This window comes from Niallia oryzisoli (assembly GCF_043641075.1).
GTDB lineage: Bacteria > Bacillota > Bacilli > Bacillales > Cytobacillaceae > Bacillus_BD > Bacillus_BD oryzisoli_A.
Map to the genome: position 1 here is coordinate 1,410,766 of NZ_JBHZRC010000001.1, position 57,375 is coordinate 1,468,140.

63 protein-coding genes, 2 pseudogenes and 1 riboswitch (2 of these 66 cut by a window edge) are annotated in these 57,375 nt (G+C 38.2%); of the genes and pseudogenes, 10 read left to right on the forward strand and 55 right to left on the reverse strand.

The window, feature by feature from the left end; all coding sequences use genetic code 11:
* From dxs to ACHUFV_RS07280, 19 genes are all read right to left on the reverse strand, one after another.
* Positions 1-813, reverse strand: the 5' portion of a protein-coding gene (gene dxs, locus ACHUFV_RS07190; protein WP_394232907.1) for a 1-deoxy-D-xylulose-5-phosphate synthase. It extends 1,080 nt beyond the left edge of the window; the window shows 813 of its 1,893 coding nt (coding positions 1-813); its start codon is at positions 811-813; its stop codon lies off the left edge, out of view.
* Positions 814-1,034: 221 nt separating this feature from the next.
* A complete protein-coding gene (locus ACHUFV_RS07195; protein ID WP_394232908.1) occupies positions 1,035-1,922 on the reverse strand; it encodes a polyprenyl synthetase family protein in 888 nt (295 codons plus the stop codon).
* A gap of 3 nt (positions 1,923-1,925) precedes the next feature.
* Positions 1,926-2,159, reverse strand: coding sequence for an exodeoxyribonuclease VII small subunit (gene xseB, locus ACHUFV_RS07200; protein ID WP_394232909.1), 234 nt, complete (start codon positions 2,157-2,159; stop codon positions 1,926-1,928).
* A gap of 5 nt (positions 2,160-2,164) precedes the next feature.
* Positions 2,165-3,505, reverse strand: a complete 1,341-nt coding sequence (gene xseA / locus ACHUFV_RS07205) for an exodeoxyribonuclease VII large subunit (protein ID WP_394232910.1) — start codon at positions 3,503-3,505, stop codon at positions 2,165-2,167.
* A gap of 73 nt (positions 3,506-3,578) precedes the next feature.
* Complete coding sequence (gene nusB / locus ACHUFV_RS07210; RefSeq protein WP_394232911.1) at positions 3,579-3,968, reverse strand: transcription antitermination factor NusB; 390 nt, start codon at positions 3,966-3,968, stop codon at positions 3,579-3,581.
* Between the two features lie 164 nt (positions 3,969-4,132).
* Entirely contained in the window at positions 4,133-4,540 is a 408-nt protein-coding gene (locus ACHUFV_RS07215) for an Asp23/Gls24 family envelope stress response protein (RefSeq protein ID WP_394232912.1), read from the reverse strand.
* Positions 4,541-4,560: 20 nt separating this feature from the next.
* Positions 4,561-5,916, reverse strand: a complete 1,356-nt coding sequence (gene accC, locus ACHUFV_RS07220; RefSeq protein ID WP_394232913.1) for an acetyl-CoA carboxylase biotin carboxylase subunit — start codon at positions 5,914-5,916, stop codon at positions 4,561-4,563.
* Positions 5,917-5,932: 16 nt separating this feature from the next.
* Positions 5,933-6,445: an acetyl-CoA carboxylase biotin carboxyl carrier protein gene (gene accB, locus ACHUFV_RS07225; RefSeq protein WP_394232914.1), complete on the reverse strand. Its 513-nt coding sequence runs from the start codon at positions 6,443-6,445 to the stop codon at positions 5,933-5,935.
* A gap of 221 nt (positions 6,446-6,666) precedes the next feature.
* Positions 6,667-7,230, reverse strand: coding sequence for a SpoIIIAH-like family protein (locus ACHUFV_RS07230; RefSeq protein ID WP_394232915.1), 564 nt, complete (start codon positions 7,228-7,230; stop codon positions 6,667-6,669).
* Positions 7,231-7,899 carry a stage III sporulation protein AG gene (gene spoIIIAG, locus ACHUFV_RS07235; RefSeq protein WP_394232916.1) on the reverse strand — a complete coding sequence of 223 codons (669 nt, stop codon included), beginning with the start codon at positions 7,897-7,899 and terminating at the stop codon, positions 7,231-7,233.
* On the reverse strand, positions 7,896-8,522 hold the full coding sequence (gene spoIIIAF / locus ACHUFV_RS07240; RefSeq protein WP_394232917.1) for a stage III sporulation protein AF: 627 nt from the start codon (positions 8,520-8,522) through the stop codon (positions 7,896-7,898). The genes spoIIIAG and spoIIIAF overlap by 4 nt, the downstream gene beginning before the upstream one ends.
* A gap of 11 nt (positions 8,523-8,533) precedes the next feature.
* On the reverse strand, positions 8,534-9,736 hold the full coding sequence (gene spoIIIAE / locus ACHUFV_RS07245; RefSeq protein ID WP_394232918.1) for a stage III sporulation protein AE: 1,203 nt from the start codon (positions 9,734-9,736) through the stop codon (positions 8,534-8,536).
* A 91-nt stretch (positions 9,737-9,827) separates the two neighbouring features.
* Entirely contained in the window at positions 9,828-10,217 is a 390-nt protein-coding gene (gene spoIIIAD, locus ACHUFV_RS07250; RefSeq protein WP_394233417.1) for a stage III sporulation protein AD, read from the reverse strand.
* A gap of 15 nt (positions 10,218-10,232) precedes the next feature.
* Positions 10,233-10,439: a stage III sporulation protein AC gene (gene spoIIIAC, locus ACHUFV_RS07255; protein WP_009794945.1), complete on the reverse strand. Its 207-nt coding sequence runs from the start codon at positions 10,437-10,439 to the stop codon at positions 10,233-10,235.
* 19 nt (positions 10,440-10,458) lie between these two features.
* Positions 10,459-10,974, reverse strand: coding sequence for a stage III sporulation protein SpoIIIAB (gene spoIIIAB, locus ACHUFV_RS07260; protein WP_394232919.1), 516 nt, complete (start codon positions 10,972-10,974; stop codon positions 10,459-10,461).
* A gap of 1 nt (position 10,975) precedes the next feature.
* Complete coding sequence (gene spoIIIAA, locus ACHUFV_RS07265) at positions 10,976-11,899, reverse strand: stage III sporulation protein AA (protein WP_394232920.1); 924 nt, start codon at positions 11,897-11,899, stop codon at positions 10,976-10,978.
* 170 nt (positions 11,900-12,069) lie between these two features.
* Positions 12,070-12,627: an elongation factor P gene (efp, locus tag ACHUFV_RS07270; protein ID WP_394232921.1), complete on the reverse strand. Its 558-nt coding sequence runs from the start codon at positions 12,625-12,627 to the stop codon at positions 12,070-12,072.
* A 23-nt stretch (positions 12,628-12,650) separates the two neighbouring features.
* Positions 12,651-13,712 (reverse strand): M24 family metallopeptidase, encoded by a 1,062-nt coding sequence (locus ACHUFV_RS07275; RefSeq protein ID WP_394232922.1) that lies wholly within the window; start codon positions 13,710-13,712, stop codon positions 12,651-12,653.
* 143 nt (positions 13,713-13,855) lie between these two features.
* Positions 13,856-14,368, reverse strand: coding sequence for a YqhR family membrane protein (locus ACHUFV_RS07280; protein ID WP_394232923.1), 513 nt, complete (start codon positions 14,366-14,368; stop codon positions 13,856-13,858).
* A 457-nt stretch (positions 14,369-14,825) separates the two neighbouring features.
* Between ACHUFV_RS07280 and ACHUFV_RS07285 the strand changes: the two genes are divergently transcribed.
* Entirely contained in the window at positions 14,826-15,215 is a 390-nt protein-coding gene (locus tag ACHUFV_RS07285; protein ID WP_394232924.1) for an SA1362 family protein, read from the forward strand.
* Positions 15,216-15,285: 70 nt separating this feature from the next.
* Here the strand turns inward: ACHUFV_RS07285 and ACHUFV_RS07290 are convergent, their stop codons facing one another.
* From ACHUFV_RS07290 to ACHUFV_RS07305, 4 genes and pseudogenes are all read right to left on the reverse strand, one after another.
* Complete coding sequence (locus ACHUFV_RS07290; protein ID WP_394232925.1) at positions 15,286-16,191, reverse strand: patatin-like phospholipase family protein; 906 nt, start codon at positions 16,189-16,191, stop codon at positions 15,286-15,288.
* A gap of 125 nt (positions 16,192-16,316) precedes the next feature.
* A pseudogene (locus ACHUFV_RS07295) lies at positions 16,317-16,928 on the reverse strand (vitamin B12-dependent ribonucleotide reductase); the annotation flags it as partial.
* Between the two features lie 341 nt (positions 16,929-17,269).
* Positions 17,270-19,219 (reverse strand): annotated as a pseudogene (locus ACHUFV_RS07300) (vitamin B12-dependent ribonucleotide reductase); the annotation flags it as partial.
* Positions 19,220-19,579: 360 nt separating this feature from the next.
* Positions 19,580-20,413, reverse strand: coding sequence for a lipoate--protein ligase family protein (locus tag ACHUFV_RS07305; RefSeq protein ID WP_394232926.1), 834 nt, complete (start codon positions 20,411-20,413; stop codon positions 19,580-19,582).
* A gap of 302 nt (positions 20,414-20,715) precedes the next feature.
* Between ACHUFV_RS07305 and ACHUFV_RS07310 the strand changes: the two genes are divergently transcribed.
* Positions 20,716-21,087, forward strand: a complete 372-nt coding sequence (locus tag ACHUFV_RS07310) for a rhodanese-like domain-containing protein (protein ID WP_394233419.1) — start codon at positions 20,716-20,718, stop codon at positions 21,085-21,087.
* A gap of 60 nt (positions 21,088-21,147) precedes the next feature.
* On the opposite strand, the gene gcvPB is transcribed toward ACHUFV_RS07310, so the two are convergent.
* Genes gcvPB through gcvT form a run of 3 tightly spaced genes read right to left on the reverse strand, consistent with a single transcriptional unit; the run spans position 21,148 to position 25,074 of the window.
* Complete coding sequence (gene gcvPB, locus ACHUFV_RS07315; protein ID WP_394232927.1) at positions 21,148-22,611, reverse strand: aminomethyl-transferring glycine dehydrogenase subunit GcvPB; 1,464 nt, start codon at positions 22,609-22,611, stop codon at positions 21,148-21,150.
* Positions 22,604-23,950: an aminomethyl-transferring glycine dehydrogenase subunit GcvPA gene (gcvPA, locus tag ACHUFV_RS07320; protein ID WP_394232928.1), complete on the reverse strand. Its 1,347-nt coding sequence runs from the start codon at positions 23,948-23,950 to the stop codon at positions 22,604-22,606. The genes gcvPB and gcvPA overlap by 8 nt, the downstream gene beginning before the upstream one ends.
* A gap of 20 nt (positions 23,951-23,970) precedes the next feature.
* Positions 23,971-25,074, reverse strand: a complete 1,104-nt coding sequence (gene gcvT, locus ACHUFV_RS07325; RefSeq protein ID WP_394232929.1) for a glycine cleavage system aminomethyltransferase GcvT — start codon at positions 25,072-25,074, stop codon at positions 23,971-23,973.
* A gap of 234 nt (positions 25,075-25,308) precedes the next feature.
* Positions 25,309-25,399, reverse strand: a riboswitch (glycine riboswitch).
* Positions 25,400-25,546: 147 nt separating this feature from the next.
* Here gcvT and ACHUFV_RS07330 point away from each other — a divergent pair.
* Together ACHUFV_RS07330 and ACHUFV_RS07335 are read left to right on the forward strand one after the other, a co-directional pair.
* Positions 25,547-27,235 carry a DEAD/DEAH box helicase gene (locus ACHUFV_RS07330; protein ID WP_394232930.1) on the forward strand — a complete coding sequence of 563 codons (1,689 nt, stop codon included), beginning with the start codon at positions 25,547-25,549 and terminating at the stop codon, positions 27,233-27,235.
* Complete coding sequence (locus ACHUFV_RS07335) at positions 27,213-27,998, forward strand: YqhG family protein (protein WP_394232931.1); 786 nt, start codon at positions 27,213-27,215, stop codon at positions 27,996-27,998. Before ACHUFV_RS07330 ends, ACHUFV_RS07335 begins: the two co-directional genes overlap by 23 nt.
* Positions 27,999-28,026: 28 nt before the next feature.
* Here the strand turns inward: ACHUFV_RS07335 and ACHUFV_RS07340 are convergent, their stop codons facing one another.
* From ACHUFV_RS07340 to comGA, 8 genes are all read right to left on the reverse strand, one after another.
* On the reverse strand, positions 28,027-28,230 hold the full coding sequence (locus ACHUFV_RS07340; protein ID WP_394232932.1) for a YqzE family protein: 204 nt from the start codon (positions 28,228-28,230) through the stop codon (positions 28,027-28,029).
* A 144-nt stretch (positions 28,231-28,374) separates the two neighbouring features.
* On the reverse strand, positions 28,375-28,758 hold the full coding sequence (gene comGG / locus ACHUFV_RS07345; RefSeq protein WP_394232933.1) for a competence type IV pilus minor pilin ComGG: 384 nt from the start codon (positions 28,756-28,758) through the stop codon (positions 28,375-28,377).
* Positions 28,748-29,215 (reverse strand): competence type IV pilus minor pilin ComGF, encoded by a 468-nt coding sequence (gene comGF, locus ACHUFV_RS07350; protein ID WP_394232934.1) that lies wholly within the window; start codon positions 29,213-29,215, stop codon positions 28,748-28,750. The genes comGG and comGF overlap by 11 nt, the downstream gene beginning before the upstream one ends.
* Complete coding sequence (gene comGE, locus ACHUFV_RS07355; RefSeq protein WP_394232935.1) at positions 29,178-29,501, reverse strand: competence type IV pilus minor pilin ComGE; 324 nt, start codon at positions 29,499-29,501, stop codon at positions 29,178-29,180. Before comGE ends, comGF begins: the two co-directional genes overlap by 38 nt.
* On the reverse strand, positions 29,488-29,943 hold the full coding sequence (gene comGD / locus ACHUFV_RS07360) for a competence type IV pilus minor pilin ComGD (protein ID WP_394232936.1): 456 nt from the start codon (positions 29,941-29,943) through the stop codon (positions 29,488-29,490). Before comGD ends, comGE begins: the two co-directional genes overlap by 14 nt.
* A complete protein-coding gene (comGC, locus tag ACHUFV_RS07365) occupies positions 29,940-30,236 on the reverse strand; it encodes a competence type IV pilus major pilin ComGC (RefSeq protein ID WP_394232937.1) in 297 nt (98 codons plus the stop codon). Before comGC ends, comGD begins: the two co-directional genes overlap by 4 nt.
* Positions 30,237-30,262: 26 nt before the next feature.
* Positions 30,263-31,294 carry a competence type IV pilus assembly protein ComGB gene (gene comGB, locus ACHUFV_RS07370; RefSeq protein WP_394232938.1) on the reverse strand — a complete coding sequence of 344 codons (1,032 nt, stop codon included), beginning with the start codon at positions 31,292-31,294 and terminating at the stop codon, positions 30,263-30,265.
* Positions 31,281-32,351: a competence type IV pilus ATPase ComGA gene (comGA, locus tag ACHUFV_RS07375; protein WP_394232939.1), complete on the reverse strand. Its 1,071-nt coding sequence runs from the start codon at positions 32,349-32,351 to the stop codon at positions 31,281-31,283. The genes comGB and comGA overlap by 14 nt, the downstream gene beginning before the upstream one ends.
* Positions 32,352-32,649: 298 nt before the next feature.
* On the opposite strand from comGA, the gene ACHUFV_RS07380 reads away from it, so the two are divergent.
* Together ACHUFV_RS07380 and ACHUFV_RS07385 are read left to right on the forward strand one after the other, a co-directional pair.
* Positions 32,650-33,351 (forward strand): helix-turn-helix transcriptional regulator, encoded by a 702-nt coding sequence (locus tag ACHUFV_RS07380; protein ID WP_394232940.1) that lies wholly within the window; start codon positions 32,650-32,652, stop codon positions 33,349-33,351.
* A gap of 227 nt (positions 33,352-33,578) precedes the next feature.
* The gene (locus ACHUFV_RS07385; RefSeq protein WP_394232941.1) at positions 33,579-33,824 is read left to right on the forward strand and encodes a DUF2626 domain-containing protein; all 246 of its coding nucleotides are present in this window, start codon (positions 33,579-33,581) and stop codon (positions 33,822-33,824) included.
* 126 nt (positions 33,825-33,950) lie between these two features.
* Here ACHUFV_RS07385 and ACHUFV_RS07390 read toward each other — a convergent pair whose 3' ends face one another.
* Both ACHUFV_RS07390 and ACHUFV_RS07395 read right to left on the reverse strand, forming a co-directional pair.
* Entirely contained in the window at positions 33,951-34,964 is a 1,014-nt protein-coding gene (locus ACHUFV_RS07390; RefSeq protein WP_394232942.1) for a class I SAM-dependent methyltransferase, read from the reverse strand.
* A gap of 198 nt (positions 34,965-35,162) precedes the next feature.
* Positions 35,163-35,777: an MBL fold metallo-hydrolase gene (locus tag ACHUFV_RS07395; protein ID WP_394232943.1), complete on the reverse strand. Its 615-nt coding sequence runs from the start codon at positions 35,775-35,777 to the stop codon at positions 35,163-35,165.
* A 255-nt stretch (positions 35,778-36,032) separates the two neighbouring features.
* Between ACHUFV_RS07395 and ACHUFV_RS07400 the strand changes: the two genes are divergently transcribed.
* Positions 36,033-36,206: a DUF2759 domain-containing protein gene (locus tag ACHUFV_RS07400; RefSeq protein ID WP_394232944.1), complete on the forward strand. Its 174-nt coding sequence runs from the start codon at positions 36,033-36,035 to the stop codon at positions 36,204-36,206.
* A 49-nt stretch (positions 36,207-36,255) separates the two neighbouring features.
* On the opposite strand, the gene ACHUFV_RS07405 is transcribed toward ACHUFV_RS07400, so the two are convergent.
* The 6 genes from ACHUFV_RS07405 to ACHUFV_RS07430 form a co-directional block, all read right to left on the reverse strand.
* Positions 36,256-36,570 carry an MTH1187 family thiamine-binding protein gene (locus tag ACHUFV_RS07405; RefSeq protein WP_394232945.1) on the reverse strand — a complete coding sequence of 105 codons (315 nt, stop codon included), beginning with the start codon at positions 36,568-36,570 and terminating at the stop codon, positions 36,256-36,258.
* A gap of 16 nt (positions 36,571-36,586) precedes the next feature.
* The gene (locus tag ACHUFV_RS07410) at positions 36,587-37,633 is read right to left on the reverse strand and encodes a YqgU-like beta propeller domain-containing protein (protein ID WP_394232946.1); all 1,047 of its coding nucleotides are present in this window, start codon (positions 37,631-37,633) and stop codon (positions 36,587-36,589) included.
* A 197-nt stretch (positions 37,634-37,830) separates the two neighbouring features.
* Positions 37,831-39,018 (reverse strand): M14 family metallopeptidase, encoded by a 1,188-nt coding sequence (locus tag ACHUFV_RS07415; protein ID WP_394232947.1) that lies wholly within the window; start codon positions 39,016-39,018, stop codon positions 37,831-37,833.
* A 114-nt stretch (positions 39,019-39,132) separates the two neighbouring features.
* Positions 39,133-40,992 (reverse strand): LTA synthase family protein, encoded by a 1,860-nt coding sequence (locus ACHUFV_RS07420; protein ID WP_394232948.1) that lies wholly within the window; start codon positions 40,990-40,992, stop codon positions 39,133-39,135.
* Positions 40,993-41,192: 200 nt separating this feature from the next.
* Positions 41,193-42,173 carry an ROK family glucokinase gene (locus tag ACHUFV_RS07425; RefSeq protein WP_394232949.1) on the reverse strand — a complete coding sequence of 327 codons (981 nt, stop codon included), beginning with the start codon at positions 42,171-42,173 and terminating at the stop codon, positions 41,193-41,195.
* Between the two features lie 16 nt (positions 42,174-42,189).
* On the reverse strand, positions 42,190-42,396 hold the full coding sequence (locus ACHUFV_RS07430; RefSeq protein ID WP_394232950.1) for a YqgQ family protein: 207 nt from the start codon (positions 42,394-42,396) through the stop codon (positions 42,190-42,192).
* A 194-nt stretch (positions 42,397-42,590) separates the two neighbouring features.
* On the opposite strand from ACHUFV_RS07430, the gene ACHUFV_RS07435 reads away from it, so the two are divergent.
* A complete protein-coding gene (locus ACHUFV_RS07435; RefSeq protein WP_394232951.1) occupies positions 42,591-43,460 on the forward strand; it encodes a hypothetical protein in 870 nt (289 codons plus the stop codon).
* Here ACHUFV_RS07435 and ACHUFV_RS07440 read toward each other — a convergent pair.
* The 7 genes from ACHUFV_RS07440 to ACHUFV_RS07470 form a co-directional block, all read right to left on the reverse strand.
* Entirely contained in the window at positions 43,399-44,973 is a 1,575-nt protein-coding gene (locus ACHUFV_RS07440; protein WP_394232952.1) for a rhomboid family intramembrane serine protease, read from the reverse strand. The genes ACHUFV_RS07435 and ACHUFV_RS07440 overlap by 62 nt on opposite strands.
* Before the next feature lie 137 nt (positions 44,974-45,110).
* Positions 45,111-45,305, reverse strand: a complete 195-nt coding sequence (locus tag ACHUFV_RS07445) for a hypothetical protein (RefSeq protein WP_394232953.1) — start codon at positions 45,303-45,305, stop codon at positions 45,111-45,113.
* A gap of 95 nt (positions 45,306-45,400) precedes the next feature.
* A complete protein-coding gene (locus ACHUFV_RS07450) occupies positions 45,401-46,180 on the reverse strand; it encodes a DUF92 domain-containing protein (protein WP_394232954.1) in 780 nt (259 codons plus the stop codon).
* Positions 46,177-46,743, reverse strand: coding sequence for a 5-formyltetrahydrofolate cyclo-ligase (locus ACHUFV_RS07455; protein WP_394232955.1), 567 nt, complete (start codon positions 46,741-46,743; stop codon positions 46,177-46,179). Before ACHUFV_RS07455 ends, ACHUFV_RS07450 begins: the two co-directional genes overlap by 4 nt.
* 73 nt (positions 46,744-46,816) lie before the next feature.
* Entirely contained in the window at positions 46,817-46,966 is a 150-nt protein-coding gene (rpmG, locus tag ACHUFV_RS07460; protein WP_071395755.1) for a 50S ribosomal protein L33, read from the reverse strand.
* A 104-nt stretch (positions 46,967-47,070) separates the two neighbouring features.
* Positions 47,071-48,597: a glycosyltransferase family 4 protein gene (locus ACHUFV_RS07465; RefSeq protein WP_394232956.1), complete on the reverse strand. Its 1,527-nt coding sequence runs from the start codon at positions 48,595-48,597 to the stop codon at positions 47,071-47,073.
* A complete protein-coding gene (locus ACHUFV_RS07470; protein WP_394232957.1) occupies positions 48,594-49,274 on the reverse strand; it encodes a DUF4912 domain-containing protein in 681 nt (226 codons plus the stop codon). Before ACHUFV_RS07470 ends, ACHUFV_RS07465 begins: the two co-directional genes overlap by 4 nt.
* A 229-nt stretch (positions 49,275-49,503) precedes the next feature.
* Between ACHUFV_RS07470 and ACHUFV_RS07475 the strand changes: the two genes are divergently transcribed.
* Both ACHUFV_RS07475 and ACHUFV_RS07480 read left to right on the forward strand, forming a co-directional pair.
* A complete protein-coding gene (locus ACHUFV_RS07475; protein ID WP_394232958.1) occupies positions 49,504-49,884 on the forward strand; it encodes a hypothetical protein in 381 nt (126 codons plus the stop codon).
* Positions 49,877-50,344 (forward strand): hypothetical protein, encoded by a 468-nt coding sequence (locus ACHUFV_RS07480; RefSeq protein ID WP_394232959.1) that lies wholly within the window; start codon positions 49,877-49,879, stop codon positions 50,342-50,344. The genes ACHUFV_RS07475 and ACHUFV_RS07480 overlap by 8 nt, the downstream gene beginning before the upstream one ends.
* A 32-nt stretch (positions 50,345-50,376) precedes the next feature.
* On the opposite strand, the gene phoU is transcribed toward ACHUFV_RS07480, so the two are convergent.
* The 6 genes from phoU to ACHUFV_RS07510 all read right to left on the reverse strand — a co-directional run.
* Positions 50,377-51,036: a phosphate signaling complex protein PhoU gene (gene phoU, locus ACHUFV_RS07485; protein ID WP_394233421.1), complete on the reverse strand. Its 660-nt coding sequence runs from the start codon at positions 51,034-51,036 to the stop codon at positions 50,377-50,379.
* A 150-nt stretch (positions 51,037-51,186) separates the two neighbouring features.
* Positions 51,187-52,002 carry a phosphate ABC transporter ATP-binding protein PstB gene (gene pstB, locus ACHUFV_RS07490; protein ID WP_394232960.1) on the reverse strand — a complete coding sequence of 272 codons (816 nt, stop codon included), beginning with the start codon at positions 52,000-52,002 and terminating at the stop codon, positions 51,187-51,189.
* A gap of 186 nt (positions 52,003-52,188) precedes the next feature.
* Positions 52,189-53,067 carry a phosphate ABC transporter permease PstA gene (pstA, locus tag ACHUFV_RS07495; protein WP_394232961.1) on the reverse strand — a complete coding sequence of 293 codons (879 nt, stop codon included), beginning with the start codon at positions 53,065-53,067 and terminating at the stop codon, positions 52,189-52,191.
* A 1-nt stretch (position 53,068) separates the two neighbouring features.
* Complete coding sequence (gene pstC, locus ACHUFV_RS07500; RefSeq protein WP_394233422.1) at positions 53,069-54,013, reverse strand: phosphate ABC transporter permease subunit PstC; 945 nt, start codon at positions 54,011-54,013, stop codon at positions 53,069-53,071.
* A gap of 143 nt (positions 54,014-54,156) precedes the next feature.
* On the reverse strand, positions 54,157-55,119 hold the full coding sequence (locus ACHUFV_RS07505) for a PstS family phosphate ABC transporter substrate-binding protein (protein ID WP_394232962.1): 963 nt from the start codon (positions 55,117-55,119) through the stop codon (positions 54,157-54,159).
* 246 nt (positions 55,120-55,365) lie between these two features.
* Positions 55,366-57,375, reverse strand: the 3' portion of a protein-coding gene (locus tag ACHUFV_RS07510; protein WP_394233424.1) for a peptidoglycan D,D-transpeptidase FtsI family protein. 96 nt of this gene lie beyond the right edge of the window; only the last 2,010 of its 2,106 coding nucleotides appear in the window; its start codon lies beyond the right edge, outside the window — the gene reads right to left on this strand; it ends in the stop codon at positions 55,366-55,368.

The following is a 57,375-nucleotide window of genomic DNA, read 5'->3' on the forward strand; positions in this document are numbered from 1 at the left end:
AGGTCCTTCTGTTTTTTTCGCATAGTTAAGGTTATCAAATAAATCTTCATAATTATGTCCATCAACTGGACCAAGATAGGTAAAGCCTAATTCTTCAAAAAAGATCCCTGACACTACTAAATATTTTAAGCTATCCTTTACTCTTTCTGCTGTTGATGCCAGCTTCCCGCCTACTGCCGGAATTTTCTTCAGCAGCATCTCGAGTTCATCCTTTGCCCACTGATATTTGCCAGCTGTACGCAATCGGCCAAGTACACTATGAAGCGCACCAACATTCGGAGCGATAGACATTTCGTTATCATTCAAAATAACAATCATGTTTTTCTTTTCATCGCCGATATGATTTAATGCTTCCAAGGCCATTCCTCCGGTAAGCGCTCCATCACCAATAATTGGAACAATAAAGGATTTCTCCTTTTTAATATCCCTAGCGATCGCCATACCCATTGCTGCGGACAAAGAGGTTGAACTATGTCCCGTTTCCCAAACATCATGTTCACTCTCGCCCATTTTTGGAAAACCACTAAGTCCTTTATATTGGCGCAATGTATCAAACTCTTTTGCCCTGCCTGTTAATATCTTATGGACATATGATTGGTGTCCAACATCCCAAATCAGTTTGTCCTGTGGACTATTAAAGGCTTTATGAAGCGCAATCGTCAATTCGACCACTCCAAGATTAGGGCCAATATGACCTCCTGTTACTGAAAGCTTACTTATTAAAAATTGGCGGATGTCTTCACTTAATTCCTCCAATTCATTAATAGAAAGTTTTTTTAGAAACGAAGGGTCTTTAATATCTAAAAGATCCATTTTGTGGATCACTCACTTTCATTTCAATTTATTCCATAAACGATACAGTTATTTCGATATAACATTAGATTACATTATTAGAACAGAATCTCCAAACGATTTTCTAAAAAAGCGTATAGTTGTAGCCTATTATTGAAAAAATAACCGCTAGCACATATGAAGTGATAACGGTATTCTCTCGTAGGTTTCAAACCAAGCCTATTTTTTGCTAATAAATGGTATTAATAATTTCTTTTTTCTATTAAATCTGTTATGGCTTCAAGAAGCTGGGTATCTTTATTAAGCTTCATGAGGTACTCTTTTGCTAACTGAATCTGCTTCCAAAGTTCATCCTGGGCTCCTTTTATTCCCAGCAATGATGGATAGGTAGTTTTATGATTCCCTACATCGCTTCCAACCGGCTTTCCTATAACCTCTTCATCTCCATCGATATCGAGAAGATCATCACGAATTTGAAACGCCAGACCTAAATGATGGGAAAAAAGCTGAAGCCAATCGAATTCTTCACCTTTAACTCCAGCAAGAATTGCACCGGCCAAAACACTGCAAGTAAGCATTTTACCGGTTTTGTGAATATGAATATATTCTAGCTCTTCCAGCGTTAACTCTTTATCTTCACCAAGCATATCAGCTACTTGTCCAGCAACCATCCCTTCAGCACCTGAGCTTTGTGCTAAAAGCTGAACTAATCCCAACTTCGCCTCCGTTGAAACACCAGGGGACTCTGCCATAAGCTGAAAACTATATGTCAAGAGAGCGTCTCCAGCAAGTACAGCGTTTGCTTCTCCAAACACTTTATGATTAGTAGGCTTTCCTCTTCTTAAATCATCGTTATCCATGCTTGGCAAATCATCATGTATAAGTGAGTACGTATGAATCATTTCAATTGCCGCTGCCGGATTCAACCCAATTTCCGGATCCTTTTGGAAGGCATGGAGAGTTGCAAACAACAAAAGCGGTCTAATTCTTTTCCCGCCTGCTTCTAGCGAGTAAAGCATTGCTTCCTTCAGGACTTCAGGAGCTTGTAACCGATTAATACTTTTTCTTAGTTGTTCTTCAAGTAACTGTTTATATTTTGTAGAAAAAGAATCCAAATCTAGACTTACCAAAATTTACTCCTCCTCCGGAATGGAAAAGTTTTCTTTATGACCATCTGCAGTCAAAATTTGCGTCAGCTGTTCTTCAACATTTTTCAGCTTATCATGACAGAGCTTTGATAATTCCATTCCCTTTTTATAAATAGAAATTGCTTCTTCTAACGGGACATCGCCTTCTTCAAGTCTTTCTACAATTGTTTCTAATTGCTCCATTGCCGCTTCGAAGGTAATCGTCTTTTCTTCAGGCATCTTCTTCACTCCTCTTTGTCAGTCACACTGCACGTTAGCGTTCCATCTGACAGTTTGATACGAACTGTTTCATTTATCTGTACCTGCTCTGTACTTTTTAGCAGTTTACCGTCATCACTATAAGCGAGGCTGTACCCACGATCCATTATTTTTAATGGACTTAAAGCTTCAAGCGTAGATACCAGATTTGAAAAATCCGCCTCTTTTTTTGCCATAACTGACAGCATCGCCTTAGATAGTGATTTGATCGATTTTTCGTAGTATATCGTTGCTTCCTGGAGTTTTGTATCCGGATGATTTCGAGCCAGTCTTTTTTCCATCTGTTCCAGCTGTGAGGTTTTGACAGCAAAAAGTTTCTGGGAGTTGTATACTAGCTGCTCAGTTCTTTTGTCCAGCTGCTCAAGCTTTTGTTCATAAAGCCTTTGCGGATAACGAAAAGCATATGACTTTTCAATCCGTTCCAGTTTGCTGCTCTGGAGACTGAGTTTCTCTTTGATGGCGCGGATTAGACGAGTTTGCCTTGTTAGGACTCTTTCAGCCCATTCATCTACATGTGGAACCGCTAGTTCAGCTGCACCTGTTGGCGTCGGTGCCCTAAGGTCGGCAACAAAATCTGAAATGGTAAAATCCGTTTCATGACCGACAGCGGATATGATGGGAACTTCCGATTCATAAATCGCTCTCGCTACCATTTCTTCGTTGAAGGCCCATAATTCTTCAATCGAACCGCCGCCGCGTCCAATAATTAATACATCTACTTGATTTATACTATCATTAGCGTGCTTTATAGCCGATACAATCGAAGGGGCAGCTTGTTCTCCTTGGACAAGAGCAGGAAAGATTAAGACTTTTGCAATCGGATATCGTCTTTTGATGGTCGTTAAAATATCTCGAATGGCAGCACCTGTCGGAGAAGTAACAACGCCGACTGTATTAGGGAACTTGGGTAGGTTTTTTTTATGCTCTGCAGCAAATAACCCTTCCTTCGCCAGTTTTTCCTTTAGTTGTTCATAGGCTAAATAAAGATCACCAATGCCATCTGGCTGCATTTCTTTTACATAGATTTGGTATTGTCCGCTTGACTCAAATAGAGACACATTCCCACGAAGCAAGACCTTCATGCCATTTTCAGGTGAATATTTTAATTTCTTGTTTGCGCTGGAAAACATGACAGCCAATATTCGGGCCTTATCATCCTTCAGCGTAAAGTACATATGCCCACTAGAATGCTGTTTATAATTTGATATTTCCCCTTTGACGTACACATCTTGAAGATGGGGATCAGCCTCAAATTTTCTTTTGATATATTTGGTTAATGCAGTAACCGTTAAAAATTGCTGCTCCATCTTAAAACTCCTTATATGAAATGCGGAAGCGGCTTGGTCAACCGCCGTAACATGCATAGGTCATGAAAAGTTCTTATATTGAGGCTTTCACCTTTGAAAGAACTCCGTTAATAAACTTACTTGATTGATCATCACCGTAAATCTTCGCAATTTCAATTGCTTCGTCCATTATAACATTTGCTGGAACATCATCTTGACAATAAAGCAGTTCATACACTGCTAATCTTAAAATATTACGATCGACATTAGCTAAACGATCTAATGTCCATTTCTCTAACTGTTTAGAAATCATGTCATTTATTTCGTCCATATGCTCCACAACACCGTTCACAAGTTTAATCAGATATGGATCATTTGGCTGCCCCTCAAGTACATGTTCAAGTGCATCCTCAATTGTTGGTTGACTCATTTCAATTTGAAAAATTGCTTGTAAAGCCTTTTCTCTTGCAGTTCTTCTTTTCATTAAGATCTATAACTCCTTTAGTATGTAATATGTAAGCATCTAAAGCTGTCTACATTATGTTTACATCGTCATTTTCACATAACACGATAATAGCATATATGGAAAGCATTCGCACTTCTCTACAAAAAAAATACCAAAGACATTATGTCCTTGGTATTTTTTGATTACATTTCTTCTTCAATTTCCGTTTCTTGGTTACTGTTCTCAAACTGGATTCCTACCACATGAACATTTATCTCGACTGTCTCTAAAGCTGTCATGTCTAATAAGGCTTGACGAATATTATCTTGGATGCCTTGTGCAACATTTGGGATGGAAACTCCAAATTTCATTACACAATAGACATCTACCTTGATGCCTTCCTCAAGCAATTCAACCTTGACACCTTTTCCATGATTCTTTTTTCCTAGACGCTCAACGACTCCAGAAGCAAAGTTCCCTCTCATTTGTGCGACACCTTCAACTTCAGATGCAGCAATACCAGCGATTACCTCAATAACCTCTGGTGCTATTTCAACTTTACCAAGATTATTGCTACCCGGACTCATTTCTAGAATGTTGTTTACGCTCATTATGGTATTACCTCCTATTATTACACTGATTTCATCACATCATGTAATTCCAAGAATTTTGTATTAAACTCGCCGTTAATAAATTTTTCATGGCTTAGCAGTTTAAGATGGAATGGAATAGTCGTATGCACACCTTCGATTACAAATTCACTCAAAGCCCTCTTCATTCTGGCAATGGCCTCTTCACGAGTTTTTCCATATGTGATAACCTTTGCAATCATTGAATCATAGTACGGAGGAATCGCATATCCTGGGTAGGCTGCTGAATCAACACGTACACCTAAACCACCAGGTGCTAGATACATATTAATCTTCCCTGGAGAAGGCATAAAATTCTTTTCTGGGTTTTCTGCATTCACCCGGCATTCAATAGACCATCCGTTAAATTCAACATCCTCTTGCGTCAGAGTTAACCTTTCACCGGAAGCAACTAAAATCTGTTCCTTAATTAAATCAGTGCCAGTGACCATTTCTGTGACAGGATGCTCTACCTGAATTCGTGTATTCATCTCCATAAAATAATATTTACGATTGCGGTAATCATAAATAAATTCTACCGTGCCTGCGCCTGTATAATCAACTGCCTTTGCAGCTTTTTTCGCTGCAGTTCCCATTTCTTCACGAATTTCACCATCTAATGCTGGTGATGGAGTTTCTTCAAGCAGCTTTTGCAGTCTTCTTTGGATGGAGCAGTCTCTTTCTCCTAGATGAATTACATTTCCATAATTATCAGCTAATACTTGTATTTCAACATGACGGAAATCTTCGATATACTTTTCAATATACACACCAGGATTTCCAAATGCAGTCATGGCTTCTTGCTGTGTAATATTTATTCCCTTGACTAACTCATTTTCGTCACGGGCAACTCGAATCCCTTTTCCGCCTCCACCAGCAGTTGCTTTAATAATCACAGGATACTCAATTTTATTGGCAAGTTCGATCGCTTCATCAATCGTATTAATGATTCCTTGAGAACCTGGAACAATCGGCACACCGGCTGCTCTCATTGTTTCACGCGCTACATCTTTTGTACCCATTTTAGAGATTGCCTCTGGAGTAGGTCCCACAAAGATAATATTACAATCACGGCATAGCTCCGCAAAATCAGCATTTTCTGCTAAAAACCCATATCCGGGATGAATCGCATCACAGCCGGTTTTATTTGCTACACTGATAATATTTGTTACATTTAGATAGCTATCTTTTGAAGCAGTTGGTCCAATACAATAGGCTTCATCCGCAAGCTGAACATGAAGCGCTTCTTTATCAGCTTCTGAATATACAGCTACTGATTCAATACCTAGTTCACGGCAAGCACGAATAATTCTTACCGCTATTTCTCCCCGGTTTGCAATCAATAATTTCTTTATCATATTTTTGTGCAACTCCTTATTCAGGCTTAACTAGGAACAACGGTTGTCCAAACTCTACCAACTGTCCATTATTTACTAGTATTTCTACAATTTCGCCTTCTACTTCTGCTTCAATTTCATTAAATAGCTTCATTGCCTCAACAATACAGACAATTGAATCCTTTGTAACCTTTGAGCCTACTTTTACATACGCATCTGAATCAGGTGTTGGTGATTGATAGAAGGTACCAACCATCGGTGAAGTAATTTTATGTAAATCAGTTGCAGCTAGACTTTCTGTTTTTTCCGGTTCGACTTCTGTTTTAACTGCTACTACTTTTTCAACAGGTGCCTCTTGTACAACCGGTTTTTGAACAGCTTCAACAACAGACTTTTCTGCAGGTTGTTCAACTGTTTTTACAACACTGACTGACCCGCCTGTATTTTTTTTCATTTTAATTTTTGAGCCCTCATGTTCAAAAGAAAATTCTTCGATTTTAGAGTGATCAATAAGCTTGATTAATTCTCTGATTTCTTGCACTTTTAACATATTAAAATGCCCCCTGTTTTAATTATCGCCCATCTTTAGGCAGACCATAAAATTCTAAAGCAGCCTTATGTAACCAGATACTAATATCATACGATAAGACCTGATAAAAAAACAACACTTTATGATCTCCTGTCTATTTTCGACATGAACCGTCAATTTCCTCCATAAAATTCAAAAAAGAGAGAAAGTTCTATACTTTCCCTCTTTTCTATAAAAGTTACTTATTTTGCCATTTGAAATTCAACAACTGCATGCAATGGACCCAGTTCACTTCTAACGGTTTGGATGATTTTATTTGCTTCTGCTCTAGATTGCTTTTCTGCTTTCACGGTAATATTTACTTGATCACCGTCAGCACGGACAAGTACATCCTCATAATTCATTGATTTAATTAATGTTTCAAGTAATATTTCCTTTTGGGCAATCTCATTTAACTCATCCATTTGTTCTTTTGCTTCACTTCGATCCTCCACAGGAAGATCAGTGGATGCAATTCTTTTCGTTAAATCTTCTTTCATTTGACTGCGTTCATCCTGCAGCTGCATACGCAGTGTTTCAAATGCTTCGTCCCCTGCAGCATTTGTAATAATTTCAGCATCCTCTTGTGCACCACTGGAAACTACATCCCCAGCATTCTTCTCAGCAACCTCTTCAGTACTCTTTTTCTCCTCAATTGCTGCTAATTCATTTTGCTGCTGCTCAGGTGAGGTAAGGTAATAGACCGATAAGACAACTACTAAGCTTAGCATTGTTAACAACCATACCGTTTGTTTTTTTAATAACATTTACGAATCCCCCTTCGTTTTCTTCGGTAAAACAGATACGCGATGATCAGGAACATCCAATGCTCTAGTAACGGCCTCTTTTATCCATTTCTTCACTTGAATGTTCTCGGCACCTTTTGCAACGACAAGAACACCACGAATTTCCGGCTTTTTCGTTTCTACTACAATAGGAACCTCTTTTTCTCCATCCTGAATGATGACAAGCTGCTCATCGGAAGAAGAATCCTCCACTTTTCGTTTTCCACCTTCACGATCTGTCTCATCCGTTACCTGTGTCTGGGTTTTTTTATTCGTTTCTAACACCTTTTGCTCTGTTGAATCTACGTTAACAACAACTGTGACATCACTGACACCAACAATTGAGTCAAGGGCCTCTTTGATTTGCGTTTCATAGGCTTGTTCGTATTCCTCGATCACGCTATTCCCAGAAGATTTACTTTGACCAAACGTTTCAACTTCTTCTTGTTGCGTCTCATCATTATTATTGAATGCCGGCAGTGGATTCTGTGGTGATTCACCACCTATAAAAAGATTACCAACAAGCATAAAACCTGCTCCGAATAGAACAACCAACACTAAATAGGGATACTTCCCCTTCTTGTTTTCTCCCTGTTCTTCTTTCGAAAATTGTTTTTTTAACCATGAGAAAGGTCCTTTTTCCTGTTTCATTCCGCTGACTTGCCCCCCCCTTCTATCTGAAGCTGAATTACTTTGTCATCAATACTCCATTTTTTGGAAAGGAGTTGAATTATATCTTTATTACTCTCTGTTTTTTCTTCCGTTACAAGCGGATCTTCTGTATTAATTTCTATTGGCTTGACCGCTTCAATTGCGTTGGTTTCCTCACTTGGTTCCTTCAGCTGTATGACTACCTTCTGCAAATTCTCAGGGAAAGGGCGTTGATTATCTTTATCTACTAATAAATTAAGATCAGTAATGACTAAACCGTATTGAGCCATCAACTCCTCCTCTGCGTCCTCTTTCAGCTGGACAGCCATTTGTTTTAAAATATATGCATCTTGTGAGACTTGTATTTCATTTTTCTGTGAATCTATTAAATTTTTTATATTATTCTCTCCCGTATCATTCCATTCAGGGATGGAAGCCATCGTTGCTTCAAAATCCTGAGAGATTATTTTTAAAATGGGAGTTAAAATAATAGCGATTAATAGTAGACCAATGACCATTTTCGTATACTTTTGAAACTTTGAATTCGGGAGCAGCATGTCTATCATCATGGCAAATAGCACAAATAAAATGATATTCGTTACCCATTCTTTAATAAATTCCATGCAGCACCTCCCTACCTAACCATTATGGTTAAATTGCCGGCAGCAACAATAACCGTGATACTTAAAAAGAACATAAGTGAAACGATCGAGAGAGCAGCAAACACATAAATGATACTTTTCCCGATAATATCAAGACACTTAATGATTGGACCGCCGCCCAGCGGCTGCAAAATAGCTGCAGCGAACTGATAAATAAGAGAAACAATCAATATTTTCAATGCAGGAAAAGCTACGATAATCAGTAAGATTGCAACACCAACAATCCCAACCGTATTCTTTAATAATACGGAAGCACTAAGAACGGTATCTGTTGCATCGGTAAACATCCTGCCGATTACCGGAATAAAGTTTCCTGTAATAAATTTAGCGGTGCGGAGCGTAATCCCATCTGTGACAGCTGCTGAAGCACCCTGAACGGAAATGACCCCAAGAAAAACGGTGAAAAATAAACCTAAAAGGGCAATACTACCATTACGCAGCAGGTTAGCAAGCTGCGTTACTTTATATTGGTCACTTAATGCACTTACGACGCTTAAAAGCGTTGCAAGAAATAACAAAGGCAACACGACATATTGGATAAAAACTCCGCTTATATTCATTAAAAACAGAATAATCGGATGGAAAAAGGCTGCGGATACAAGCCCCCCTGAAGCAGCGATTAATGCGAGTAACAAAGGGATTAAAGCCATAATAAAACTTGTCATCGTCCTTATAGCATCAAGTGCATAGGTTACTGCGACATGAAAGCTATTCAAGGCAATAATGACTAACACCATAAAAATCACAGCATAGGCTACTTTACTGATAGTCCCACTTTCAAATGCATTTTGTAATGACTGTAAAAACATACTAAAAACAGTCAGCATCACGAGCGTTCCAAGCAGCTTCCCATTGGCCAGAAATTCATGAAAGGTATACTTTAAAGCACCTGAAAACCATTCCTTTAACGAAAATTCCTTTTCGCCTTTTACAAAATCATAGAGACTGCCTTTTTGACTTTCTGGCAAAAATCCACCATATTCATCCATAATGTCCTCCCAAAAACCCTTCAGTTCATCCAAATTTAATGATTCTAATTGGGAATCAACCATGTCCTGAATTCCTGATTCCACAATTGGATTCTCTTCTTGTGGTGGTGAGGCTTGTACACTAGGGATGAGGAGAAAGGACGCAACTACAATGAATAGTAGAACAATAGATAATCGCTGCTTCAAATCTTTCACCTCTCTAGAAATGCTCGGGGCTCCTTACCCCAGGCTCCAAGGAGCCCAAGCGAGTTTACTTTTCTCATCTTTGTACTGGAGATTAGTTCGGTATCAAGCTGATGATGGTTTCTACCAAAACAGTCAAAATCGGGATAGCCATTGCTAGTATTAATATCTTGCCTCCCAGCTCAATCTTTGAAGCCATTGAGCCCTGTCCAGCGTCCTTCGAAATCTGGGCTGCAAATTCTGCTATATAGGCAATCCCTATAATTTTCAAAATGGTCTCAACATAGACAGAATTTACGCCTGCATTGAGAGCCATCTTCTCGATCATGGAGATAATGGCATAAATCTGATCGACTAAAAATAAAAAAATGGCACATCCAGTAAACACGATTAATAAAAAGGCGAGATTAGGCTTCTGTTCTTTAATAATTAATGAAAGGAAGGTGGCAACAAGAGCGATTCCAATTATTTGGAAAATTTCAATCGTGGATCCCCCCTTTTAGCCTTGAAATAGGAAGACCGATTTAATTTTTTGAAAAAGATCATCTACAATGGATGCAACCATAAATAGAATGTAGATAAAACCAAATAACGTAACCCACTGGGCATATTCTTTTTTTCCAACCTGGTCAAGGATTGTATGTAAAAAAGCGACTACAATTCCAACCCCTGCAATTTTAAAGATAATATCAACCTCAAGACCCATCACAGTTCCCCCTCATAAGCTACATTAATAAAATGCTAAGTAATAGACCTGCTAGAAATCCAATACTTTTGACCATTTTTTCATACCTAGTCTGTTTATCACGTGCTTCACTTTCCTCTCTTTCCAGATGGGTAAGCGTGAGCAAAATTTGTTTCTGCTGCGATATCCTGTCATGACGCCCTAAGGTTTCACCAAATTGCTTCATAATTTCAAACTCATTCTTCTTAAAGGCTGTCTGACCCCAGACTTCCTTTAAGCTCCCTTCCCAAGCATCACGGACAATCGTTTCTGACTCAGTCAATTTTTGAGCAAAGATTGAAAAAAATTGATCTAAAGGGCCAGGTAGCTGTGCCGCTAACCTTCTTGAAGCCTCATGGAGTGGAGTGTGACCATACATGATTTCCGCCTCTAATGATTGAAGTGCTGTTTTTAAGACACGAAGCTGCCGGGGACGTTCAGATAATTGTCTAGCCGCTTCAAATCCGGTCAATGTTGTTGCAAAAATAATCAAGATCGCACCGATAATTTTGATCACATCAGTTCACTCTCACTTTAGAGCTTAACTCTTTGCCAGCCTGATCCCTTATACTTGTAATGGTGCCAGGCCCATCATTTCTGCTTAGAACAATAAATCGTTCAAATATCCCTTCCTGCAAAATAGCTTTTAATGTGGGTCGTTTCCGAATCTCATCAAATGAGTCACCATGAGTCGTCATCATCAGCTTAATCCCGGCATTAACAGCCTCCAGTATCGCTTCTGAATCCTCTTTCCTGCCAATTTCATCAACAATAAGAACATCTGGACTCATAGAGCGGATCATCATCATCATACCTTCAGCTTTCGGACAAGCATCCAACACATCTACCCTAGGTCCAAAGGACATTTGTGGAATTCCAGCAACACATCCGGCAATCTCTGAACGTTCATCGACAATCCCGACCTTTGCAGCCCTAAATCTGCCGTTTGCATCCCCGCTTGAAATAATTCGGGCAATGTCCCGCAGCATCGTTGTTTTCCCTGTTTGCGGCGGACCAATAATCATTGTATGAAGCCATTTATCCGTATATATATCGTTAATAAGCTTTTCGGCAATACCAATTTTTTCATTTGCAATTCGAATATTAAAGGATGAAATTTCTTTAATCGCTTTTACCCTGCCAGCCTCAAGAACCACCTTACCTGCCAGCCCAACCCGGTGACCTCCTTCAATCGTAATAAACCCGCGCTTTAGTTCCTCTTCAAGGGCATATAAGGAGAAATGACTAATTTTATTTAATAAATGAAGTGCATCCTCTGGCTGAACAATATAGGAAAAGAACCGCACAGTACCTCTCGCGGAAATTTCCAAAGGCCGATTAACCCGGACACGAATTTCTTCTATTCCTTTCATCTCGTTAGGAGGGATTTGCATTATTTGATTGGAGATATTTTTAGGTAAAAAGGATAGAACCACTTCCACTTTGTTTTTCCTCCTCTTTTCATGAATGAATGGCGCTCATTAAAATGTATGCCTGCTTGGCCACAATATGACCTTGTTTTATAAGAGTTATTCGATAAAAGGAGAAGAGAAGACAAAAAAAGCAACGACCTATGGCCGTTGCTTTTTTGTCTTCTCTTATTTACATTTGATTAAGCTCTTGAAACATAGCTACTATCAGTAGTGTTAATAATCAAGCGATCACCTTGGTTAACAAAGAACGGTACTTGTACAGTAAGACCTGTTTCAAGTGTTGCTGGCTTTGTACCACCAGATGCAGTATCACCCTTAATGCCTGGTTCTGTTTCTGTTACTTCCAATTCAACTGTGTTTGGAAGTTCAACACCCAATGACTCACCTTGGTATAACATAATGTGTACTTCCATGTTTTCTTTTAAGAATTTTAATTCGTACTCAATGGCTGTAGCAGCTAATTCAATTTGATCATAGGATTCTTGGTCCATGAACACATGCTGATCCCCATTAGCATATAGGTACTGCATTCTACGGTTATCAATTTGAGCTTTCGCTACTTTTTCACCTGCGCGGAACGTTTTTTCCTGAATAGCTCCATTACGTAAATTACGAAGCTTAGAACGAACAAACGCTGCACCTTTACCTGGTTTAACGTGTTGGAAATCTAACACGCGCCAGATTCCTCCGTCCACTTCAATCGTTAAGCCTGTACGAAAATCGTTTACTGAAATCATATAGTAAATCCTCCTAAAATGAATTAAAGAATAATGAGTTCTTTGTCTGAATGTGTCAGCGTTTCATTTCCTTTTGATGTGATTACGGTATCATCTTCAATCCGGACACCGCCTAGTCCAGGAATATAAATACCCGGTTCAACGGTCACAACCATTCCCGGCTCAAGAACAAGGTCCGATTTTAGCGACAGTGCAGGGCCTTCGTGCACTTCCAGTCCGATACCATGTCCGGTTGAATGTCCAAAATACTCTCCGTATCCTTTTTCCGTAATATAATCTCTTGTCAAAGCATCTGCTTCTTTTCCGCTCATTCCCGGCTTTATGCCAGCAACACCACGTTTTTGTGCTTCTAAAACAATATCATATATTTCCTTTAATTTAGCATCGGGTTCTCCCACCGCTATTGTACGTGTGATATCTGAAACATATCCATGATAATAGGCACCAAAATCTAATGTAACGAAATCACCTTTTTCGATCATTTTATCTGATGCAACACCGTGTGGAAGTGCAGAACGATAACCAGATGCCACAATCGTATCAAAAGAAGATGAAGCAGCACCTGCTTTTCTCATAAAGAACTCCAATTCATTCGATACCTCAAGCTCAGAAACTCCTGGATGAATAAATTGTAAGATATGGGTAAATGCTGAATCCGCAATCTCGGCAGCTTCCTTTAATATCTTAATCTCTGCATCCGTCTTAATCAAGCGTAATTTTTCTATTACACCTGAAACAGGTATCAGTTCAGCCTGAATAACAGATTCAAACTCATTAAAGGTGGAATATGTAACATAATCTTGTTCAAAGCCTAATTTTTTTATCCCCAATGCAGCCGTCTGACTTGCTATTTCCTCAGGAATACTGTTTTTTTGCTGGACAATATCATAGCCTTCACACTGCTTGGAGGCTTGCACTACATATCGAAAATCTGTAATAAAAATGGCTTTATCAAGACTAATCAATACAACACCAGCAGTACCAGTAAAATTAGATACATAACGCCGGTTATACGGGCTAGTAATTAATATGCCGTCCAATCCTTGAATTTCAATTGCTGCACGGAGTTTTTCTAATTTTTCCAACTGATCCTCTCCTTTAACGTACAAAGGTGTCTTAAAATGCAGGCGCCACATTTGTGGATGCCGGACATCTTAGGACACCCTCATTGTCTTTTATTACTATACACATTTTACCATAAGGTCTTTCAACAACACTATGGAAAGGATTATTGTGAAGTTACTTCTTTTTCCTTTTTACTACTGTTAATTTCATTTTCCTCATATGAAATAGTGTAGCCTACAAATAATCCGAATAACACATACAAGCAAATCGAAGTAACAATTGTGTTTAAATCAATTTTATTAAACGGACGTATTCCAGGGAAAATGGGGTTTAATACAAAAAACACTAAGAGAAAAAGAACGATTCCATATGCTATCCCAGCCCAAATATTGTTGAATCTTCTCAAAGTTACATAATAAAGAAGTGCTGCAACAATGGAAATAACACCAATTAGAATAATCGCAATAACCGTTCCAAGCCACCCTTTTTTCCAGTCCCCTAATGCCCATGGTTCCAAAATGACCCGGGGAGGAATTTCAGTAAAACTAAAAATGTATGCTAAGTAGGCCAAACAAGCAAAAATAATGCCGCCGATTAATCCGGTTAATACAACAAGGGTCATAAACGACATGGGTTTTTCTTTCATTTCCTCTCTTGATACTTTGTCATCAGCCATTAATAACACCTCCGTTCATAGTATGCCCCATATACTATATCCTTACATCTTTTGGAATAAATTAATCCCCTAATAAAGAAAAAATATTATTTTTATATATTAATTTCATCGAATCCTATAGATATAATCAGAAATAATTTGGAATCAATTCAGATAATGGCAGTTTTAAAAACTTTGGTGTAAAATATAGTTAGAAAATCGAATTAATCTACTCACAAACCCCTGATTTCTTAATATTATATTTATTATGAGTCTTTCCTTTTATCTGTTTTAGTACACCTCTAAAAAAAGAGTTAAATCTTCATTTTTTTAAAGGATTTTTAGTTGTTTATTCCGAATATTCTTATATAATAAAGAGAAAACCCAAATAAATCTGAATTATTAGTATAAATATGGTATTTTTCTATCTAAATTAAGTTTAAAAAATGGAAAAAGTGCTCATCATGCTCATAGGGAGGTGGCTTTCTTGAAAAATCGGATTTCGTTTTCTATTGTTGTCGGGCTTATTATTTTGGCGGTCATTGGGGTGGCATCTAAACTCTTTACAAATCCTGCCGGTTTTTTCCAAGGAATCGCTGTTATGCTCGTGATTGGAGCTGTCATTTTCTTTCTGATAAGGCGCTTTTACAAACCAAGCCCTGCTAAACGTGAGCAACGAGCTTTTGTGAAAGCTGCAAAAAGATCAGTTAAAAGACTTAACCAGAAGGAACCTAGTCAGCCGAAGAAAAAACAGAACAATTTAACGTCCATCAAAAAGTTAAGGGCCAGAAAAAATCAATCGAACCCTCAGCTTACAGTTATTGAAGGAAAAAAAGGGAAAAAGAAAAACCGAGCCTCATTCTTTTGAGACTTGGTTTTTTTTATTAACAAATTCGCCCGTCGAATTTGTTAAAGTAGAGGAATTCTGCTGAATGAAGTTAAAGTACTTTAAACTTGCGGTCATATCTCCAGGAATTAAAAAACTTAATGGCACAATCTCTCCCTTGCTGCACAAGCTGGAGTTTCATTTCATCTGTTAAGGCAAATTCTGTAGCAAAGACGCCGGTAGAAGGAATAAAGATAATATCTTTTTCTTGTTTACTGGATATATGGCGTGCATCATGTGCATCCTTCATGGTTTCAAAAAGAGCTTTAAATAGTTGTATTGCATTGTCAATTTTGTGTTTCGGCACTTCATCCGTTTTGGGGCTAAGCTTAATGCCAATAATCGGCCGCTCTCTTTGATAATGTTCATCTTCAAAAAGCCAAATAGGAAAGTTACTTAATACCCCGCCGTCCACGATAATGTTGGTTTCTCGGTCGACCTTTAAGCGTACGGGTTCGAAGAAATATGGAATACTGCAGCTCATTCGGATGGCTCTGGCAATTGAAAAGGATTTAGGGTTTAATCCGTATTGATCTAGGTCATCGGGAATCACCATAAGCCGGCTATTTGTAATATCAGAGGCAATAAAGCGTAACTTCTGCTGCGGTAAATCTGAAAACGTTCTTAGCCCTTTTCGTGCCAGCGTTTCCTCCAGCCACATCTCAAGGGCATCGCCCTTGTATAATCCAAGTGACCAATATAAAGCAACCCATTTCGTTAAAGAAAAGGGAAGAAAGGATTTTCGTTCATCCAACAATATTTTTAAGTCCATTTCGTCAACTAACTGATAGATCTCTTTGCTTTTATAACCTGCTGCAATAAAAGCGGCGATGATCGCACCAGCACTGGAACCGGCAACACGGGCAAACTGGTATCCTCTTTTTTCAATCTCTTCGATTGCCCCGATTAAAGCAATTCCTCTGATACCTCCCCCAGAAAAGACACCATCTATATACATATCAGCCACTCCTATTTTGTATTTATTACTACATTTTTAATCTGGAGTTGGTATGGATAGTACCATGGACAAAGAAAAAAAAGAAAAAGGACGGAATACCCGCCCTTTTTCTTTATAAAATTATATTATAACCCGCACTTTAATTGCGCATTACAGTTAGTACATGTGTTACAGCCGCCAATTTCTTCTACTGTACCTTTACGGCAGACTGGACATGTATCGCCAACCTCTGAACCAATCGTTACAGATGTTGAACGCAAATCATTAATTGTATCAAGTAATACAACGTGCTGCTTTGGCTTATCTTTTTTATGTTCATGAGTGTGCTCAAAGTTGTTTTCTTCTGCTTTTAATGTAAGGACTTGTGCATCACGGGAACCATCAACATATACTGTACCGCCTTTTGCACCACCACGGTATAAACGCTCGTAAACCTTTTCTACTTGTTCAACGCTATAGCCTTTTGGTGCATTAACAGTCTTACTGATAGAGCTATCAATCCAGCGCTGAATGACACATTGAACATCAGCATGTGCTTCTGGATCAAGCTCCATGGCTGTGACAAACCAATGAGGCAGATTATCATGATCTGCTTCAGGGTGCTCCGTTAAATATTCCTGAACAATATCCGCTTTTACTTCGATAAATTTACCCAATCTTCCACTTCTGAAATATGAGAAGGAGAAGTAAGGTTCAAGTCCTGTAGATACTCCCACCATTGTACCAGTGGATCCTGTCTCGTTTATTCATATAAAGACGCTACTCTTTATACCGCTTATTATAAGCTGCTTGTGCTTTCACACAAGGATAGACTATATCAAACACTCAGTAAAGTGCCCTCCTATTTCCCTCGCCAATCGCTTGCGAGGTACGAGCTGCCGCTCTAGTCGTTGAAGCTTTTATCTTATTGTATTAAATAAGATAACTTGCCTGCTGATTGCCCATTGTATTATCTGTTTCATTTTTAAACCATCACGCTTATCGTTACCAATTACGTTGTGGTTGAATCAGCTTTAGGGTGTCCCAGCAATTAAAGAGGTTTCGATTATGTGTCACCACATAAAAGCCCAAGTTATTTAGGTGCAACAGTTAGTAAGTGAGAGTTGCGGATTCCATGTTCTAGAATTGACTCTCTGATGTCTTCAGGCATTTTCTTCATATAGCCTGTATCAATGAACGCTTGACGTAAACGATTTGTTTCTTCGTCTCTTTCACTTGTTAAGAATGGGAAGCTTCCTTTTTCTTTTGCAAGCTCAACTGATGCACGATAAGCAGTTGTGGCAATCGTTTCAAATACTTCATCAACAAGCTTGTTTCCTGCTTCAGAACCATATTCTGTCTCACAGTAAATCAGCAAGTCATGTAGACCCATAACCCCAAGTCCAACACGGCGTTCGCCAAGTGCTTGTTTTTTATTTTCTTCAAGGAAGTACGGTGTCGCTTCAATAACGTTGTCCTGCATGCGTACGCCCACTTCAACCGTTCTCTTTAACTTTTCAAAGTTAACTGTTTTTGTCTCTTTATCAGCCATTTCTGCCAGGTTAACCGCTGCAAGGTTACAAACAGAAAATGGTGCAAGAGGTTGTTCTCCACACGGATTTGTCGCAACTACCTTTTGACCATATGCTTGTGCGTTTGTCATGTCGTTGGCATTATCGATGAAGAAAATACCTGGCTCTGCAGAATAAGTTGCACAGATATTGATTAAATTCCAAAGCTCTTTTGCCTTTATCTTTTTATAAGTACGCACTTTATAGCCAAGCTTTTCCCACTCGCGAACATCGCCTACTTTATGCCATTCTTCATTATAGACTTTCATTTCTTCAGGAGTGTAGCTTTCCGTATCAGGGAAACGAAGCTCATAGTCAGCGTCATTTTCAACTGCTTCCATGAATTCCTTAGTCAAACATACAGAGATGTTTGCACCGGTTAAGAATTCAGGGTTATTAACGGAGTATGTTCCGCCAGCTTCCAGAGTTTCTTCGGCATTCGCAATAATACTCTCACTAAAGCCACCGTAGCCAGGAATATTTTTATAGTTGATAATCCCTTGGTACATAGCTTTTTCCTGCTCTGTTAAGCGAGTAAATTTCAGCTTATCTTTAGCAAGCTTCTTGATTTTCTCATCTTCTGTATTATCAATTAAGAAACGTAAAATGCGCGGATTTTGCATTTTCGAGATAATAAATTCCATAATATCTGGATGCCAGTCCGCCAGCATAATCATCTGGGCCCCTCTACGTGACCCGCCTTGCTCAACTAAATGAGTCAATTTTGCAATATCATCTAACCATGATACAGATCCGGAAGATTTTCCGTTTACCCCTTTTGCAAGAGTATTACGGGGTCTTAGTGTCGAACCGTTTGTTCCAACACCGCCGCCACGGCTCATGATTTCCATTACCTTCGTACGGTGCTCTGAGATACCGCCGCGTGAATCTTGAACAAATGGCATTACATAACAGTTAAAATATGTAACATCTGTCCCAGCGCCAGCTCCGTACAGAACACGTCCTGCAGGAATAAAGTTTAAGCTTACTAATTCTTGATAGAACTTTTCAAACCATTCTTTTCGCTTTTCTTCTGTTTCTTCTACTGAAGCTAATCCTGTTGCATTACGCTTTGCAATTTGCTCGTAGTAGACTTCAAGCGGCTTCTCAATCACATCAAGCGGACGTCTGATAATCCCTGTCTTTGACTCGTCCGGATCATCAAGGACACCTCTGAATTCTTCTTCGACAAGCACTCGTGCAGTCTTCTTTTCCCAATCAATATCAAGAATATAGCCTATACCGCGGGCAGGGAATTTAGGATCTTCTTTAATGGTGAGGACAACAAAGTCTCCACTAGCTAATGTAATCTTCTCAGTATCCTTGAACGTATAACGATCAAGCATAACAAGACGGGAGACCCCTTTGTGTGTAATTTTCATATCTGGGGTGATTGGATGAACTTGAGGAAAAAGTTCAATGTCCTTGTTTAATCGTTCTGCATCCAAATTCATTTTCTTTCCAAGGGCAACAGACATATATACAACTCCTTAAAAATAGATTCAATGTTATTTCTAGCTGCTATCAACAAATTGAATCTCTTGTTAGTCATTATTATTACAAAGTACTCTAAACTTATCATACGAGACTTACAAAATCAATATATAGTGTTATAAATATTTTTAATGCCACTATATATTGATTTTAGGTCAAGTAACACTTATTTTGTCAAACACAAAAAAAAATAGAAATAAGAGAATAATAGAGTTTTTGTTTCATTTCTGCGTAAATACGCTAAATTTCGTCTTATTTCAAGACTTGCACTTCTTTAATGAAAGAGAATCCATAAATACCTTTTTTTGCCATTCGAAAGAGCCTTGCAGACTCGCAGGCCCCTCCTATCTCATGAAATTCCACTCATCAGTTTCATAGCGCTCAGAAGCAATCTTCTTCACATAATTCATCTCATCTTCAGTCAGCTCATATGGCTCAAGACGAATATTTAATCCCTCTTCAAAGCCTGCTTTAAAAGCCTTCTTCGCCTGATCAATTGTTACCCGCGCAGGACTAATAGCATTTACTGCAACAGCCTTGCTTTTAAATGCTTTCTGCATGCGTTCCTTCACACGGTCGTTTGGATATTTAAACAGACTAAACAGCTTATCCTCATCCAGGTCAAGCAAAATGGAACCATGCTGAAGAATAACTCCCCTTTGTCTTGTTTGTGCACTGCCGGCCACTTTTCTGCCTTCAACAACTAGCTCATACCAGCTTGGTGCATCAAAACATACCGCAGAGCGGGGATTTTTTAATGAATCACGTTCTTCAGACGTTTTCGGCACAGCAAAATAAGCCTCTAACCCAAGCTGATGGAATCCTTTTAGAATTCCCTCCGAAATAACCCGGTAGGCCTCCGTAACAGAATGCGGCATGTTCGGGTGTGCTTCTGGCACAATTACACTATAGGTAAGCTCGTGCTCATGCAGTACACCTCTGCCTCCTGTTGGACGGCGTACAAAACCGAGTTTTTGCTCTCGAACTGCTTCTATATTTATTTCTTTCTCGACTTTTTGAAAATAACCGATAGAAAGAGTTGCTGGATTCCACCCATAAAATCGAATAACCGGTGGGCTTTCACCTTTGCTGTTCCATTCAAGTAATGCCTCATCAAGCGCCATGTTAAAAGCCGCTGATCCATTACCAGAATCAATAAATCTCCATACTTCTTCCATCTTTGCGCCACCATTCTATCTTTTTTTCAACCTATTTAGTCTAACAAAATTACCTTTAAAAACAAAGAGAATTACATGTTAAATTTTTTTGTATTCTCCTTTACTAGGATAATGAAAGAACTATATAATATAAAAGAAACTTAATGAGGCGTGCTACAGCCTCAAAAGATGGTCGAACCTTTATCAAACCGATTACGGGCAGTTATCTTCCACTTTTCTTTACACCTATAGTGGATATACTGCCCGTTAGTGTGAGATAAGTTGCTTAGCTTAGCTTGAAAGGAGAAAACACTTTGGATACTATCTATATCCTACTCATTCTTATTGCTGCTACTCTTATTTATATTGGTTTCAATTGGCTTCAGCAGCGAAAAATACTAAAAACGTTATCGGAGGAACAGTTCCGTGAAGGGTACCGAAAAGCGCAGTTGATTGATGTGCGTGAGCCGAATGAATTTGAAGCCGGACATATTTTAGGTGCTAGAAATATTCCTCTTTCACAACTAAAAATGCGAATGAAAGAACTGCGTCAGGACAAGCCCGTCTATCTTTACTGCCAAAATGGAACTAGAAGCGCCCGTGCGGCTCAAATGCTGTACAGAAAAGGCTATAAGGATCTTTCCCACCTCCAGGGCGGATTTAAAAAATGGTCCGGAAGAATCAAAACAAAATAATGAAATTCATTTCTACAATAATAAGGCTGACTTCTGTAATTAGAGTCAGCCTTATATTTTTTATTCTTCTTTTTTATAACGAAGTACTGGTTTTCGTGCAGCTAATGCCTCATCTAATCGGCTGATAACCGTAGTATGCGGAGCTTCCTGAACGATTTCAGGGTTTGTTTCTGCTTCCTTTGCTATTTGAATCATTGCATCAATAAAGCTGTCTAACGTTTCTTTCGATTCTGTTTCTGTCGGCTCAATCATGATACATTCCTCAACATTAAGCGGGAAGTAAATAGTCGGCGGATGGTAACCGAAATCCAAGAGACGCTTGGCAATATCAAGAGTACGAACACCCAGCTTCTTCTGACGTCTACCGCTTAACACAAACTCATGCTTACAATGTTTATCAAATGGAAGATCATAGTAAGGTGCTAATCTTCTCATCATATAATTTGCATTCAACACTGCATTCTCTGTAACAGCTTTTAATCCATCCGGACCCATTGAACGAATATACGTATATGCCCGAACATTAATGCCAAAGTTTCCATAGTATGGCTTCACACGCCCGATTGATTGCGGACGATCATAATCAAGAACAAATTGATCATTAACCTTTGCTACTATAGGCTTGGGTAGAAATGGAATCAGCTCTTGCTTAACACCGACAGGACCTGAACCTGGACCGCCGCCGCCATGCGGCCCTGTAAATGTTTTATGAAGGTTCAAATGAACGACATCAAAGCCCATATCACCTGGACGTGCTTTTGATAAAACAGCATTTAAATTTGCACCGTCATAATAAAGCTTTCCTCCGGCACGATGAACGATTTCAGCCATTTCAAGAATATTTTCTTCAAATAAACCGAGTGTATTAGGATTTGTCAGCATCAATGCCGCTGTATCCTCCCCAACCACTCTTTTTAGGTCTTCTAAATCAACAAGTCCCTGTTCGTTCGATTTAACCGTAACTGTTTCAAATCCTGCAACTGCTGCAGAAGCGGGGTTTGTTCCATGTGCTGAATCAGGAACAATTACTTTTACACGCCCATAATCACCATTTGCTTCATGAAAGGCACGAATCATCATTAATCCAGTCCATTCACCGTGGGCTCCTGCCGCTGATTGTAATGTTACGGCATCCATACCGGTAATTTCAACAAGATGCTCCTGTAGATCATACATCAGCCCTAGTGCCCCTTGTACTGAAGCTTCGTCTTGTAATGGATGTACATGAGCAAACCCATTCATACGGGCTACGGCCTCATTTATTTTTGGATTATATTTCATTGTACAAGAACCAAGCGGATAGAAGCCTGAATCAAGACCATGGTTTCTTCTCGATAACGCTGTATAGTGGCGCATAATATCCAGCTCAGAAACTTCAGGCAGCTCCGGCTCATGTTCGCGAATATAATCCTCTGGTATTAAGTCCTGCAAGTCAACTTCCGGAACATCGAATTCAGGAAGACTATAACCAATTCTACCAGGTGTACTGCATTCAAAAATTAACGCTTGATCTTGTTTATTCATGGTTATCCCCCAATTCTGCCACAAAAGTATCTATTTCTTCCTTTGTTCTCAATTCGGTAACAGCAATCAGCATATGATTAGCCAAATCAGGGAAATCACGCCCTAAATCATAACCGCCAATGATATTATTAGCTAACAGCTTTTGGTTCACTTCCTTAACCGGCTTTGATAATTTTACGACAAATTCATTAAATATCGGGCCTTCAAAGACAATTTCCGCTCCCGCAGCCTTCAGCTTAGTTTTTGTATAGTTTGCTTTTTGAATATTGGCTGAAGCCATTTCTCTAATCCCTTTCTTCCCAAGAGCCGTCATAGCAACTGACGATGCCAATGCATTCAAGGCCTGATTAGAGCATATGTTTGATGTTGCTTTATCACGACGGATATGCTGTTCACGTGCCTGTAAAGTCAATACAAAACCTCGACGGCCTTCTTCATCCACCGTTTGCCCAACTAAGCGTCCGGGAATTTTCCTCATCAGCTTATTGGTTACGGCAAAATATCCGCAATGCGGTCCGCCAAATGCAGTAGGTATGCCAAATACTTGTGTATCCCCTACAACGATGTCAGCACCAAATTGGCCAGGTGGTGTTAATATTCCTAAAGCAAGAGGATTACTAGAAACAACTAGCAATGATTTTTCTTTATGTGTCAGCTGTTCGATTTCTTTTAATGGTTCAATGCCGCCAAAGAAATTAGGATATTGGACAACCACAGCGGCCACATCTTCATTCACTAATTCTTGTAAAGATGCCACATCTGTTATTCCATTTTTGTATGGAATTTCTACTACCTCAAGTCTCTGTCCTTTTGCATAAGTATTCAGTACCTCTTTTGATTCAGGATGTACGGCACTGGAGACCAATATCTTTTTGCGGCGCGTATGACCCGCGGCTAACATAGCCGCTTCTGCCAAGGCTGTACCTCCGTCGTACATTGAGGAGTTAGCCACATCCATGCCGGTTAACTCACAGATCATTGTCTGAAATTCAAAAATGGCCTGCAGTTCACCTTGGGAAATCTCCGGCTGATAAGGTGTATAAGCAGTATAGAATTCAGAACGGGAGATAACATGGTCAACAATAACTGGAATATAATGATCATAAACTCCGGCACCAAGAAACGAAGTATTCGTACGTAAATCAGCATTTTTAGCAGCTAACTGAGTCAGTTCCTTTAAGAGTGCTGATTCTGATTTTGCTTTTTTTATTTGATATTCTCCCTTAAAACGAACCTGTTCGGGAATATCACTGAACAATTCATCTACAGAGCCCGCTCCAACTGCCTCTAACATAGCTGCTCTATCCTTTTCTGTCATTGGTAAATAGCGATGCTTCATCCTTTTTTCCTCCAGTCCTGTTAATTCGCTCTTTTATAAAAAGGTGTTTTCACAATTTTTGCCTTTAATTTTTTTCCGCGAATTTCTACCCATACTTCATTGTCAATTTTTCCATGCTCTGTTTGTAAAAGTGCAAGACCAATATTTCTTTGTAATGTAGGAGACTGTGTACCAGTTGTAATTATCCCGATTTCCTTCTCATCCGCAAAGACTCGATAACCATGGCGCGGAATTCCTCTATCAATCATTTCTACCCCAACTAGTCTTCTCGGAACCCCTTGGTCCTTTTGCTTCTGCAACGAAGCCTTACCAATGAAATCCATTTCTTTATCCAATTTAACCGCAAAACCTATTCCTGCTTCGAGCGGTGTAATGTCTGGAGAAAGCTCCTGACCATATAAAGCAAGCTTTGCTTCAAAGCGAAGTGTATCCCGGGCTCCTAAACCAATCGGCAGGATTCCATACTCACTCCCGGCATTTAGAATAGAGCGCCATAGTTCGACTGCATCCTCAGATTGACAATAAATTTCAAAACCATCTTCACCGGTATATCCTGTTCGCGATATCAACGTCTGTTTACCTGAAATCATGACCTTATTTTGAACTCCAAACGAACGGATCTCAGATAAATTTACATCGGAAACCAATGATGAAAGAATCTTTTCCGAAAGCGGTCCCTGCAAAGCAAGCTGAGCCATTCGATTTGAAATATTTTCAAGCTTTACATCGAACTCAAGATGATCTTCGAGCCATTTATAATCCTTTTCAATGTTAGAAGCGTTCACTACTAATAGGTAATCATTTTCTTCAAGCTTGTAAACGAGTAAATCATCCACTGTGCCGCCGTTGTCATAACACATCGCTGTATATTGAGCAGCACCAATTTTTATTTTACTAATATCATTCGTCATCATTTTTTGTAGGTACTGAAGACTTCCAGGACCCTTTACCGTAATCTCACCCATATGCGAAACATCAAATAACCCTGCTTTTGTTCTTACTGCTTCATGTTCTTCTTTAATACTGGAAAACTGAACCGGAAGCTCCCATCCGCCAAAATCAATTGTTTTTGCACCATATTCCTTATACACATCATAAAGCGGCGTTCGTTTTAAATCAGTCATCATTCATGCTCCTTCCTATAAATCGCTATTTAACAGAAACTAGCTTTGACATATATTAAAATAACCAAATACTTACGGGTCCACGCTAAGAACCTTCATTAATTATGATGGAAAACAAAAAAAGGACAGAGACCCTCCTATAAAAATAGGCTGGTCTCTGTCCTTGTACCTGAAAGTTTACCTAATAAGGCTTTCCCCTTTGGCGGCTTATTAAATAAGCACTCTCCAGAGCTGCGTCAAATAAGAGTTCTTTTGCCTGAGAGATTCACATATTCATGTTTGCTCCTTCGGCGCTACGTAACGTAGTCTCTCCCCTTATCCTCATCCGCGTTTATAAAATTATCAAACTTGGTCATACTATCCATAATTAAAAATAATTTCACTGTAGGAAGTTTCTAAACTTTCAATTTATACTCATAGCCTACCATGTCGTACTGATTTCAGCAATACCATTTTTTGAGGAGTGTTAACGATGACGGTGCATATAGAGTTTGATTGCTCATGGCAAGATGAATTTATCACCAGGATGAATAATGACGGACCGTGGGGTAATTGGGAATTATATAAATTGGCTGTAGAAGTGGAAAAGCATACCGTCATTCCTGAATTTGAGGGACTACTTGCGCCAAACCATTTAGCCCAGTTAACCCCGCTTCCACATCAACTCGAGGTTGCGAAACAGGTCGTTGAAAACATGAATGGTAAAGCCATTTTAGCTGATGAGGTCGGTCTTGGAAAAACGATTGAAGCAGGCTTAATTTTAAAAGAATACATGATCAGGGGCCTTGTAAAAAAAGTACTTATTCTTGTTCCCGCTTCACTTGTATCTCAGTGGGCCATGGAGCTTAATAGTAAATTCTTTATACCTGCTGTTGCACAGCGAAAAAGCTATGTGTGGGAGCAATATGATGTCGTGATTTCTTCGATTGATACAGCAAAACGATCTCCACACAGGGAGATCATAAACGAACAAGAGTATGATCTCATCATTATTGATGAAGCCCACAAATTAAAAAACAATAAAACAAAAAACTATGAATTCGTGCAGAATTTAAGAAAAAAATTCTGTTTACTATTAACGGCAACCCCGATTCAAAATCGAATAAGTGAGATTTTCAATCTAGTCTCATTATTGAAGCCAGGCCATCTAGGCAGTGAAACAGCCTTCTATGAGAAATACAAAAAAGATTCTCGTTCATTAGATGATGATGAACATTTAAAAGAACTGGTCAACAAAGTAATGATTCGAAATCGCCGTGCGGACACTGGAATTGAGTGGACAAAGCGAATTGTCGAGACGATTCCAATTGAATTTTCCGATAAGGAAAGAGAGTTATATGAGACTATATGTTTATTAGGCGGAATAGGTGACACGATAAACAAAAGTCAATTTTCTGTCATGACTTTACAGCGAGAGGCCTGCAGCAGTAGAGAAGCAGTCTATTTCACTTTAAAAAATATGCTGCAGAAAGAAGAAAATACTTCTCCTGCCTTCCAAGAACAAATCCAACACGTCATCAGTAAGGTTGAAGAAGTACAATCGAACGCAAAAGCAGAAAAAGCACTTGAACTTATCAAAGAAATTAATGACAAGGTTATTATTTTCACAGAATACCGGGCTACACAGCTATATTTACAATGGTATTTAAAGCAGCACGGTATTACCTCTGTTCCATTCAGGGGAGGGTTTAAGCGAGGAAAAAAGGACTGGATGAGGGAATTATTCAAAAACAATGCCCAAGTGCTAATTGCAACAGAGGCCGGCGGAGAAGGTATAAATCTGCAGTTCTGTCATCATATTATTAACTTTGATCTTCCTTGGAATCCAATGAGGCTTGAACAGCGAATTGGTAGAATCCACCGCCTTGGACAAGAAAAGGATGTGAAAATCTATAACTTTGCCATAAAGGACACTGTTGAAGATCATGTATTAAAGCTATTATATGAAAAAATCCATCTATTTGAGAAGGTAATAGGAGAGCTTGATGACATTCTTACGAAATTAGAATTTGGAAATGTTGAGGAGCATCTTATTGATATATTCAATTATTCATCTTCAGAGGGAGAAATGAAAATTAAAATGGATAATCTCACATCAATGATTCAATTTGCCCAAGAGATGAAAGGTGGAATCCAGCATGCAGCAACAGGAAATTCATGAATTTTTAGAACGGTACTTTCTTGCAAATGATTGTGAACTTAAAGAAAATCAGTCAGGATATATGACTGTGCAATTAACTGTAGACCTTGATAAGGAGCTGATGAATCGCCCTTTTTACTGGCATTACCTTGAGAAAACCGGGGGAGTTCCCAATCCAATGACTCTTACTCTAATTACAGACTCTAGTAAGGTGCCGGACAATCTAAAAGGAGAGACTATTCATTTTGGCTCCCCCCGGCTACATCAGATTTTTCAATCAACAAAAAAATTAGCAAGCTTTATACGGCTTTATGAGAAATCTTCCACGGCCAATGGTCAACAAACTCCATTAAAGCCATGGATCTGCTTAAATGTAAAGGTGTCCTATCAATGTGATCGAAAAAAGGATGTATTTCAATCCATTGGGCTTCAGTTAATTAACGGACAAATTATCGAGGATTTCCACGATAAACTATTGGAGCTTCCGTTAACACCCAAAATACCCGACTATTCGTTTACACTTTCTCCACTCATTATGCCAAAAAGCGGGATTAAACGGATTGAACATTATTTAATCTCCAATTTAGAGGCTGAGAATCATTCATGGGCCGATGACGCAAGAGAGCGATGGCAAAAGGATTTGAATTTGCTGGAGCATTTTTACGAGGATACGGAGGAAAAGAGTGAGAGCTATGAAATCGAAAAGCTAGCATTAAAGGATCAATACGAACCAAAAATTAACATCTCGATAATCAACGGTGGGATTTTTTATCTACGAAATTGATAATACTAAATAAAAAAAGAGAAGCAGATTAATCTGCTTCTCTTACTTTCTGTTCTTTTTTCTCTCTCAGTTTCAACATCAGTACATATGGAATAATTCCAAACCATCTGTACATAAAGGTTGCTCTTCGATCCTTTTTTTCTTGGCGCAGCTTTTTCCGTTCATCCTTAGGCTGGTCAATATATTGTACAACCGTTTGTGTCACATATTTAACATAATCATTCGTTTTCATCTATACACCTCTTAAAAAAGTGCAGGCCCTGCAAAAGCAAGAACTTGAACTTATGCTTCACTCATTTCTGAAGCTTTTCTATGAGTAAGTATATCCTGATCACTTTTTTTCAAACCATAAATAATCATAAATTACGCAATTTGGTTAGTTTTTCTCTACCCACTTAATGATTTTCTTGTCATTACAATCATAAAAGGCAGATCCATTAAACTCATGATTATTACTAGTCTTTAAATTAAGCGTAATCTCCCAGATACTTCCTGTAAGCTCTCCAATTACATAATGGACCTGTCCATCGTACAGTTCAATGTAACCAGTACTATTTGACTTCCCCTCTACCGCAAGGGTTTCTTCCAATACCTTCAAGGAACTGACGAGATAATAATCTTGTTTTAATATATTCTCTGTCTCAGCAAGCATTCTTTTCTCTGCGATAAACTCCTCTGTATAAATCACTAATACAGTTGAAAAAAGAATCAGCATACATAATGTAAGAGGATACGTAAAACCGCGTTGATTACGGACCATATAAACCTTCCTCGTCCACAACTGTCCGAACCAGTATGGCTTCACTTTGATTATATTGATCCTTTACTGTAATCCTAACCCCTTTTGGTATCACTTCAAATGATACCGCTTTGATGTTTTGCAGCATAATTTCATGCCCCTTTAAATCGACTCTTCTCCGAATATTTGAATTGTATGCTTCATACATAATACTCATTTTGTCTATTTTCAGCATAAGTCTGTTATTTTCTACTCTAATGCTGTCACTCATCCGTATTTCCTTTTTCACCTGTGCACTAAACACTTCCCATTCCATTCTCTGCAATCTTTCTTCTACAAAACCACTTTGCGAAACTAGTTGAAAAAAAACAGGATAAAATGAAACAATGAGTAGAAAAAAAGAGAAGGCAAAGATCATTTCTATGAAGGTAAAGCCTTTATTATGGAGCAGTTTCATGTATTTCGACCTTGTTGCCAAGCACATCCTCATAGCATATCTTTACCTCCCTTAGGTTCTCCCCTTCCCAAATGATGGAATATTGTTTATCCTCCTTTGTAATAACAATATTCTCTCTATCCTGACCTTCAACTATTACCGTCTGCAAATATTCATAAAAAAGATGAAGGGCTTCCGATTTCTCCTCTTGTTGGATTAACTGGTGATGCAGTTTGATGAATACCGGTACAAAAGTAGTTGAAATGACAAGCCATCCAGAAAGGCTAATAATTAATTCCGCCATATAAAATCCCTTATTCTTTAACAACATAGAATCGTCCTGCCCCGATTTGAAAGGTAATTTTGTAGCGCTCATGATCGACTAAAAAATAACATGTGCCAAATTGATTCAATTTCCCGCTTTTCGATAATTCAAAACCCATATTTGTCATTCCCGAACCTGCCATTGTTCCTTTTTCCATTTGGATTGATTTAGGAAAGTTACGCTCTAGGATTGTGATATTAGTCAATTTTTCTTTTACAACATAACGCTTTTCTTTTGGATAAATGTATACATTCAATTGTTTTTGATGGGAGATAGCATACTGCTGGGAATAGAGGATATCTGCTTTAAATTGTGATAGGAATCGTTCCTTTTCATACACTAGATATTGTGGACGTACGAGTATGGAAGAAATAGAAGAAATCAATAGAAATATACTTAATACGAATAACATTTCAATTAATGTAAAACCTGATTGGTCACTCATTTTAACGTGACAGCACCTTCTGATGAGATATCAATCTCTTTTCCAAGCGGACATTCAGTACTATCAATATATTCCTTTTCCTTAAGCTGAACTGCTGTTGGATACACTTTTTCCTCCATTTTATAGGCCTGCGCTTGACCTTGGACCATTTTTAAGTACGCCTCACAGCCCTTCTCATTAATATTCGAGTTATTTTTCGTTACATTCGGTACCGTGATCATAAGCAAAATAGAAATGACCAGTAACACAATCATCATTTCAATTAAAGTAAAGCCCTTTTGACTTTTCAACATATGAGAAAACCCCTTTCACCATTTTGTTACATTCCATTTATTAGATGAAACATCGGCAATAACACAGCTAAGTACATAGAAACAATTAATAGACCAATAAAGCAGTATAAAACAGGCTGAATCTTTTTCATCAGACTTTCCATTTTTTCCTCCAGGCTGTTCATACATTGGGCTGAAAAAAATAGCAGCTCCTGAGAAAGCTTCCCATTATCCTGGCCATGCTTTACGACCAACGATAATTCTCCTTCAAAAAATGGAAAACTTTTCAGTATATCCTCTAGCTTTTCTCCTCGCATTAATAACCTTTTCATTTCTATTCCAAGCTGGCTATAAAATAACTGATCCTCATTTTGTTCAAACATAGTTAACGATTCATTGACTGAAAGTCCACCTTCCAACAAAGAACCTAGTTGTACAGAAAAATAATGACTATAGTATAGTCGGAAAAGCCTTGCGACAATTGGGATTCTTAAGATTTGCTGTTTCTGTTCGATTGACGTTAATTTTTTGAATATAAAGAGATAATAGAGTAGAAAACAAATGAAAATGAGGAGGAGAAAAAAAACTAGAATGGGAAATGCTTCACCTGCAAAATAGATTGCGATTGTAAAAAAATTCGCTTTCAATTTCATCGAGGTAAATAATGAAGAAAATTGCGGCAGTAGATATTTCTGGACAAAGAAAAATAACACAATTGTCGTTAACATAAGGAAAAGAGGATATGAAACTAATTTTTTTATTTGGGAAAGATCCTTTGCTCTTCTCTGCATCATTTTGCTGCCTTCTAGAAAAGCCATCGCTAAACCGCCGTGCTGTTCAGCAAAATATACATACCCAATAACATCTTTATGAAACGCCAACTTTTGGAGTACTAAATAAAATGGATACCCCTCCTTCAAGCCACGAAGACATTCCTTTATTTCTAAATTGCGCTTTTGTGGCAGATGATAGGTGATGGAATCCAACGCTTCTGCAAGCGGATAGCCCCTTATCAATAGCTCTCCTATCATTTTTAGAAAGCTTGCTTGCTCTTCAAGAGACCATTTAGTTTGTTTCATTTGTAAATACCCATCTGTCAAACTCGCTTTCCTTGATATAGCCTAGTGCAATTCCTTTACGAATTTCTTCCCGTAATGTTTTGTAATGGAACTTATTTTGTGCACCACGAGCCTCCCCCAAGGCTGAGGTCAAATTTCTTCCTGACAAAAGTTCAAATACACTAGCTCTTTTTGGACGCTCATGTCCAAAACAGGCTGGAGAACAATTCCCTGAACAAAATGGACAAGTCAGCTCCACCAGTCTTTGTGCTGTTATGGCAACAAGCGTTTGCTCAATTTCCTGCCAATCCACACCAAATTCAATAAGCCTATAGATTGCTCCCTTGGAATCTCTCGTATGCATCGTTGTCAATACTAAATGTCCCGTTAGTGCTGCCCTTACTGCGATTTTAGCTGTTTCGGCATCACGAATCTCTCCAACCATAATAATATCTGGATCATGCCTCAGGATAGCTTTTAATCCGGTTGTATAGGTAACACCCGCTTTTTCATTCACCTGTACCTGTAAAACCAGGTCATTTTCTTTTTCAATGGGATCTTCTAAGGTAATGACGTTTCGATTATAGAGATGGGAGGTTTCATTTAATAGAGCATATAAGGTGGAGGTTTTACCGCTTCCGGTTGGACCGGTCAGGATAATCAAACCGTGGGAATGCTTTAATAATGCCAATAATTTTCTGGTCATAGCAGGAAAGAGTGAAATCTGAAACGAGGGAGCATTTTCTTGCTGGGGAAGAATACGAATCACCAGGCTTTCATTTTGACTTGCCGGAAGAGTGGATAAGCGCAGGCCAATCATTTTACCATCAATCATAAATGAACAGGCACCGCTTTGCGGGCGTCTTCTTTCACCAATATCCATAGATGCGGTAAATTTAAAATGAGAGATTAAACGATCACATTCTTCTTTGGGCAGCTGGATTTTTGGGACTAATCTGTTGGAGATTCTTAGCTGTACGAGGGTGTCATTTCGTCGGGGGATGATGTGGATATCGGTTGCATGACTTCGAACAGCTTCAGTAACAATTCTGTCAGCCAGTCTTTCAATTAAGCTCAATGGTTAACACCGCCTTTCTTTTTTCTAACTAGTAAAATTCGCCTCAACTTTGTAATCTCCTGCACATAAAAAAGATTATTACATAAAAATTTTAACGTTATCACAAATTATTCATAATTCAATTCACATCCCTCTTTTAGACTTATTAGGATTAATCTATAGGTTTTATTGATATATTCTCGAAAAATCAATACTACATTTCATATTTGTGAACATTTTATAAACTTATAGTGAATATAGTGTTAACCTATTTCAGCCGTATTATAATAGAATAAAGTACAGTATGAGGTGAACTTCTGTGGAGCAAACATTAAAAATTACAAACGTATTATCTGATCCAACTCGTTATTATATTTATCAATATATTACGAGCAGACATCAAGAAGTAACAGTCCAAGAAATAGCTGATAATTTTAATATTCATCCAAATGTGGCACGACTTCATTTAACAAAGCTGGAAGATGTTAATATGCTTGTCTCTGAAACAAAAAAGACAGGTAAAGGCGGAAGACCGAGCAGACTTTATCGCTTGTCCAATGATGTGATCCAACTTCATTTCCCATACCGTGACTATCAGCTTCTTTCAAAAATTACAATGGAAACAATGGCATCACTAGGGGAAGCTGGACAAAAAGCCCTCTACGAAACAGGAAAGCGATTTGGGCTTGAATTGATTGAGCAAGAAGTATCAAAAAACATGCAAAATATTGATAATCTGTCCTTTGAGCAAAAGCTGAATATTATACAGAATGCAGCTTCATTGGCTGGCCTTTCTCCAGATTTCCAACCAAATGAAGATCAGACAAAGGTCTATTTTCAAATTTTCAACTGCCCATTTAAAGAAGTCGCGGAAGATCATATGGAAAACATCTGCCAAATGCATGCTCAATTTTTAAAAGGCATGTTTGAGGCTCTATTTAACGAAATTGAATTAATTGAGGGCGATAATTTAATTGCAGGCTGTGAGGCATGCACATATAGTGCGAGCATTAAAGGATAAAACTATATCTCTCATCATAGCTGATAGAGGCAATCTTCGTTGATTGCCTCTTCATTTTTTTTAAATACAATGCCGCAAAATCACCTAATGGACGCATGGCTAGACCTCACAATGAAAGTTCAGAAAAGTTTTACTTTATGCTTTTTAAATATAAAGAGTTATTTACTTTTTCAGAATACTTCATTATAATAGTGATGAAACTCACAGTGCAAAGGGAGGGATATCAGTTGGAACGAATGTATCGAGTATTAGGCTTTTGGACGGGCATTTTTGCAGTTATGCTTTATTTAGGGGATATGTATACGACGTCCTTAATATTCTTCGGTCAAACAGGGTTCTTTCTGCTTCTCAGCTATTTAAAACTTACTGAGCGTATGTACATTTACATTTTTGGAGCTTATTTAACAGTCTTTTTCATCGGTTTTTCATACTGGACAAACTTCATGATGATACCAGGTGCAGCCGGACATTAATAAGTACCAAAATAAAAAAGCGACCATTGGGATCGCTTTTTTATTTTGTAACCGTTTCATTTAATGCCGCCACAAAAACAAGCTGATCATGCTTTGGATTTTCCCAGATCCATCGGCTAAGAGCGACTACGCTTTTAATTGTACCAAGACTTGGAAGGACGGGCTCATGCCGGAGGGCATAATAAGGCTGCGGATTGCACGGTTTCGTTTATTAACATCTGAGAATGGATTGAGATCCTGATGGCTTTCCAATTGATCTAATATTCCAATGGATAGAAGAAATTCATCTTGTCTTTTTTGTTCGATTGTATGAATACCATATTTATTCCCGATATTCACAAGTGCATCCCAATGAATATGGCTGGTAAGATCCATTTCACCAGGATACTCTAATATGTTTCGGATAAGCTGGTGCTGATAATATCCCCTTAAGCTTCCATCCTTTCTTACCGGTTCCTGCCATTCTTCGTTTGTATATCCATAATCAATAGTTACGATCATCCCCTCTGCTAGAGAGTTATCCATCTCTGAAAAAATCTTCTCCATTTGCAATGGAATTTCAATCCTATGCCCCTCAGGAATGACAACATGGTGTTCTTCTATGAACGAGATGATTTTCTGGTTAGAAAGTAAACAGTTTTTTTCAACTAATTCACCATGTTCAACTGCTACCATTACTTCGTATAAGCTGCCTTGCTGCTTTGATACTAAATGGACTGGCAAGGCATCAAACAATTCATTCGAGAAAAACATCCCCTTAAAACCCTTCAATTCATGAAAACCCTCTACATATTGGATTGGCCATTGCTTTTTGAATTTTTCTTTTTGTAATTTAATATGATATGGGCTTTTTTCAATAATCGTATAGGTAAGTTCAGGATAATTTGCACGATACCATTCCTGTAGAAAAGCTTGTGCAAATCGGCCGTTTCCTGCGCCAATTTCACAAAAATGGGGTGCTACTGATTGGTTCATCACCAGACCGGCAAACCATTTGGCAAGTGTTTTCCCCATAATATCAGCAATATTACTTGATGTAATAAAGTCGCCGCTTCGGCCAATTTTTTCTCGGTCCTTCATGTAATAACCAAAGTCTGGATGGTACAGCGCAAGATTCATGTATTCCTCAATTGTTATCATTTTTGAAGGTTTTTCGTTTATATAATCTACTAGAAATTTCCTCATCCTATCACCTAATTTTCTTATTTAACACTATTGACAAGGTGTTAATCTTATTATATTGTTAATATCAGTAGTAGTAGTTTAACAATAACCTCCCATTACTAGAATTCGAATATCCCCCAGAAAAACCCTTCTCATTTGAGAAGGGTTTTTCTTTTAGTATCCATTTAGAAAAGGATTTGAATCCATCTCTTTTCCAATCGTTGTAACAGGACCATGCCCAGGAAGGACCGTCGTTTCTTCTGGTAAACGTAGGAGTTTCTCATGAAGACTGCTAATTAAATCTTGATGATTACTACCAGGTAAATCTGTTCTGCCAATGCTGCCATTAAAAAGCGCATCCCCTACCAATACAAGTCCTGAGTCCTTAAAATACAATGATACACTTCCCGGTGAATGGCCAGGTGTTTCAAAAAGCTGAAACGTGTATGTACCAATTGTTAATTCCTGTTCACCACTTAATGTATAGTCAGGATCACGAGCAATTACCTGTCCTAAATTTAAAGACGGTGATGACAGCCAGTCCTTTTCATTAACATGAACATAAGCTGGAATTTGATATTCATCCCTTATACTATCAACTGCCCCGATATGGTCGAAATGGGCATGTGTTAATACGATAGCTTCAGGCTTTAAATTACGTTCACGAAGAAAGCCGATCAGTCTTTCTCCTTCACTGCCTGGATCAATAATTAGACATGTCGAATCTTCCTTTATCAACACGTAACAATTTGTTTGCATCTGCCCGAGCGGCAATTGTATCCATTCCATAAATCATTTTCCCCCTATTCACATATTCCAAAATTATTTTACACTATAAAAGAAATAAAAACTAACTATTTGACAATATTATTGATACACTATTGCGAAAAGTCCCTTATTTTACGTGGACAAACATTCAGAAAAATTATAAAATATTAGAAGTAAGTTTGCATTTGTATTACTTATTATTTTAATACAAGAAAGCGCTTATTTTTACTCGTGATTTGTCATTTAACAAAACATTGAACAAAGGGGGGCTATTCAATGGGTACTGTCATTATTTTTGCATTAGTTTCAATTCTTGCTGCTATTGGTTCCGTTAGCTCACTAAAAAACAAAAACTTGCTTGGTGCACTCTTTGCTGTAGGAAGTTTCGCAGTATTTGGCTGGTTTGCAGTCATGACATTTCTTAATAGCGGATTTCCTGCCACCCATTAATAATGGGAAAATGAAAAGCACCTTAAGTGGTGCTTTTTCTTTTTTATTTTTAATCCTCAAGCAGGCTGTTTACTCTTTCCACTTTCTCTTCCATTTTACGTTCAATATCACGGCGGTCATCTATCCGGATATTCGTACATACTCGGACAAGTCCTTTTTCAAAAGGCACTTCATGCATCGCTTGAATCACTTCAAACAATAGGGATAGTTCACCTTCAATAATTGTATTCATGGGCGTTAATTGATAACGAATATCGCCCTTCTCCTCGTATTTTTTTAATACTCGTTGAATATCTGCCACATATGTACTAACACTCGCTGTTTTTGTGCCAACTGGAATCACCGTTACATCTACTATTGCCAATATAATCACCAATCCTTTATTCAATATTATGTACGATTTTCATTATTGTTTTGTTTTTGATATCAATAAGCTTTTCAAGGTAATAGCCATATAAACATAGAGTTCCCTCTTTGTTACAACTTATCGGTTCATTATTCAATCCATCCAGGATTACTGTGTTCTTCCCCTTTCCAAGTTTATATTGAAAGAGTTGAAAACCATCGGTATAGGAGTCCGCATCCCCACTTTGTACTGGTTGAAAAGAAAGAAACATCTCGTTCTCCACATTATAATCATAGTATGGAATCAGCCAATCTGAAAAACTAGTTAAACCTGGCATCGTAATAGAGCCAGCCTTCTTATCCTCATTATAATAAAAGCTGTAGATCATATTATTTAATTGGTCTGTGTCAGGGGTAATGGTAAGGAAGACATCTTGAAAGGAATCTAGTTGATAAACATTCGAAAGCAGCATAGTATCTTTTCCATCAGATAAGTCCTTTATGACAACGTCAGTTAATTTGGATGAATCATTCTGATTCCAATTTAAATAAATGAGTTTATTCTTTGCTGCCCAATAGGAAAAAGGATTTGCCACATCGATTTCAGTTAATCGCTGCTTTTTAATTGATAAAATAAACGTACGGTCCTGCCAATCCTCAGTAAAACTTGATATCAAAACCTTGTTCTCATCATAAGGATTCCATTCGATTGCTGCATCAAAGGCATCCTCCAAAGCTCCTGAGAACACTAGCTTCCCTTTATCAGTAATGATAGTTATTTTACTTTGAACTTCTTCGGAAGAGGAACGAATCAATAGATAATTTCCAGAATGGCTTATATGGATGGAATCAATTATGGCCTCTACGTTTAGAAGTAACGTACTTGTACCCGTTTTCAAATGATAGGCATAAATATTGGAGCCATTTATATTCTTCGTAGTATAAACGAATGTTTCACCATCTAACCAGCCAATAATCTGATCAAATTTTCCTTCTTTTATGACGATCGGGAGGTGCTCTTTGATATCGTTCATCGAGATAGATTGCTCAGCTTCCTGCTGCTGCGTTTCCTTTCCAGCCAACGAACTAGAATCTCCTTTTTCACATCCGATTACCAACAGTGTGGATACCAATAATAGACACAAAAAAAAAGCCTTCCTTATCACTATTTTCCCACACCGCCTTTACACAATTGCTAATAGATTAGAATACCTCCATATCTTTGTTTCAATCAACCAAAAAATACGGAGGTATTCTAAAAGTCTGTTACTACATCTTTTTAAATATACAGGCTTGCAAGAAAAATTCCAAGTACCTCTTCATAAATTTCATTAAATTGGGACAATGGCAACGGATTAACCCCGTACCCTAGTTCAATCGTAAAACCTGGTTTTCGAAAGTCCTGAATGAACCAATCTTTATAGCCTGCATGACTATCAATAAACTGGATTGCCTTATAACCGCTGACTCGCTCAAACTCTGCTGCCAATACTTTTGATTCAGGCGGCTCCAGCCCTTCATATCCCCAGTAAAATTCCTTTCCTTGTGTATGGAAGGCAAGAAGGCGGTCAAACTGACTGCTTCCAGCTAAAGCTGCCATCACATTTGCTTCAGGTTCTGTTAAAGGTGCATCCCCAGGATAATCTCTTGGTGCCGGAGATTTTGGTTCCTTTCTCTCCTTTTCAATCTCCCAGTTTGCCGGAAATTGATTATTTAAATCAACGCCTCTAATATTTGCTTTCCAGCCACTAAAATCAGTACTCCCCTTATTCATAGCAATTAGTTCTTCCCTTAATCCCGGTGGTGGACCGTTTAGAACCAAATCAACACCATCAGGATTAACCATTGGAACAATCGACAGGTCTACTGATTGATATAAAGGCATTGTAACAATCCCACGAATTGACTGGCTATTGGTTAAAGACAATAAAAATGTATTTAATAAGGCCATAAGGATAGGTGTTGTAATCCATTCATTTGCATGAAAGGAACCATTCAAATGAACCTTTTTCGTTCCTTTGCCAAGTTTAATTTCCTGGATTGGCTTCCCTTCTACACTCCTGCCAATGGTTCGAACCTGAATGAAAGGAAATTGGTTTTTTAATGCCTGGATATCACTCATCAATAAGGCCGAGTCATATTTTACATCCCTTCTTCTAGAAGGAGAAATGACACGAGCAGGAAGGAAGATTGTCTGACCAATCTGCAGACTGCTCGGATTGATAGTTTGATTTAAAAGCAGTAATGCATCTAATGAAATATTCCGTGCAGTTGCCAGCCTCCAAAAGGAATCTCCTCTTTTCACAGTATAGGATTGACTCATAAAACCGGGTATCTGAATTTCCTGTCCTGCCTTTAAATTTGAGAAATCAAGTCCAGGATTGGAATCAATAATTAATGGCAACGGAATCATGAATATGCGACTATAATACCACAGTGTATCACCAGGTCGAATATTGATTTTCACCAGCTTTCCTCCTTTCCATCATATCATACTTATGTAGATGGATAAGAATTCATGCAACCATAAAGCTCGCCGCCAAAATAGAAAAAAGGGACCTGTCGGAACAGCCCCCATGCTCTAGTCTTTGTTTCTACCGTAGAATCTTAATAAATCGCCATAAATAATGCTATCAGAGTATTCAAGCTCCGTTTTTGCCTTTTCTGTATAAGAATTACAAGCATTTGCCTCTGCCGCCGGCTCCCCGGTCACTTTATCATAGCAAATTTCCCGGGTATATACGTAATCCTTTGTAATAAAGCTCCCATCACGAAGCACAGCAAAATCCGTGGTGTCGTTTGAAAATAAATCTCTGCCAAATTCGATATCCTGTTTTGTATCCACACCAAGTAAATGAAGGAGCGTCGGTTTGATATCAATCTGTGCCGAGACAGTTGGGATTGTTTTTCCTTTTTGTCCCGGAATATGGATAATCAATGGGACTCTCTGCAGCTGGGCACTTACAAACGGAGTAACCTCTTCGCCAAGATACTCTCCCATAGCTTTATTATGATTTTCAGATATCCCGTAATGATCCCCATAAATAATGATGATGGAATCATCATATAATCCTTCATTCTTTAAGCTCTGAATGAAATGCTTTAGTGCTTCATCCTGATAGCGTACTGTCGTGAAATAATGATTTAGGGTTTTACTGCTGGATGTATATGGCTCTATTAATAAATCTTCCTCAGCCAATTCAAAAGGAAAATGATTGGTTAAGGTGATAAACTTTGCGTAGAATGGTTTAGGCATGTCCTTTAAATGCTGAATAGATTGCTGGAAGAACTCATGATCCTTCAATCCCCAGCCAATAGAATTTTCTTCTGTTACCTCATAATCGGTTAATGAATAGAAGCGCTGATAGCCGAGAGATCTATACATAATATCTCGATTCCAAAAGCTCTTATTATTTGCATGTAATGAAGCAGTAAAATATCCTTTCTCTTTTAATACTTCTGGTGTTGCATGATATTCATTACCGGAATGAGTAAAAAAGACAGCACCACGGCTTAATGGATAAAGCGAGTTTTCCACAATAAATTCTGAATCTGATGTCTTACCTTGACCGGTTTGGTGGTAAAAGTTGTTAAAATAATAGCTTTCTTGAATAAACTGATTTAAAAATGGAGTGATAACCTCTCCATTTACAGTTTGATTCACTACAAAGCTTTGCGTTGATTCTAGTGAGATAAGAATGACATTTTTCCCTTTGGCAATTCCAAACATCCCATCTTTCACCTTATTGTAATTAGCATTACGATAGTTTTCAATATCCACGAGCTCACCACCATCCGCTAAAGCCCGTTGTGCAGAGGATTTGGACTGTAAGAACACATCATAGACATGGTAATTATACGTCCCGATATTACGAATGAGCATCTCCCTATCAAAGGTTCTTGTCAACAGCTCCGGACGTTCAATTTCAGCCCAGCCAAGATTAAAAAAGGCAATGGATATTGTCACCAGCATATAGGCTTTTCTCTCTGCTTTTGTATACTGCCGAAAAGAGACCACTTTTGGTTTCCCTTTCATCAGTAGTAGGAGCAGAATAAAATCAGTAAAATACAATACATCAGTCCAGCTTAATAATTCACTAACACTGCTGCCTAAATCGCTCATATTGCTTGTTTGAAATAAAACAGGGATTGTCAAAAAATCATTAAAAAAACGATAAAAAACAACATTTGCAAATAAAATGGAGGATACGATTAAACTTGAAATCACAATGTACCGTTTTCTATTTTTCTCTTTTAAAAACATACTGACGCCAAAAATGAACATTAGGAAACTTAAAGGATTAATAAACAAAATAAATTCCTGCCGCCAATTTTCAATTTTTATATCAAAACTAGTTTTATAAACAATGTATGTCTTTAGCCAAAGCAAAACCGTTGCAATCACAGCAAGAGATATCCTTGACTGATCAGTCTTTCCCATTATGTACGTATCCTCCCTTATCTAAAAAGAGATATGTTTTCTAGAATCTATAGTATGCATAGCTTAATATAATATTTACCATAAATTAATTTACAAGACTAAAAAAGGGGATTGACTACTATCTTGTCAATTCCCTTTATAATAAGACGATACATATGTAAAAAGGTTTCATTTATTATTAAATGATCTATTTTTAATCGTTAACTCTTTATATCCTCTGTTTTAATCAGCCAAGCTGCACCAATAACACCTGCATCATTCCCCAATGTCGCAAAAACTAATTCAGTGGTTCTTGCTACATTTGGAAAAGCATATTTTTTAAAATGATTCACTAATGGTGCTAGTAATACTTCTCCTGCTTTCGATACCCCGCCGCCTATAACAATTTTGCTAGGATTTAACGTATTCGCAATATTAGCTAAAGCAAATCCCAGATGGTAAGAAACCTCAGCAATAATGGCTTCTGCTGCCAAATCACCTTTTCTCGCCAAATCAAACACATTCTTAGCAGTGATATGTCCGTTTTGTTGATAAAATAGAGAAAGTTGATTTCCTTCATCCTTCAAATGATTCATTCGATTCATTGCAAGCCTGACGATTCCTGTTGCAGAAGCAATGGTTTCCAAGCAGCCGGTTTTACCACAGTTACAAGGTGCTCCACCGTCAGGAACGGAAGTAATATGACCAATTTCCCCTGCTGCACCACAAACACCTTGGACAATTTTCCCATTTGTAATAATTCCACCGCCGACACCCGTTCCTAATGTGACACAAACAAGCTCCTTTTCACCATCACCGGCACCCTTCCACATTTCACCAAGCGCTGCACAGTTAGCATCATTATTAATCCTAACAGGCAGACCAGTTTTTTCTTCAAGCATTGCCTGAAGCGGATAGTTATCATGCCAGCTTAAATTAGGTGCATGCTCAATTCTGCCTGTTTCAAGATTTGCCGGACCAGGAGCACCAACCCCAATACCCTGTACATTCTTTTTCGTCATTCCGTGTATTGAAAGTTTTTGCTCAATTGACTTTGCAATATCCTCAATAATATTATTTCCACCATTAGTATGATCTGTTGGTAGTTCCCATTTTTCTATTATTTCACCGTCAAAATTGGTAAAAGCAATTTTTGTTGTAGTTCCTCCAATATCAACGCCAACTAACCATTTTTCCGTCATTCCCAGCCTCCAATGTCTAATCTTTATGCTGCTCCCTTAACAGCTGAATTTCATGCCGTAATAATAAGACAGCTGATTGATAGTCACGTGTGTCCATTAATTGGGCGCGGTATAATTCATGAACCTCTGATTCCATTAACTCTAGGTCCGCTATCCGGTCTCCGATATAGATAAGCGTCCCAAACTTCTTTAAATACTGTTGTATATCATAAATCGTTTTCATTTTAGATTCCCCATCTTTTTCATATAGCATCAGTATAAAGCAAAATGAATATCCCCTCAAGCATGTTCAATCTTATTCATTCCTCTTTCAAAGTATCGGATTGTGTCATCATTTCAGTCACTTTCGAATATAGTTGAAGTGGACAACCTGAGGCTTGCATAAGAAAGGATAAAAGGATAAGGAGGCTTAATGTCTTGAATCGAATCCTACATCTATTGGCAATGATCACTCTTACCATCATGACAATTCATATTGTATACAATGCTGGCAAAACTGAAGAAAGCTTTACATACTTTCCTACAGATCAGAAAGCGTCCTTTCACACAGCAGATACGAGCCTTACCTTAATAGGTGAAGCAGCCAATGGCTATACAATTAAATGGGAAGTCAGTTCAGTTTTAGACCGCAAAGCCTATTTAAGGCAGGATATAAGTTTATTGTATGTCAACGGACTTTTAAAAGAAAAGATCGGACAAGATTGGAAACAAGAAGAGGACAAAATTCATTTGGATAAAAAAATCCAGCAGGATGATAGTGCAAATTTTAAAGCGATAAGCTTTCATCATGCTGAGCTACATCGCAATGGCAGGATTACCAGTACCCAAAAGATTACGCATGACGATTTATATGTACTGCATTCAACAGACGCACCACTTCATTCCTTCCATCAACCGATTGGGAAGGAAGATAAGGAGTGGAAGTTTGTAATCGACCAGATCATTCAGAATCGTTTGAAGCTGGCACTTCAGAAAACTGAGGGGAAGTTCAACATTAACCATGACCAATACACGGTTATTCCATTAACAGATATGTACCAATTTGAAGCCTCTACACTTCCGGGTTTCAATGAACAAGAAACAAAAAAAATTCTGGGTCGTTTATGGGAAGGAATCTATAAAAATTATTTCCTTGGAATTAAAGGAATGGATGGTACAACAATAGACCCCGTTGGCAGCACCATCCCATTAATATTAATTGCAAACGATCAATCACATCTATTTGTTATAAGTGAACTAAAGAACGGGGAAGCCATGATTCTGAGGCAGCAGATTCCAGCTCATTAATTTGCATTAGCAGTTTATCATATTCTTTATTATTAGGCTGCCTCTCAAGCGCTTCCTCAGCATATTCCTTTGCCTGCTCATAATTCCCTTCATTTAAATAAATAAGAGCTAAATTATAAAAGGCCTCGTGGAAGTCTTTATTCATATCAATAACCTGGTGTAAATGTTCCTTCGCTTCCACTATCCGATTTGTTTTAATTTCTATATATGATAATAGAAAAAGGATATTCGCTGTGCTATCGTTTTCGCTTTCGTATTCTTGTAAAAATGTATAAGCCTTATCATATTCTTCTTCTTGAATATAGTCTTGTGCTAAAACAAGTACAGAATGCTCATCAATCAGCTTCCCTTTATTCGTAAAGCTATATTGAAACAGACCAAAAATAAGTGCTGCACTGGCCAAAAATGCCGTTACTTGTACTATCGGCCTTTTTTGCTTAGGTATATGAACGATTGCCGCGGCAAGAAAGCCACCGATTAAACCACCTATATGCCCGGCATTATCTATTCCAGAAACAGAAAAGCCAAACGCTAAATTAATCGCTATAACAACGAGGATATTGGTTCCCATTGTACGAAAAAATAGTTTAGGAAAAGCCGTCCCAAAATACAAAAGTGCACCAAAGCAGCCAAATATCGCACCGCTCGCGCCTGCTGAAATATTTTGACTAAAAAGAAGACTAGCAAAGGAACCGCAAAAACCAGCAAATACATAGATGAACAGAAAACGGCTGTTCCCAAAGAGTCTTTCTACCGTTAACCCAAGGTAATATAAAGCAAATGTATTCATGACTAAATGCAGAATGCCAATATGAAGAACGATTGGTGTGAACAGTCGCCACCATTCTCCCTCTAAAATTAGCCAATTTGCTTTTGCACCAAACTCTATTAAAACAGACGTATTGGTGCTTCCTCCTGCTGCCTCCATAAGGATAAACATAATTATCTGAATAGCAATAAATAAATAAGTAAACCGTGGTTTTCCATTTTCAAATAATGCCTTTTCAGATTTTACCTTTTTTCTCGCTGTAGACAGAGCAGCCTGTTTTTCAGCTTCGATGTCCTGTTCCGCGTACTCTTCCTTCCAAATGAAAGGAATAGACTCATTCATAAACGCTTCAATCGTTTGCACCTGGTTTTGCCGATCACAAATCAATGAAGTTATTTTGGTCTTTTCACCCTTTGGATGTAACAATGGTTGATTAATATAATTTTCATAATCATCAACAGGCGGGTACGGAGTCACATATATATTTAAAACATCCATTGATCTTTTATGCAGCTGCTTGCGAATGCTTTCACCATTCGCTAAAGTAAGTTGAATATCACGTTGCATCCAATTACTCCAATCTAAATTATAGAGGAGTATCCGAATAACCTGTGCTTTCTTATTTTCCATTTTCTCAAGCCATAGCTCTTTTTGACTTTTAGAAAGCTGGATGATGCGATATTCATGCTCACTTATGTAGTAGTTAGCAAGTCTCCAGAATATAAATTCCTCTTGAAAGCTCAAATTTCCCCCTACTTTCTTTATCACCTTTACTAGTTTATTTTTACTATAGGCAATCTTTAACCGTTTTGTAAAGCGATATTATCTTTCATCCCATTCAAACAAAAAAGACCCGAATGGGCCTTCAATCGATCAATGAATTATATTGGCTTTGGACCCTGTGAAAAGACAGAACCCATCATGCGATTTCTAATTGCGGGAATATTCATGAGTGACCTTACAAAAAATCTCCGCATCATTGAATTGCCAAGTAATGCATTTATGACACGAAAACGTTTTTGAAATAAATAATATCCACCCATTCCTATTGCAACTATTGATAAAATTCTACCCATAATGATCCCTCCTTGCACTAGTTTGAGATAAAAGAATGAGTATTATCCCATAGAAATAGAGGAAAAAAATGGCTGTTACTTTTTACAGACCTGTTTTAATTCGCTCCGCTTAAGAGAAGGCTGATCACTAAAATGAAAAAAACAGATAAAAAATTAACCACATCATTATTTAAAATGGAAAATCCTTTAATCAATCTTGTATTCTGACCACAATGAATCATTTTTTCCGTTTTAAGGCCACAATGTGGACACTGATACCCTGCTTGAACAAAAGCACCAAGAAACGTATCAATGATGTTCCCGCAAAAGCCGAGGATAAAAATAAATAGAAGTTCATTCAGCTCCAGGTGAAGAAGAAGAAACGCACCAGTCGCAACCAAAAGGGACCCTGCCGCTGCAGCAGACGTTCCTAAAAGGCTGACGGCGCCTGATGTCCCCCTGGCAACCCGTTTGAATGATTTAACATCGACCGGTCTTCCCTTACTCATTGAGCCAATTTCGGATGCCCATGTATCAGAGTTGGAAGCAGCAAGACAAATACAAAAGCCAATAACCCAGTCAAAATCATTTGAGTAGTAATACATCGCACTCGATATAGCTGCTAGTCCGCCATTAGCTATCACCTGCTGCCAATCCCGCTGGGAGCCCTTCACAAGGAGTTCTTCTGCTCGTTCTTTTTTAACACTTTTTATTTTGGACCATAAACTTGAACTCCCAAAAAATAACCCGAGGATAATTAACCCTTTCACTCCAAGTCCTAACGTAATTAGTGAACCGATTATAAAAGCAGCGGCAGCACCCGAGATGGTTAACAGCCTTGTGAAATATCCTGCAAAGACGGTTACTAAAATAATGAACACCGTAACGAACGTCATGAAGTAAAAAAGCTCCCTTCATTTGTAATAATTCGTTCTACAGGTAAATCATGTGGCTCCGTTGGCAGCTGCTTTACCATTTGCACATGAAAAGCAAGGGACAAAGTCTTTCCATGATAGTTCTGCAGGAAGCGATCGTAATAGCCTCCACCAACACCTAATCGATAACCATCTTCAGTAAAGGCCAGGCCTGGTACAATTAGAAGGTCAATCATATTTGGATCCACTCTTTTTGTTTGTTCTTCAATTGGCTCCAGTAAGCTGTAATAAACCGACTCTAACTGATCGAAACGCTCTAATATTCGAAAATCCATCTGTTTTTCTTTTGGAAGACATTTAGGAATCACAATCGTTTTCTTTAACTCCCATGCTTTACGGATAATTTGATATGTATCAACTTCAGGTGGATTGGAAATCGTAATACCGATTGTTTGAGCAGACTTCCAAAATGTATCCTGGTAAAGCTTTTGAGCAATCTGATAGGAATAATGCTCATAAAAAGCCTTTGGAGTAGCCTGTAATTTTTCTTTCATTTTCTTACGAAATGCGTTCTTATCAATCATGTTTTTCTTCCTTTCTCAGTAGAGAAAATTGAATAAAAAAATATAACAAAAAAACAGCAGGAAATCCTGCTGCTTATTTTGTTTCACGATGTGCAGTTGTACGCTTTTCTCTTGGGCAATATTTCTTAAGCTCAAGACGATCTGGATTATTCCGTTTATTCTTTTTTGAAATATAGTTACGGTCTCCACACTCAGTGCAAGCTAACGTAATATTTACACGCATGTTTATTTCCCTCCAAACTATATAAAGCTCGTTCGTTCATACGACTTTTCTATAATATCATTTTTTATTTAGAAATGCTAGTATGTTTTTAAAAAGTAGGTGCTTTATTGATGGTGTTTTCTGGTATGCAGGGTTTTATTATATACAAGTAGCGTTTCTTCTGCAGCCGCCTTCCAGCTAAAGCGGCTTTGAACCGCCCTTTTACCATTTATACCTATTTTTTTAGCTAAGTCAGGGTTTTCTAATAAATAAATAATTTGGTCAGCTATATTCACGCTATTTGCCGGTTCGATGAGTACTCCCGTTTCTAAATGTTGAACAATGCCCTTTAATCCACCTGTATTAGATACTAGTGTAGGCTTTCCTGCCTGCATAGCTTCTAAGGCAACAATTCCAAATGGCTCATACAAGCTTGGAAAAACAGCCATTTCAGAAAGCTCTAACAATGCATTTCGCTTTTTATCATCAATAAAGCCAATAAAATATACCGTATCTGATAATTGCATCTCGGACACTTTGCTGCGATAAACCTCAAGCATCGGCCCTTTCCCAGCAATAATAAAAGAAACGTTTATTCCTTTTCTCTTCAAGACTGCGGCTGCTTCAATTAAAGTATCGTAGCCTTTTTCCTTTACCATTCTTCCAATCGAAAATATCATTTTACGATCAGATTCAATTTGAATATCTGCTAAATAGTCCATATTTTTGTCATCCGCACTACTATCACAGTCAATTCCATTTGGAATCGTTACCAGTTTTTCATCTACAGCCTTAAAAAGCTTCTGTACCTCCGCTTTCATAAAATCACTACAAATAACCACTTGATCAGACTGGTCTACAAGCTGTTTTTCCTTATTATGTATAAAACGCTGCAGTTCAGTATATATACCACTATTTCGACCATATTCTGTGGCATGGATGGTTGTAACTAAAGGAAGATGTAAATTCTTTTTTAACGAAATCGCTGCTGCCCCGACAAGCCAGTCATGCGAATGAACACAGTCAAAGGATTTGTCAGCTGTTAATGCTGCCGCTTTCTCGGCAATCGCAATATTTAAACCAGCTATCCATAACAGAAAGTCCTTTTCATTTGCTCTCAGCGGTTTTACTCGATGAATAAATACACCATCCATTTGTTCCATTACTGGCAATGATTCGGCTCCTGCGGTAATGACATGTATCTCATGTCCTTTCTCTGCTAAATGTTTTGTTAGTCCATGAACATGCCTTGATAATCCCCCGACAATATGTGGTGGAAATTCCCAAGTCAAGAACAGTATCCTCATATGTTCCTTTGTTGGCTGTTCTTTCAAGTTGATTTCAGCTGTAGACGTAAAAGAATCTTCGTTACATTCATTATCATCTGCTGTATTCAAGGTGCTATTTACACCTGCAGAGACAAGGGAATTCACCCACCACCACTGTGATAAATAACCTTCAGTAACGGGCTGCCTTGTTAGCAAAGCCGATAATTTTATCCACTCATGCAACAGTTCCGTTAATACTTTCGTTTCATCCATCAAAAATTGCATAATCGAATCGGTGATAGAAAATAAATGGTTCTCGTCCTTCCATTGAATTGAGTCAGAATGAAGTATTGTACTAATACTTGGTAAAAAAGGGTTGCTCATGACCTATCATCCTTTTTTAAATTACTTTCGTAATAACTATATGTACTTACATGATCTGCCCATTCCGGTTGCACATGCTCCAAGGTATCAATTACCTTTTCATCCAATTCCCCAAGATTTCGGTTTCCATTTGGGATGTGGACTGAATTAGAACGTAGTAATGGGAAAAATTTATCGTCTGATACAACGATGCCCATCTCAACTATATAAATGCAATCGGACTTCAGCTTCGTAAGTAACGACACTGCCTGTCCATCCTGAAGCTTCAGCTCTTGAATAGGATGAACAGTACTAACATGACAAAGTATCTGTGTACCATCATAGATCCTTAATACCTTTTGAAAGCTGTTAAAGGGTTTATCAAAATAACTTGAGACAAGATCTTTTTTTACATTTAATACATGCCAAAAAACAAACAGTTTATTCCCGGATAAAATCCATGCTGTAAGATGTTCTGCTTCTGCTTTGCCCAACTTTTTCCGATTCAGATAACGATTTTGAATAATGTTTTTCATGAATAGTTTGCTTTGTTTTCTTTTTCCCTCAACTTTTGTCTCTTCACTTTTTTTATATTTCTTCCATTGGTATTGTACTTTACCAACTGTTGTATCTAATTCATCAGCTATTTTACGAAAAGAAAGACCACTACTTCTAAGTTTCATAATCTCTTCTATCATGTGCACACCTCTTTAAAAAAAAGAACGTAATTACTAAATATCAGAATATAATTACTATTTTGTTTAATGGTATCAGATATTAGGGCAGCCGACAACAAACGGTTTTGTCGAAATGCTTAATTACAGCTACTTTCATTTGATGGTCTAACGAAATTTTTAATGAAATTGTCGAATTTTGTCAAAGATAATGTTAAAATTAGGATTGCAGCTTACAGAATGAGGTGACAGAATGAGTACACTCTTAATCAGCCTTTTAATTGTCTCACTTTTCCTTATGTTCCTGTCTTTTTTTCTAAAAGATCCTTATAAACAGCTTCGTGAAGAAATTGATCAGCTCAATATGAATCAGCTTCAGGAAATGTATCAAATTAAAAAGAAATTAAAAATATTAGAAGAAGAACTCCTAGTAAATGATATTGAACTGTCACCCACACTTTCGAAAATCGAATCAAATCATACAGCAGTCCATGAAATCATAAAAAATCAAGTACGCTCACTGGCCGGGCAAGGGACACCAATTGATCAAATAGCTAAACAGTCATCATTACCTATCAAGGAAGTTCAAGCGATTTTAATGGAATATGGATTTCGAGGCAAAATAAATGAATAAACGAAGTCTACGTTCCTTTGCCTTTGGTATATTTATGACTGTCAGCATCATTGGGTGCTTCTCCTTTTTCCAGAAGGAACCCAAGCAGCAGGAATCAATCCCAATGAAGGATGCAAAGGCTCTTTTGGAAAAGTCAGGTTATGTTATTCTGCCTGTAACGGAATATGAGGAATTACAAAAGCAGACTCCTATTCAAGAAAAAGAAGAAGCCGTACAAAATGTTCAAGAAGCTGACCCTTCTGTGGATTCAATCAAGAATTATCAGCTTGAAATTACGGAAGGACTCGCCCCAAATGACATTGCCGCCAAGTTGGCTGAAAATCAAATTATTAAGAATGAAAAGGAGTTCACCGATTTTCTCATTAATCAAAACTATCATACAAAGATTCAGCTTGGCTCATTTCCATTAACAAATCAAATGAGCTATCAACAAATAGCTGACATTATTACAAAAAGATAAGGAACAGCTTTTTTCGGCTGCTCCTTATCTTTTTAATTATTAAGGTCATAATGTTTCCCTTTTACTAAATAAAACACATATTCCGCAACATTTGTGATATGGTCGGCCGCTCTTTCTAAGAAACGGCAAATAAAGAGCAGCTGTGAAATCTGAGAAAGACTTTCTGGCTTCTCAGCGCTTAGCTTTAGTAACTCCTGAATGGTTTCGCCATATAAAGAATCTACTTCATCATCCATTTCAGCTACTTTTTTTGCCAGCTGTGTATTTTCTTCCTTATAGGCCTCTAAACCTTCCTTTAACATTACAGCTGTAATTTCATACATTTTCTTTAGATGAATAATTGGTTTGACATGCGGTTCCTGCCCGATTCGAATGGTAGATTTAGCAATATTCACGGCAAAATCAGCAATTCGTTCAATATCCGTTGCAATTTTAATCGCAATAATAATCCGGCGTAAATCAATGGCAACTGGCTGCTGTTTTGTAATTAACAGAATCGCAAATTCATTAATTTCCTCATATAAAATATCCGCTTTTGTATCATCATCCATAATTTCTAGAGCAAGGTCAATATTATGTGATTCTAAAGCTACAATTGATTGTGCAAGTGCATGGTCTGCAAATGTAACCAGTTCAACCAGCTTATTTTGTAATTCCTTCAAATCATCTTCAAATTTCCCGCGTACTACCACTTCTTTTGCCCCTTTCACTTTCACTTTCTCCCCGTTCAATCATTTTATTTTATGTAAGTTTCTGCTGATTATTAGTATTCTCAATTAAAACTGCATGATTAATAATACAGACGTTGCGGCTATTACAGCAACGTCTGTACCCAAAGATCCTTATCCAAATCGACCGGTAATATAATCTTCTGTCCGCTTATCAGAAGGTGTAGAGAAAATCTTATCTGTTTCATCAAATTCTACAACTTCACCATTTAAGAAAAAGGCAGTTTTATCAGAAATACGAGCGGCTTGCTGCATATTGTGTGTCACAATGATGATACTAAACTGCTTTTTCAATTCCTGAACAAGCTCCTCTACTTTTAAGGTAGAAATCGGGTCAAGTGCCGAGGTTGGTTCATCCATTAAAATGACATCAGGTTCAATCGCAAGGCAGCGAGCAATACAAAGACGCTGCTGCTGACCACCAGAAAGACCGTATGCATTTTCTTTTAATCGATCCTTTACCTCATCCCAAATGGCTGCCCCTCTTAAGCTCTTTTCAACAATTTGATCGAGAATTTTTTTATCACGAATTCCATGTATTTTTGGTCCATATGCTACATTTTCATAGATGGATTTTGGGAATGGATTGGGCTTTTGAAACACCATTCCTACTTTTGTTCGTAATTCTTCCACTTCGTAGGATTTTTCAAAAATATTTCGACCGCGATAGTTGATTTCACCTGATGTCCTAACACTCGGTACTAATTCAATCATTCGGTTCAGTGTTTTAATATAGGTTGATTTCCCGCATCCTGAAGGACCAATTATCGCCGTTACTTCATTTTCCATAATATCAAGATCAATATTTTTCAGCGCATGGTTATCTCCGTACCATAAATTTAATTGACTAGTTTTATATACAACCTGTTTAATCTTGTTGTCCTCCTTCACACCAGGTGCGTTCCCTGCTCTTTCAATTGTTATATTCATATGAAATCCCCCTTCATCCTGTTACTTCATCCATTAATCAAATTCGCCCGTCGAATTTGCGCCCGGATTTTTATCGAGCTCGCTCGATAAATTGCCATAAAAAAATCCGAGGCATCCGCTGGAGGCTTAACTTCATTCATCCCCACTTATAGAGTAGGAAAGGATCTCAGCTGAATGAAGTTATAGTTACATTCTTTTTTGAAATTTATTACGTATTATGACAGCAATTGAGTTCATCACTATTAATAAAGCCAATAAAACGAGAATGGCTGCAGCAGCAAGTGCTTGAAACTCCACCTGCGGGCGACTCGTCCAGTTATAAATCTGCATCGGTAAAACAGTTAATGTATCCAAAAATGAATTTGGTAAAAAGGCAAGAAATAGCGGCAGTCCTAACACAACTAATGGTGCGGTTTCACCAATTGCACGTGACAACGCTAAAATAGCACCCGTTAAGATTCCCGGAATAGCAGCAGGCATTACAACCCGAACGATGGTTTGCCATTTTGTTGCCCCCATTCCAAAGGAAGCCTCACGAAGTTGTTTTGGAACGGCACGAATCGCTTCTTGTGCAGCCACAATAATGACAGGAAGAATCAACAAACTCATCGTTAAACCAGCTGATAGTACACTTGTTCCTAATGCAAGTGCTCGGACAAATATGGTTAATCCTAATAAACCAAATACAATGGAAGGAACACCTGCAAGATTGGAAATATTAATTTGGATAAACGTTGTAAACCGGTTCTTTTTCGCATATTCCTCTAAATAAATAGCGGTACCCACCCCTAGGATGAGAGAAACAGGCGCAACGACAAACATAAGCCATATCGTCCCATTTAAGGCAGTGTAAATTCCAGCCGATTCTGGCTTTCTTGACGGTAAGCTGTTCAGAAACTGCCAATCTAAATAGCCTGCCCCTTGTGTAATCACTCGATATAATAATATTCCTAAAACAAGTAATCCAAACAGCGTTGCAAGGAGAAATATTCCTTTGAAGACTACGTTTTTAAATAATCTTGTTTTCATTTTTTGTTTAACGATCTCATGGTCGATTAACTTCATCTTAATATTCCTCCTTGAAACGGCGAGAGACATACTGAGCTAGCAGGTTCATCACTAACGTAAATAGGAAAAGTGTAAATCCAACTGCGTAGATACTGTAATAAATCGTTGTACCGTAACCTGCATCCCCTTGGCTTACTTGAACAATATAAGCTGTCATTGTTTGAATGGAGCTTGTAATATCCCAGCTTAAATTAGGTGTTGATCCGCCAGCCACTGCAACAATCATCGTTTCGCCAATGGCACGAGAAACACCTAGTACGATGGATGCTACAATTCCGGAAATAGCTGCAGGAAGTACGACTTTTAAGGCAACCTCTAGTTTGGTTGAACCTAATCCTAATGCTCCTTCTCGCATGGCCTGTGGTACAGAAGACATGGCATCCTCTGAAAGAGAGGCAATCGTTGGAGTAATCATAATCCCAATTACAATCCCTGGACTTAACGCATTGAATATTTCAAGTGACGGAAATACTTGACGCAATATAGGTGTTACAAATGTTAATGCAAAGAAACCATATACTATGGTTGGAACACCAGCAAGAACCTCCATTATTGGTTTAATAATACGGCGCGCTCTCTCTGATGCATATTCACTTAAATAAATGGCCGTTGCCAGTCCGATTGGAACAGCCACAATAACGGCAATAATCGTAACCTTTAATGTTCCAGAGACAAGGGGCAAAATCCCAAATGAACCTGGATTCGAGAAAGGATACCACTTTTGTGCAGTCAAAAATTCACCTATCGGTACTCGCTCAAAGAAAATAAAAGTTTCGAATAAGAGTGTAAATAAAATACCAATCGTCGTTAATACCGACACACAAGCAGTAAGTAATAGTACAACAGGCATAACATTGTCCATTGAAAATGCTTTTCTTTTTTTCCTTTTTTCCACAATCATCTCTTGGACTGACAATGAATGATTATCTCTAGTAGCCAAAATGAAAACCCCTTTCATCCACACGACAATATGAGAAGCACTTTAAAAACGCTTCCCAGGACAATAACAAGAGGTGATTCGCTCGGGATAGGAACCATTATCGCCGAGCGGATTCACATCTTTTGATATTGCAAATCTTAAAATCCTTATTTTAAACCTTCAAGTGTTGATAATTGATCATCATAAGAAGGAAGTTTTACATAACCAACGTCTTCTGAAAGTTCTCCTGCATTTTCTAACGTGAATTTAACGAAATCATAAATTTCTTCTTTTTTCACTGATTCATTCTTAACATAGATGTATAGCGGGCGTGATAATGGTGAATATTCTCCGCTTTCAACTGTTTCATTTGTTGGTTCAACAGGTCCATTACCGCCATCAACCGGAACGACCTTTAATTTGTCCTTGTTTTCAGAATAGTACGCATAGCCGAAGTAGCCGATTGCGTTTTTGTCACCTGTAACACCCTGAACAAGGACATTATCATCCTCAGAAAGAGTTGCTTTTTCAACAAGCGGCTTTTCTTCTAAAATGACTTCATCAAAGTAATCAAATGTTCCTGAGTCAGTACCAGGAGAGTAGAATTTGATTTCTTCTTCAGGCCAGCCTTCGCGAATATCAGACCATTTTTTCACAGTTCCATCTTCAAGCCACATTTTCTTCAGCTCATCAATTGTTAAAGAATCAACCCAGTCGTTTTCCTTATTTACAACAATGGATAAACCATCCTTTGCAATTTCAAATTCAGTATATGCAATTCCAGCTTCTTCTAACTGTGCTTTTTCCTCATCTTTAATTGGACGGGATGCATCACTAATATCCGTTTCTCCTGCAATAAACGCTTTAAAACCGCCGCCTGTACCAGAAGAAGCAACAGACACCTTCATACCCGGCTGGACTAAATTATACTCTTCCGCAACAGCTTCCATGATTGGGAAAACAGTTGATGAACCATCAATATTTACTGCACCTTCAAACTGTTTCTCAGCTTGTTCAGTAGAAGTCCCCTTGCCTTCTGATTCTGTCCCGCTGTTTTGAGGTCCACATGCCGTTAAAGCCAATGCTCCAGAGATAGCAGCTGTAAGTGCTATGTACTTAAAACTTTTCATTTGTGTATTTCCCCCTAATTGTTCGTTGATTTTTGATTTGTCTCACAAGTTATACATTAAAGGTTTTCTGTTAATGATGTTTTAATGGTTTGTAAAGCTTTTGTAAATTCGCAGAAACGTGTATAAATTTGTCGAAGATGAGCAGTTTACATCATGATTTTTCATACTGTATTGAATGTAATATTCATTATTTTGCACAAAAAAAATCCTGCCATTCTATTCTGGCAGGATTCATTCATATATCATTTATTGCTGTGTATTTGTTTGTTCAGTTTGTTCAGTTTCTTCACCATTCTCAGTCTCCGAATTATCTTCAACGGTTGTACCAGCTGCTCGCTGTGCTTTTAATTCAAAGTACGTATCCATAACTCGCTCACCAATTTTTAAATTGGCTCTGTTGTCAGTCCCACCCGTATAGGCCCATGGTACGATGACCGCCATAGCAATTTCAGGATTTTCAGATGGAGCGTAGCCAACAAGACTTAAGTTCATGACTTGTGTCATTTTATATTTTTTTAGCGGACCATCATAGAAAGACTCGGCTGTACCAGTCTTTCCTGCAGGTGAATAGGCTTTGCCGCCAAAAAAGCCGTTTGCTGTTCCACCCTGCTCCTGCATTACCTTTTTAAACCCAAGTTGTACACGTTCAATCCATCCAGGCTCTAAATCCAAACGATTTAATACCTTTGGCTGGATTTCCTGCACAATTGGACCAAGTTCATTATCGAGCTGCGGCTCCCGAATCTCTCTTACCATATGTGGTTCCATACGGCTGCCGCCATTAGCAATAGTTGATACATATTGTGCAAGCTGCATAGCTGAATACGTATCATATTGTCCAATGGAAAGGTCCATCAAGAATCCTGGTAAAGTATTTGAACCTTTAAATCCGTTCTGCTCACCAGGTAAGTCAATTCCAGTTCGTACTCCAAGACCAAATTGTGCAAAGTGTTGACGAATTGTATTAAAGGCTTCCGTATTGATTGGAAGTGCTCCATGTGGAATATATTTTCCTTCACCTATTTTAATAGCTGTATGGAACATATACACGTTTGATGAATACTTTAGGGCATTAACATCGTTGATGGTACCAAAGTTCTTCCAGGATTTCTTGGGCCGAGGTGTCCCAGCAAGATAAAGTGGAGCATCGTAAAAACTTGACCCCGGTTTAATTACACCTGTCTGATAACCTGTTAAAATGGTGGCCCCTTTCACTGCAGAACCGACATTATAGGTTGTCGTGAACGTTCCCAGTGCATCGTCCTGCATTTCAGTTTTCCCTGTTTCCTCGTTTCTTTCAATCTTTTTCCCTGCCAACGATTTAATTTCACCTGTATTTGGGTCAATTAAGACAACGTAAGCACGATCTAATAAACCCGTTCCAGGGTACGATTTAGCTGACCAAAGTTCTTCTTCAATAATTTTTTCAACAGCTAACTGTAAATCCATATCAATCGTTAAGACAAGGTCCTTTCCTCTTTGCCCCTCTGAAATCACTTCAGTACTGACGATATCACCCGATTGATCAGTGATATTTTTCACCTTTGCCTTTTGACCGTGCAGTACATCTTCATACTGCTTTTCAAGATAACTTGTGCCAACACGGTCATTTCGACTGTAATCTCTTGATAAGTAATAGTCGATTTCTTCAGCCGGAAGGCCTTTATCAGAGGTAGTCACACCACCAAGAACAGAACGTAATGTATCGCTAAAAGCATAGGACCGTTCCCAATCCGTTGTTGTATCCACACCAGGTAGCAGATTCAGATTTTCACTTACAACGGCAAATTCCTCCGGTGTAACCTCCTTATTTTTTACAATTTGCGGCGTGAATTTATATCCACTCACAAACTCCCGATATATTGCAATAATCTCAAGTTCATCTTCTGTTAGACTATTTAAATCTTCTTCTGTAATACGATCAAGCGTCAATTGGTAGACCTTTTTATCATATTCATCATCTTCATATTTTACCTTCAGCTTTTCAAGTTCTTTTTCGGGAACCTTTTTTTCTGCTTCTTTTGGATTTGTCACGATCCAGTAATCCTTCATATCCCTTTCTGTTACTTTATTAGTATCTTTATGAATTAGTTTTGCTAGTCTTTCTGCGACTTGGAGCATTTCTTTTTGACTTGCTCCATTATTCGTATAGGTAATCGCATTTTCAGGAACATTGTCAACAACAATTTTCCCATTTGTGTCAAACATTTTCCCTCTTGGAACCGGATTATTGACAGTAACGTCCTCAGTTCGTTC

Excerpts from the sequence above, each read along its gene's own strand:
- xseB (WP_394232909.1), bottom strand. The coding sequence starts at position 2,159 with ATGCCTGAAGAAAAGACGATTACCTTCGAAGCGGCAATGGAGCAATTA.
- xseA (WP_394232910.1), bottom strand. The coding sequence starts at position 3,505 with ATGGAGCAGCAATTTTTAACGGTTACTGCATTAACCAAATATATCAAA.
- nusB (WP_394232911.1), bottom strand. The coding sequence starts at position 3,968 with ATGAAAAGAAGAACTGCAAGAGAAAAGGCTTTACAAGCAATTTTTCAA.
- ACHUFV_RS07215 (WP_394232912.1), bottom strand. The coding sequence starts at position 4,540 with ATGAGCGTAAACAACATTCTAGAAATGAGTCCGGGTAGCAATAATCTT.
- accC (WP_394232913.1), bottom strand. The coding sequence starts at position 5,916 with ATGATAAAGAAATTATTGATTGCAAACCGGGGAGAAATAGCGGTAAGA.
- accB (WP_394232914.1), bottom strand. The coding sequence starts at position 6,445 with ATGTTAAAAGTGCAAGAAATCAGAGAATTAATCAAGCTTATTGATCAC.
- ACHUFV_RS07230 (WP_394232915.1), bottom strand. The coding sequence starts at position 7,230 with ATGTTATTAAAAAAACAAACGGTATGGTTGTTAACAATGCTAAGCTTA.
- spoIIIAG (WP_394232916.1), bottom strand. The coding sequence starts at position 7,899 with ATGAAACAGGAAAAAGGACCTTTCTCATGGTTAAAAAAACAATTTTCG.
- spoIIIAF (WP_394232917.1), bottom strand. The coding sequence starts at position 8,522 with ATGGAATTTATTAAAGAATGGGTAACGAATATCATTTTATTTGTGCTA.
- spoIIIAC (WP_009794945.1), bottom strand. The coding sequence starts at position 10,439 with ATGGGTCTTGAGGTTGATATTATCTTTAAAATTGCAGGGGTTGGAATT.
- efp (WP_394232921.1), bottom strand. The coding sequence starts at position 12,627 with ATGATTTCAGTAAACGATTTTCGTACAGGCTTAACGATTGAAGTGGAC.
- ACHUFV_RS07280 (WP_394232923.1), bottom strand. The coding sequence starts at position 14,368 with ATGGCTGATGACAAAGTATCAAGAGAGGAAATGAAAGAAAAACCCATG.
- ACHUFV_RS07290 (WP_394232925.1), bottom strand. The coding sequence starts at position 16,191 with ATGTATATAGATGGTGTCTTTTCTGGGGGAGGTATCAGAGGAATTGCT.
- ACHUFV_RS07305 (WP_394232926.1), bottom strand. The coding sequence starts at position 20,413 with ATGGAAGAAGTATGGAGATTTATTGATTCTGGTAATGGATCAGCGGCT.
- gcvPB (WP_394232927.1), bottom strand. The coding sequence starts at position 22,611 with ATGAATAAACAAGATCAAGCGTTAATTTTTGAATGCAGTACACCTGGT.
- gcvPA (WP_394232928.1), bottom strand. The coding sequence starts at position 23,950 with ATGAAGCATCGCTATTTACCAATGACAGAAAAGGATAGAGCAGCTATG.
- gcvT (WP_394232929.1), bottom strand. The coding sequence starts at position 25,074 with ATGACTGATTTAAAACGAACGCCGCTTTATGATGTGTATAAGGAATAT.
- ACHUFV_RS07330 (WP_394232930.1), top strand. The coding sequence starts at position 25,547 with ATGACGGTGCATATAGAGTTTGATTGCTCATGGCAAGATGAATTTATC.
- ACHUFV_RS07335 (WP_394232931.1), top strand. The coding sequence starts at position 27,213 with ATGCAGCAACAGGAAATTCATGAATTTTTAGAACGGTACTTTCTTGCA.
- ACHUFV_RS07340 (WP_394232932.1), bottom strand. The coding sequence starts at position 28,230 with ATGAAAACGAATGATTATGTTAAATATGTGACACAAACGGTTGTACAA.
- comGG (WP_394232933.1), bottom strand. The coding sequence starts at position 28,758 with ATGGTCCGTAATCAACGCGGTTTTACGTATCCTCTTACATTATGTATG.
- comGD (WP_394232936.1), bottom strand. The coding sequence starts at position 29,943 with ATGAGTGACCAATCAGGTTTTACATTAATTGAAATGTTATTCGTATTA.
- comGC (WP_394232937.1), bottom strand. The coding sequence starts at position 30,236 with ATGTTGAAAAGTCAAAAGGGCTTTACTTTAATTGAAATGATGATTGTG.
- comGB (WP_394232938.1), bottom strand. The coding sequence starts at position 31,294 with ATGAAACAAACTAAATGGTCTCTTGAAGAGCAAGCAAGCTTTCTAAAA.
- ACHUFV_RS07390 (WP_394232942.1), bottom strand. The coding sequence starts at position 34,964 with ATGATAACAATTGAGGAATACATGAATCTTGCGCTGTACCATCCAGAC.
- ACHUFV_RS07395 (WP_394232943.1), bottom strand. The coding sequence starts at position 35,777 with ATGGAATGGATACAATTGCCGCTCGGGCAGATGCAAACAAATTGTTAC.
- ACHUFV_RS07400 (WP_394232944.1), top strand. The coding sequence starts at position 36,033 with ATGGGTACTGTCATTATTTTTGCATTAGTTTCAATTCTTGCTGCTATT.
- ACHUFV_RS07420 (WP_394232948.1), bottom strand. The coding sequence starts at position 40,992 with ATGGGAAAGACTGATCAGTCAAGGATATCTCTTGCTGTGATTGCAACG.
- ACHUFV_RS07425 (WP_394232949.1), bottom strand. The coding sequence starts at position 42,173 with ATGACGGAAAAATGGTTAGTTGGCGTTGATATTGGAGGAACTACAACA.
- ACHUFV_RS07430 (WP_394232950.1), bottom strand. The coding sequence starts at position 42,396 with ATGAAAACGATTTATGATATACAACAGTATTTAAAGAAGTTTGGGACG.
- ACHUFV_RS07445 (WP_394232953.1), bottom strand. The coding sequence starts at position 45,305 with ATGGGTAGAATTTTATCAATAGTTGCAATAGGAATGGGTGGATATTAT.
- ACHUFV_RS07450 (WP_394232954.1), bottom strand. The coding sequence starts at position 46,180 with ATGACGTTCGTTACGGTGTTCATTATTTTAGTAACCGTCTTTGCAGGA.
- ACHUFV_RS07455 (WP_394232955.1), bottom strand. The coding sequence starts at position 46,743 with ATGATTGATAAGAACGCATTTCGTAAGAAAATGAAAGAAAAATTACAG.
- rpmG (WP_071395755.1), bottom strand. The coding sequence starts at position 46,966 with ATGCGTGTAAATATTACGTTAGCTTGCACTGAGTGTGGAGACCGTAAC.
- ACHUFV_RS07465 (WP_394232956.1), bottom strand. The coding sequence starts at position 48,597 with ATGAGCAACCCTTTTTTACCAAGTATTAGTACAATACTTCATTCTGAC.
- ACHUFV_RS07470 (WP_394232957.1), bottom strand. The coding sequence starts at position 49,274 with ATGATAGAAGAGATTATGAAACTTAGAAGTAGTGGTCTTTCTTTTCGT.
- ACHUFV_RS07475 (WP_394232958.1), top strand. The coding sequence starts at position 49,504 with ATGAGTACACTCTTAATCAGCCTTTTAATTGTCTCACTTTTCCTTATG.
- ACHUFV_RS07480 (WP_394232959.1), top strand. The coding sequence starts at position 49,877 with ATGAATAAACGAAGTCTACGTTCCTTTGCCTTTGGTATATTTATGACT.
- pstB (WP_394232960.1), bottom strand. The coding sequence starts at position 52,002 with ATGAATATAACAATTGAAAGAGCAGGGAACGCACCTGGTGTGAAGGAG.
- pstA (WP_394232961.1), bottom strand. The coding sequence starts at position 53,067 with ATGAAGTTAATCGACCATGAGATCGTTAAACAAAAAATGAAAACAAGA.
- ACHUFV_RS07505 (WP_394232962.1), bottom strand. The coding sequence starts at position 55,119 with ATGAAAAGTTTTAAGTACATAGCACTTACAGCTGCTATCTCTGGAGCA.